This window comes from Kitasatospora sp. NPDC004531 (assembly GCF_053602195.1).
Map to the genome: position 1 here is coordinate 1 of NZ_JBSGDD010000005.1, position 57671 is coordinate 57671.

Below are 57671 nucleotides of genomic sequence, written 5' to 3' on the forward strand. Positions count from 1 at the left end.
GGCCGGGGATGTCAACATATCTGGCGTTGACTTTTGGCACGCTGTTGAGTTCTCAAGGAACGGACACTTCCTTCGAGCGGCCTTCCGACCAGCCCTCCGGGCGCTTCGTTCGTGTTTCGAGCTTATCAGACCGTTTTCGCGGCGTTAACCGCTGATTTACGTTCTCGACTTGCTCTGTTTACCGCCGTTGCGCGGCGACCTGAGCAACGATAGCGGGTTGGCGGCCGAGTGCCTAATCGAGGTCGGAGCGGATCACCCGGACGGCAGTGGCTCACCCGTGCGGGCGAGGCCGTGGGGGGTTCGCCCGGATGCCGTAGAGTGCGGCGCATCGGCCAAGAGGACTAGACCACTTGAGGGTGGCGGGTTCGGAGGAGAGGGTGCGAGAAGGTCGGTTCGTGTGCGGTCGGGTGGGCGGCGGGATCGATCTTCACCCGGGCGACCCGTGGGTATTACGGGACGAAATGTCCGAGTTGGCATATTTTGGGTCGCGCCGATCAACGAGCCGCTGCCCCGCGGCCGCACGCGATGTACTCCGTACCTGGGAGGCTCCACCATGACCACTGTGACGTCGCCGCTCGCCGGACGTGCCGTCGGGCTCGCCAATGTGCCCGACCCGGTGTTCGCAGGAGCGATGGTGGGGCCGGGGACGGCGATCGATCCGTTGCGGGAGCCGATCGAGGCGGTGTCTCCGGTGGACGGGCAGGTGGTGTCGATGCATCCGCACGCGTTCGTGGTGATGGACGAGAACGGGCACGGCGTGCTGACGCATCTGGGGATCGACACCGTGCAGCTCAATGGGGAGGGGTTCGAGCTGCTGGTGCACAAGGGGGACCGGGTGAAGCGGGGGCAGCCGGTGATCAAGTGGAATCCGGCCGCGGTGGAGGCGGCGGGGAAGTCGCCGATCTCGCCGATCGTGGCGCTGGAGGCGTCGGCGGAGCAGCTGAGCGGGCTGACGGAGTCCGGGGAAGTGACGGCCGGCGGCGAGCTGTTCGTCTGGAACTGACGGCGACGACGGACGAAGGGGTTCGGACCATGGAGCGGACGCTGCGCGGTGTGGGCGTGAGTCACGGGGTCGCCGTCGGGCCGGTGCGTCACATGGGGACGGCGGTGCTGGAGCCGCCGTCCGCCCAGGTCTCGGCTGCCGAGGTGCCGCGCGAGCAGGCTCGGGCGCAGGCCGCGGTGGAGGCGGTGGCGGCGGATCTGATCGCGCGCGGGAATCTGGCGGGCGGTGAGGCGCAGGCGGTGCTGGAGGCCCAGGCGCTGATGGCGCAGGATCCGGAGCTGCTGGCGGACGTGAACCGGCGGATCTCGGAGGGCAACAGCGCTGAGCGCGGGGTGTACGACGCGTTCGCGGCGTACCGGGCCCTGCTGGCTGCGGCGGGCGAGTACCTGGCGGGACGGGTCGCGGACCTGGACGACGTGCGGAACCGGATCGTGGCGCGGCTGTTGGGGGTGCCGATGCCGGGGGTGCCGGACAGTGACGAGCCGTACGTGCTGCTGGCGCGGGACCTGGCGCCGGCGGACACCGCGTTGCTGGATCCGTCGCTGGTGCTGGGGTTCGTGACCGAGGAGGGCGGGCCGACCTCGCACAGTGCGATTCTGGCGCGGGCGATGGGGGTGCCGGCGGTGGTGGCGCTGCCGCGGGCGACGGAGTTGGCGGAGGGGGTGGAGGTCGCGGTGGACGGGTCCAGCGGCGAGGTGCTGGTGGAGCCGTCGGCGGAGCGGCGGGAGGAGCTGCGTCGGCTGGCGGCGGAGCAGCAGGCGGCGCTGGCGGCGTCCTCGGGGCCGGGGCAGACGTCGGACGGGTTCATGGTGCCGCTGCTGGCGAACGTCGGTGGTCCGGCGGATGTGCCGGCGGCGTTGGAGAACGGGGCGGAGGGCGTCGGGCTGTTCCGGACGGAGTTCCTGTTCCTGGACGATTCGGCGAAGGCGCCGAGCGAGGAGAAGCAGGTCCAGGCGTACCGGAAGGTGCTGGAGGCGTTTCCGGACGGCCGGGTGGTGGTGCGGGTGCTGGATGCGGGCGCGGACAAGCCGTTGGACTTCCTGACGCCCGGGGACGAGCCGAATCCGGCGTTGGGGGTGCGGGGGCTGCGGACGCTGTTGGAGCACCCGGAGGTGCTGCGGGGGCAGTTGCGGGCGTTGGCGCGGGCGGCGGAGGGGTTGTCGGTGCGCCTGGAGGTGATGGCGCCGATGGTGGCGGACCGCGACGAGGCGCGGGCGTTCGCGGAGGCCTGCCGGGAGGCGGGGCTGGACGCCAAGTACGGGGTGATGGTGGAGATTCCGTCGGCCGCGCTGCGGGCGGGGGCGTTGCTGCGGGAGGTGGAGTTCCTGTCGCTGGGGACGAACGACCTGGCGCAGTACGCGTTCGCGGCAGACCGGCAGGTGGGGTCGCTGGCGCGGTTGCAGGATCCGTGGCAGCCGGCGCTGTTGGACCTGATCGCGTCGGCGGCGGGGGCGGCGAAGGCAGCGGGGAAGAGTTGCGGGGTGTGCGGGGAGGCCGCGTCGGACCCGCTGCTGGCGTGCGTGCTGACGGGGCTCGGGGTGACCAGTCTGTCGATGGGGGCGGCGGCGATCCCGTACGTGCGGTCGGCGTTGGCGCAGGCCTCGTTGGCGCAGTGCCGGCAGGCGGCGGAGGCGGCGCGGGCGGCGGACTCCGCGACTGAGGCGCGGGCCGCGGCGCGGCAGGTGTTGTCCGTGGCGTAGCCGTCCGGACTCTCGACTCCCGAGGGGTCGCTGCCACCGTGGGGGTTGGCGGCGGCCCCTCGGGGCACTGCTGGGGCGTCAGTGCTTGCGGGTGGTGGCGAGCTGCTCGAAGAAGCGCAGGTGGTCGAGGTTGTCGACGGAGCCGGGGTTGACCGCCTTGGTGAGCGGGGTGCCGGACAGCAGGCGCTTGACGGGGACTTCGAGGCGCTTGCCGGTGAGGGTGTGCGGCAGGCCCCGGACGGTGATCACCTCGTCCGGGACGTGGCGCGGGGAGAGTTCGGTGCGCAGCGAGGTGCGGATCCGGGCGGTGAGGTCCTCGTTCAGGACGGCGCCGGGGGCGAGCACCACGAAGAGCGGCATCCAGTAGCCGCCGTCGGGTTCTTCGAGGCCGATGACCAGGGATTCGGCGATCTCGGGGAGGCGTTCGACGACCTCGTAGATGTCGGCGGAGCCCATCCGGACGCCCTGGCGGTTCAGGGTGGAGTCGGAGCGGCCGTGGATGACGACGGTGCCGCGGCCGGTGGCGGTGATCCAGTCGCCGTGGCGCCAGATGCCGGGGTAGGTGTCGAAGTAGCTGTCGTGGTAGCGGACGCCGTCGGGGTCGTTCCAGAAGCGGGTCGGCATGGACGGCAGCGGCTTGGTGACGACGAGTTCGCCGACCGCGTCGGTGAGCGGGTGGCCGCTGGGGTCCCAGGCTTCGACGGCGGCGCCGAGACAGGGGGCCTGGATCTCGCCGAGGTGGACCGGGAGGGTGGGGACGCCGCCGACGAAGCACGAGCAGACGTCGGTGCCGCCGCTCACGGAGGCGAGCCAGACGTCCGGCTTGACCTCGTCGTAGATCCACTGGAAGCCGTCGGGCGGGAGCGGGGAGCCGGTGGTGCCGATGCAGCGGACGGCGGACAGGTCGAGGTCGCGTCCGGGGTGGAGTTCGGCCTTGCGGCTGGCGATCACGTACGCGGCGGAGGTGCCGAGGACGGTGGTGCGGGTGCGGGCGGCGACGGACCAGAGGGCGCCGGTGTCGGGGTGGCCCGGGCTGCCGTCGTAGGTGACGATCGTGGTTCCGGTGAGCAGGCCGGCGAGCAGGAAGTTCCACATCATCCAGCCGGTGGACGTGTACCAGAGGAAGCGGTCGTCCGGGCCGAGGTCGAGGTGGAGGGCGGCCTGCTTGAGGTGTTCGACCAGGATGCCGCCCTGGCTCTGCACGATGGCCTTGGGGAGGCCGGTGGTGCCGGAGGAGTAGAGCACCCAGAGCGGGTGGTCGAACGGGACGGGTTCGAAGACCGGCTCGGTGTCGGCGGCCGTGAGGTCGTCGTAGTGGAGGGCGCCCTCGGGGGCGGGGGTGTCGAGCAGCGGGACGTGGACGACCGCGCGGAGGGTGGGGAGTTCGCGGCGGAGCTCGGCGACCACCTCGGTGCGGTCGTGGTTCTTGCCGCCGTAGTGGTAGCCGTCGACGGCGAACAGGACGGTCGGCTCGATCTGCTGGAAGCGGTCGAGGACGCTGCGGGCGCCGAAGTCCGGGGCGCAGCTGGTCCAGGTCGCGCCGACGGCGGCGGTGGCGAGCAGGGCGACGGCGGCCTGCGGGAGGTTCGGCAGGTAAGCGCTTACCCGGTCGCCCGGGCGGACGCCGTTGGCGCGCAGTGCGGCGGCCAACGAGCCGACCTGGCGGCGCAGTTCGGACCAGGTGATGGCGACGGGCTCGGCGCTGCGCTCGTCGAGGTGCAGGACGGCCGGGCGGTCGGCGTTGGCCGGGTCCTCGGCGGCGCGCAGGGCGTGCTCGGCGTAGTTGAGGGTGGCGCCCGGGAACCAGCTCGCGCCCGGCATGGTGGCCGGCTCAGCGAGGACGGCGGTGGGCGGGGTCTGGAAGCGCACGTCGAAGTACTCGGTGACGGCGGTCCAGAAGCGCGGGAGGTCCTCGGTGGACCAGCGGTGGAGGTCCGCGTAGCGGGTCGCGGCCTCGGTGTCGGTGGTGACCGGTGCGAGCGGGGCGGCCGGGGCTCCGTGGTGCTCGGCGGCCCAGCGCTGGAAGTCGACCAGCCGGCTGGCGGCGGCGCGGGCCGGGTCCGGGCGCCAGAGGGGCTCGGGGTGCTGCTGGTCCTGGGGGGTCGGAGGGGTGCTCACGTGGTGGTCTCCAGGCCGGTGGGGACGGATGGGCTTGTGGCAGGCCGTCCGTGGGTGCTGACGGTGCAGACCATGCCATGTGATCGGCCGGGGGTCCAGGGTTCGTCCTGGTGGTGGAGCGGGTGGGGCGCCGCGGTGGGGGGTGGGCGCTGGGACGGTGACTGCACGGTGGGTGGTGGGCTGCGGTGGGGGGTGGTAGGACGGCGGGATGACGGTGGCTTATGACGTGGTGATCGTGGGTGGCGGGCACAACGGGCTGGTGGCGGCCGGGTATTTGGGGCGGGCCGGGTTGCGGGTGCTGGTGCTGGAACGGCTCGGACACCTGGGCGGGGCCGCGGTCTCGGAACGGGCGTTCCCCGGGGTGGACGCGCGGCTGTCGCGGTACTCGTACCTGGTGAGCCTGTTGCCGCGGCGGATCCTCGCCGACCTGGGCGTGCGGGTGGAGCTGCGGCGTCGACGGATCTCCTCCTACACCCCGTGGGAGCGGGACGGGCGGGTCGGCGGGCTGCTGGTGGATGCCTCGGACGAGCGGCGGACGGCCGAGTCCTTCCGCGAACTGACGGGCGGGGACGTCGAGTTCGCTTCGTGGCGGGAGTTCTACGGGATGACCGGGCGGGTGGCGCGGCGGGTGTTCCCGACCTTGACGGAGCCGCTGCCGTCGCGGGCGGAACTGCGGGCGGCGGTCGACGATCCGACGGCCTGGGCGGAGTTGTTCGAGCGGCCGTTGGGCGAGGCGTTGGAGCGGCGGTTCGCCGACGACCTGGTGCGGGGTGTGGTGCTGACGGACGCCCTGATCGGGACGTTCACGCATGCGCACGATCCCTCGCTGCGCCAGAACCGGTGCTTCCTCTACCACGTCATCGGCGGCGGGACCGGGGACTGGGACGTGCCGATGGGCGGCATGGGCGCGGTGACGGGTGCGCTGGCGGAGGCGGCCCGGGCGGGCGGTGCGGAGTTCCGGACGGGGTGCGAGGTGGTCGCGGTGGACCCGGGCGTGAAGGGGCGGCCGGCCGAGGTCGGGTACCTGGACGCGGACGGGGTGGAGCGCCGGGTCGGGGCGCGGTGGGTGCTGTGCAACGCTGCGCCGGTGGAGCTGGCGCGGCTGGTGGGGGCGGGGGGCCTGTCCGGGGCGGGTGGCGTGTCCGGGGCGGGGGCGGGCGGCGTTTCGGTGGTGGGGGCCGGGGGTGGGGCGGGGGCCGGCGTGCCGGAAGGGGCGCAGTTGAAGGTCAACATGCTGCTGCGTCGGCTGCCCGGGCTGCGGGACGGGGCGGTGGATGTGCGGGACGCGTTCGGGGGGACGTTTCATGTGGCGGAGTCGTACCGGGAGTTGGAAAGCGCTTACCGGACGGCCTCGGCGGGGCGGCTCCCCTCCCCCGCGCCGTCCGAGATCTACTGCCACTCGCTGGCGGACCGTTCGATCCTGGGACCGGAGGTGCCCGCCGGTTGGCACACGCTCACGCTGTTCGGACTGCAGCTGCCGGCGCGGCTGTTCAGCGGCCCCGGGGATGCGGGCGGGATGCGGCAGGCGGCGTTGGCGGGTGTGATGGCGGCGCTCGACGGGGTGCTGGCGGAGCCGCTCGCGGACTGCCTCGCGGTGGACGGGGAGGGTCGGCCCTGCCTGGAGGTACGGAGCCCGCTGGACCTGGAGGCCGACCTCCGGCTGCCGGGCGGCAACATCTTCCACCGGGAGCTGGCGTTCCCGTTCCGGGACGGCGGCGGGGACGGTGCCGAGATCCCGGGGGTGGGGGCCGGGCGGTGGGGCGTGGAGACTGCGGACGCGCGCGTGCTGGTGTGCGGGGCCGGGGCGGTGCGGGGTGGCGGGGTCAGCGGGATTCCCGGGCACAACGCGGCGATGGCGGTGCTGGGGCGGTAGCGGCGGGGGTGACGGGGCTGGCGGGGGGGGACGTGGCGGGGGGAGGGCGGAAAGCGCTTACCCGTTGGGGGTGGCGGGGTGTGTCGGATTGTGTCGCGATGGACGGAAGGCGCTTACCCGTTGAGGTCGAGACGGTGCGGCGCGAGGGCGCGGTAGGCGCATGTCAATTCGAGATCGCGCGCCGAGCAGAGCCGATCATTGACGGTCGTTTTCGAAGCGGTGCCTGGGAAAGCGCTTTCCCGTTGGGTTCCGCGATGCCCGAACGGCGGACGGTAAGCGCTTTCCCGCTCCGCCGCCGGGGCTGCTCCCCCCGGCTATCGCGTGGCTGGCAGGTGGGTGAAGTCGCCGTTGAACCAGGAGCGGGCCACCCGGGTGTGGAAGGGGAAGGCGAGCGGGGTGTCGGCGGTGGCGAGTTGCCAGCCGTCGGTTTCGTCGGTGGGGGTGGACGGGGGGAGGTCGGCGAGGTTGCGGGCGGGGAGGAGGGCGAAGAGGCAGAGGAAGCCGCCGAGGGTGTCCGAGTCGGTGGAGACCAGGCGAGCGTCGGCGGGGTCGGCGAGGATGCCGGTCTCCTCGCGGAGTTCGCGGACGGCGGCCTGCTGCCAGCTCTCGCCGTAGTCGATGTAGCCGCCGGGCAGGGCGAGTTGGCCGAAGCCGGGTTCGATGGTGCGGCGGATGACGGTGAGCCGGGTGTCCCCGTCGGGGTGGTGGACCGGGAGGAGGGCGACGGTGACCGGGAGGGGGTTGCGGTAGCTGGTCTCGTGGCAGCCGGGGCAGGTGCGGGGCCAGGTCGCGGTGCCGGCCGGGTAGGGCGTTCCGCACCAGTGGCAGTGCGAGTTGGGGCCGAAGAGGGCGGGACGGGCGGACGGCTGGGTCGTCATGGAGGGATGGTAGTTCGATCGGGTGAGCGGCCGGGCGGGAAAAGGGAAGCGGGAGCCGGGGGCGTGCGGTGGTGCGGGTGGAGCGGCCGGGGGCGTCGCGGTTCCGCCGGGCGGGTGAATGCGGAGCACGCGGTTGGAATTCGGACGCAGGGGCGCGATAGCGATGGGGCACGCCCGCGAAAGACGCCGGCGCCGAATTGCTTAAGGATGATTGTGCGATCAATTCTGGTTTCCCTGGTGGCCGCAGCCTCGGTGCTCGGCATGGCCGCCCCAGCGCCCGCGGCGACGCGGGCGGCGAGCGGTGAGGTGGTGGTGTTCTCCAGCGAGCTGCTGCCGCTGGACGTCTACCGCGACCCGTCCGGTTGCCAGCAACTCCCCACGGTCGCCCACGTGTTGAACAACCAGACCGACCGTCCGGTGCAGGTGTACGGCAACCCGTTCTGCATCGGCCCGTCGGTGGCGGTGCAGCCCGGTTACGGGACGCACGTGCCGGGTGGTGCGGGGAGCTTCTCGGCCTGAACCTGCGGGTCGGAAATGCGTGCGGGTGGGCGGCGGAATGGTCGCCCACCCGCTTTTCGGCTTATCACAGAAATGCATCGAATCGGTGGTGTTGTGCCATCATGTTCAGCGCCGACTTCTCGCCCGTCGCGGCGAATTGGCGCGCTGTCAGCGCGGTCGGCCCGTTGTCTGAGGCCCCCCGGCGCAGTGGTGTACCCGGGTTGCGGCCGTCATTGAGAGGACTGCGTTTCCGTGGAGCATGTCGCTGTGTCCGCCGCCCCGGAGGTGGCGGTCGCTGCCCCGGAGGCGGCTGCCGCCGGCTCGGGGGCGGCAACTGTCCGGGGAACGGCCCCGGCTTCCTGGCGGGCGTACGCCAGGTTGGCCAAACTCGACATCTACGACTACTACTTGAGCGTTCCGCTGGTGGCCGCGATGGTGCTGGCGACCGGTGCGGGAGCCGGGGCGGGTGTCGGGGGCACGGTGGCGGTGCTGCTGCTGTTCCTCGGCGGCGAGGTCGCGATGAGCGCGGCCATGTGCACCTTCGACGACGTGACCGGGTACCGGGACGGCAGCGACGCGGTGAACTACGGTCCGGACGCGCCGGCCCGCCGATTGGCTCGAAAGCCTTTGGTGACAGGCACGTTGACGGAGCCGCAGGCGATCAGGTTCGGCTGGGCGTCGGTGGCGGCGTGCGTGCTGTGCTGGCTGGCGGCGGTCGCGCTGGCGCCGGCCCGGCCGGGCTGGGCGGTGGCCGGGGTGGTCGCGCTGGCGGTGTGCGGCTTCCAGTACTCGTGGTGGCTGCGGATCAGCTACAACGGCTTCCAGGAGTTCTTCCTGGCCGCTCTCGGCTGGCTGTTCGTGCTGCCGCTGTACGGGCTGCTGACCGGCCGCTTCGACGGCTTCGTCGCGGTGCAGGCGCTGGTGTTCGGCCTGGGTCCGCTGCTGTTCGGCGTGTACTCCAACACCAATGACATTCCGGGTGACCGGGCGGTGGGCCGCAAGACGGTCGCCGTACTGGCCTCGCCGCGCGGCAACTCCGCTTTCGTGGCCGGGTGTTCGGCGCTGGAGGCGGCGCTGCTGGTGGGTTCGGCGGTCGCCGGGATCGCGCCGTGGTGGTTCCCACTGGTGATGGCGCCCGTGATCGCGCTGCGGGGCCGGCAGTGGGTGCTGGGCTTCGTCCGGGGCGACATCCTGGTGGCCCGCCGGCTCGGCATCCACCTGCACCGGCTGTGCTGTGCGCTGCTGGTGGGCGTGGACCTGGCGGTCGCGGTGTTCGGCGGCGGACTGTGACGGGGCCGGGCCGGACCACCCGGCGCGGCGGCTCGTTCGCGTCCCTGGCGCGGCGGCTGCCGCTGGACCTGGGCCCGCTCTTCGACACGCTGGCCGAACAACGCCCCTCCGTGGAAGTCCAGTTGGGGCGGCCGCTGGATCTGGCGCCGGACGGCGGCACAGCCTGGGACACCGCCGCGCTGGCCGAGTTGGTGCGCGAGACCGCGGCCTGGCTGGCGGCGGCGGGGGCGCGTCCGGGGTCGTCGGTGGCGATCGTCAAGCGCAACCACTGGGACTACGTGCTGCTGGCGTGTGCGGCGGCGCGGCTCGGGGCGGTGCCGGCGCTGCTCTCCGACCGGGTCGCGCCGGACGGGTTGGCGGCGCTGCTGAACCGGTTGCGTCCGGACGTGCTGGTCACCCAGCGGGACGTCCTGGCGGGTGCCCGGGCGGCCGGGCACGACCTGGACCGGCTGGCTGTCCGGACGGTGTGCCTGGACGGGCCGGCGGAGGGTGCGTCGACGCCGGACGACCTGCGGGGCGGGGCGGTTCCGCCGGTGCACTCGCGCGGGGACGACGAGCCGCTGGCGATCATTCACACCTCGGGGACCACCGGGGTGCCCAAGCTGGTGGTGCACTCCACCCGGACGTTGATCCGGCGGCTGTCCGCGTTCGAGGCGCGGCCGTGGCCGGTGCTGTCGGTGCGGAGTGACGACACGGTGGCCAGTGCCATCTCCTTCGCGCACGGGCGTGCCCTGACCTGGACGGTCAGTGCGTTCTGGCGCGCGCCGCGGACCGTCGCCCTGCTGCCGGACTCCGACCTGTCGACGGCCGCCGCGCTGCTGCGCAGCCACCCTCCGACGGTACTGGAGGCGATGCCGTCCCACTACGTGCGGTGGCAGCAGTTGGCGGTCGGCGACGGGACGGGGGACGCGGCTGCGACGGCGGGGAATCCGTTCCGGGACGTGCGGCTGTTCATCTCGACCTTCGACGCGATGCATCCGCCGACGGTGCGGGCCTTCCTGAACGCGAGTCGGCGGCGGCGGCCGTTGTGGATGCAGGGGTGGGGGCAGAGCGAGACCGGCCCGTTGAGTTTCCGGTTCCTGACTCGGAAAACGCTTTCCGCACCCGTTGGTCGGCATCCGACCACACGTGATCTGGGGCGACCGGTGCCCGGGTGGGTGCGGGTGAAGGTGGCGGATCCGGAGCAGCCCGGGCGGTCGGTCCGGCGGGGTGAGACGGGGATGCTGTACGCCCGTACCGGGGCGCTCTGCCTCGGCTATCTCGGCGAGCCGGAACGGTGGGCGCAGAAGGTCGACGGCCCGTGGTTCAACACCGGTGACCTCGGGGTGCACACCCGGGACGGGCGGGTGTTCGTGCTGGACCGGGAGGTGGACATGGTTCCCGGGCTGAGCTGCGTCGAGATCGAGGACGTGCTGCACGAGCGCCTCCCGGACGTCGAGGAGGCCGTGCTGCTCTCGGTGGCGGACGGCTGCCCGCAGCCGGTGCTGGTCACCGCGGCCGGCGAGCTCGACCCGCAGCGCTGGCAGGACGCGGTGCGGGATCTGCCGCCGCTGGCCGAGCCGTTGCTCGTCCCCTGGGACGCGGTGCCGCGGACGGCCACCGGGAAGGTGCGGCGGCACGAGCTGCGCGAGCAGGTGTTGGCGGGGAGTTCGCCGATCGGTACGGGGCGGTGGACCTGAGCCGGCCTCGGGTCGGCACCCGGTAGGGGCCCGGGCCGGTGGCGCGGGCCCCGCAGGGGGTGGCGGGCGGAGTGGCGGGACGGATGGCGCACGGCGGACCGCGGGCGACTGTCGGCGGAGTGAGGAGTTGGGCGTGGACGAGCTCGATGTAGCGGTGGTGGGTGCGGGGATCGCGGGGTTGTCCGCGGCACACCGGCTGGCTGCCGCCGGACGCGAGGTGCGGGTCTTCGAGGGCGCGGACCGGGTGGGCGGACGGATGGCGTCCACCAGGGTTGACGGCTGGCTGCTCGACGAGGGCGCGGAGACCATCGCGGGCGCCGGGTACGAGGCGACCTGGGAGTTGATTCGCGCGGTCGGCATCCCGGAGGCGGAGGTGCCGGTGATCGAGCCGGGCTTCGCGCTGTGGCGGGGCGGCCGGGCGCACGCCCATCTGGGCCACCCGAAGGGGCTGTTGACGGGTGCCGGGCTGTCCTGGCGGGGCCGGGCGGCGTGGCTGCGGTTCGCGGTGGAGCTGTCCACGTCCTGGCGCGGCTTCGACCCGGACCGGCCGGAGACCGCGCCCAGCCGCGACCGGACGCTCAGCGAGTTCTGCTCGGGTTCGGCCGGGCGGCAGGAGCTGCTGGCGGCGATGCTGCAACCGCTTTCCAGTCACTGTTTCGGCTGGCGGCCGGAGAGTTCGGCGGTCGCGCCGATGGTGGCGACGCTGATGTCGGTCGGCGGGGCCGGTGCGCGCTGGATGACCTACCGGGACGGCATGGACACCCTGGCCCGACGGCTCGCGGAGCGCCTGCGGGTGGAGCTGGGCTCGCCGGTGGCGGCCGTCGAGGAGCGGCCCGGCGGCGCCGGTGTGCTGCTGCGGTTCGCCGACGGTGCGGAGGTGCTCGCCCGGCAGGTGGTGCTGGCGGTGCCGGCGCCGCTGGCGTTGGAGCTGCACGACGGGGTGGCGGAGGACGCGCGGCCGTACCTGGCGGCGAGTACGTACACGCCGATGCTCAAGGTCGCGTGCCTGCTGGACCGTCCGCTGCCGAGTCCGACCCGCTCCCCCAGTTACGCGGTGTCGGTGCCGGAGAGCGAGAGCCGGGTGTGCACCGGGCTGATCCTCGACCACTTGAAGGCGCAGGGCCGTGCTCCTGAGGGGCGGGGGCTGGCGAGTGTGTTCGCGTCGCCGTGGATCTCCCCCGAGCTGATGGACGAGTCCGACGAGCGGGTGGTGGAGACGGTCTGCACGGAGGCCGAGCGCTTCCTGCCGGGGCTGCGGGAGGCGACCGTCCGCACGTTGGTGCACCGGTTCCGGCTCGGGCTGCCGCAGGGTTCGCCGGCGGCGGTGCGGGAGCGTGCCGCGTTCCTGGCGCGGCCGGCGCGGGCCGTGGAGTACGCCGGGGACTGGGTGATGCTGCGGCCGAGCAGTGAAGGGGCGGTTCGTTCGGGCAGGTTGGCGGCTGAGCGGGTGCTCGCGTTCGGTGCGGAGCGGACCGGGGCGGTGGCGGTGCCGGGGCCTCGTGCTGCAGGGGTGGGTGGCTCGCTGGCGGGCGGCTCGGAGAGCGGTTCGGGGGGTGGCTGTCCGGTGGCGGGTGGCTCGGGGTCGGGGGCTTCGGGTGAGCGGGCCGGTGGCGCGGCCGGGGCGGTCTGATGGGCGGCGTGGTACGGGAGTTGGCGGGTGGGGGCGGGCGGGGCTCGTATCTGTTCGACAACGCCAGCGTGCATGCGGGTGGTCAACACCGGTGCCTGGCAGGGTGGTTGGACCGGATCAGCATCGGTGAGCTGAGTCGGGTCGGGGTGCGTCCCGGGAGCAGCTGTCTTGACGTCGGGGCCGGCGCGGGGAGCATCGCGGTCTGGTTGGCGGACCAAGTGGGGCCGGAGGGTGCGGTGTTGGCCACGGACCTGGTGCCGCTGCCGATGGCGGAGCGTCCCGGGTTGGCGGTGCGGCGGCACGACGTGGTGCGGGACGCGTTGCCCGAGGACGCGTTCGACCTGGTGCACGTGCGGCTGGTGCTGTCCCATCTGCCGCAGCGGGACGCCGTGTTGGTGCGCCTGTTCGCGGCGTTGCGGCCGGGTGGCGTGCTGCACCTGCTGGAGTTCGATGCCGAGTACGCGCCGGTGCTGACCGTCCCCGACGAGCGCGCCCGTGATCTCTACGAGCGTTACCAGCAGGCCAAGTTGCGGGCCTTCCGGGCGCGCGGCTCGGACCAGGGCTGGGGGCGGAAGTGTGCCGCCGCGCTGGTGCGGGCCGGGTTCGTGGGAGTCGAGGCGTCGCCGTATCTCGACACGCTCGCACCCGGTACGCCGCAGCTGGAGATGCAGGTGCACAACACCTGGCACCTGCGTGACGCGCTGCTGCGCGAGGGCTTGACGGACGACGAACTCGCCGAGCTGCGGGCCATGTTCACCGATCCGGTGTTCCGGGCCTGCTCGAACGTGGTGTACGCGGTGCACGGTCGCAAGCCGTGAGGGTGCCCGTCCCCGCCGCTCGGCGGTGGACGGTTCGGTCGGGTCGGGTGTGACCGTAGTGGCCTCTCGGTGGGGCGGGGCGGGTGGGTGCGGCTGTCCTGGCCCATGACGGGTCTGGGAGATAGTGGGATGGCGATCGATCAACTGCTCGGCGACACAAGGGTGGAGGCTTCGGCGACTCAGGGTTCGCCACGGGTCGCTTCTCGCGTTGCGAGTGATCTGCTGCGGGCCGCTGGAGTCGAGGTGGCGGAGACGGCCGGCGGCGTGCTGGAGGTCGGCGGGGGTCTGCTCTGCCGGTTGACCTGGGCGGGGCCGGTGGCGCTTCCGTTGCGGAGCGAGGCGGGCGTGCAGGCGGCCTGCGGGGTGATGCACGTCCACGGGCGCAGGTACGGCGGTCCGCGGCTGCTGGGTGTGGACTTCGCGTCGGTCGCGGCCGGGGTTCTGGCGGCCGGTGGTGCTCTTGCGGCTTTGCGGGCACGGGAGTTGGGCGCGCCGTACCGGGAGGTGGAGGTCTCGGTGGCGCAGGCCGCACTGCTCGGGCTGTCGCAGTACCTGGCTGCGGCGACGGCGGAGGAACCGTGTGCGGAGCCGGTGGGGGTGGGCGGTCCGCCGTTCCGGTCGGCGGACGGGGTCTGGTTCGAGTTGGAGGCGTTGGCGCCTGACGGCTGGTTGAGGTTCTGGACCGAACTCGGCGTCGAGCGGCGGGTGGTGGGCCGCTCCTGGCTTCCGTTCCAGGCGCGGTACGGGACGGCGACATGTCCGCTGCCAGGTGAACTCTTCGTGGCGGCCGGTCAGTTGAGCTTTGGCGGGCTGGCTGCGCTGGCGGAGCGGTGCGGTGTGGGTGCGACGGCGGTGGAGGCTCGGCCGGCGGTGGTGGGCGGGGTGCCGTGGGAACTGCGGCAGCTGCGGGAGCTTCGGGGGCTGCGGGCGCTACGGGAGGGGGTGGCGGCGGGCGGGCGTGGCCCGTTGGGTGGTGTCACGGTCGTGGAGGTGGCGCGTCGCGTTCAAGGGCCCATGGCGGGGCGGGTGTTGAGCCTGTTGGGTGCGCGGGTGGTGCGGGTCGAGCCGCTCGGCGGGGATCCGTTGCGGGGCGTGCCGCCGATGACCGCGATCGACGGGGAGCCGGTGTCGGCGCGGTTCGCTGCGCTCAACCGTGGCAAGGAGGTGCTTCAAGCGGATCTTCGGTCGGGTGAAGGGCGGGCCGCTGTACGGGAGTTGGTGCGGGGAGCGGATGTACTGCTGCACTCGCTTGCGCCGGAGAAGGTGGCCGGGCTCGGTCTGGACGCGGAGACGCTGACCGCTGTCCGGCCCGGGCTGGTGTACGCGCAGGCGTCCGGGGGCGCGCCCGGAGTGAACACCGACTATCCGGTGCAGGCGCGCTCGGGCCTGGCCGGGGTGCTGGCCCCGCCCGGACTGCCGCCGCAACCGACGCTACTGACGGTGTGCGACGTGCTGGGTGGCCTGGTCTGCGCGACGGCGACCGTCGCCGGCCTGGCCGCGAGGGCCCGGACGGGGCGGGCGCAGCGGGTGGAGTCGTCCCTGCTGTCGGCGGCGCGGCTGCTGTGCGGGGCGCCAAGTGCGCCGGACGGTTCTGTTGATGGGGTCGAGGTGTGCACGGACCTGTCGGCGCTGGCGGGCGACGCGCGGTTCGGTTCGGCGCTGGACGGTTCGGCGCTGGACGGTTCGGGGTGTGTGGTGGTCCGTGCGCCGTGGGAGTTCCGGGCGTGAGCGGGTGGCGGTGGCGCGAGCGGCGCCCACGACCGCTGTGCGGACGCGCGGCCCGGTGGACACCCCGACGCCGGGGCTTGGTTGGGCGGGGGCGGCGGCGTTGTGCGTACGGGCGGGGGGTCTGCCGGTGCGGGCCTCCGGCGGAGGGGGCGACGGAGGAGCGGGGCGGGGGCCTGTGGATGGGGACTGCTTGGGCGGCTCGTTGTGCTCGTAGGGGGGCCGGGTGCTCTGGTGCGGGGTGCTGGGGGTTTTGGGCGCGGTGGGGGTTTGGGGTGGGACGGCGTCCGGGTGGGGGTGGCGGGGTGCCAGGGGCGCTGCCTGGGGTGGGGGGTGGTGACCACCTGGCGGGGCGACGGGTGTGCCGTGGGCGGACGGCGGTGGGTGGGCGAGGCCGCGTTGGGGTGGGGTCTGCCGACTCGGGCGGGCGGGGGGTCGGTGGGGCAGGTCGGTGCCTGCGCGGGGGCGCTCACCGGGCTGCGTTGGGAGGTGGCGTTCCTCCCGTTGGGATGGGCCCGCGTATCGATGGGCGGCCAGGCGCAGCGGGGGCACGGACGTCGAATGCCGCGGCGGGTGGCGTTGCCAGCAGCAGGGTTCGGCGGCGGGAGGTGTGCGGTGGGCGGACGGCCGCTGTGTCCGGCTCGGCGGCGGGTGGGCGGGGCCGCGTTGGGGCGGGGTCTCGGAGTTCGGGTAGGCGGCGGGTCGGTGGGGTGGGTCGATGTCCGTACAGGGGTGCTCACGGTGCTGCGCCGAGAGGTGGCCGACCAGGCGCAGGAGGGGCACGGGCTTCGTGTGCCAGTGCGGGCGGGCCTGCTGACAGCGGCATGGTTCGGCGGCGGGAGGCATGCGGTGGGCGGACGGGAGCGGTGTCCGCTTCGGCAACGGGTGGGCGAGGCCGTGTTGGGGTGGGGGCTGCCTGTTCGGGAGGGCTGCGGGTCGGTGGGGCAGGTCGGTGTCCGTACAGGGGGGCTCACGGTGCTGCGCCGAGAGGTGGCGTTACTCCCGTCGGGGCGGACCCGTGTAGAGGTGGTCGACCAGGCGTAGGAGGGGCACGGACGTCGAATGCCGCGGCGGGTGGCGTTGCTAGCAGCGGGGTTCGGCGGTGGGAGGTGTGCGGTGGGCGGACGGCCGCTGTGTCCGGCTCGGCGGCGGGCGGGCGAGGCCGCGTTGGGGCGGGGTCTCGGAGTTCGGGCAGGCGGCGGGTCGGTGGGGTGGGTCGGTGTCCGTACAGGGGTAGTCACGGGCTGGCGCCGAGAGGTGGCGTTCCTCCCGTCGGGGCGGACCCGCGTAGAGGTGGGCAGCCAGGCGCAGCGGGGCCATGGCCTTCCGGTGCGTGGGCAGGTAGCGGGACACGGAAGCGGCGGGTGTGCCGGGGACGGGCAACTGGGGCGGGGGGCGCGGTTCGCGGTGCTGCGCCTGCGTTCAGGGCGAACGGGCGACGGACCGGTGGGGTGGGTCGGCGCGGGGGCGATCAGGTGCCGACGGGTGTTTCGCCGATCGGGGCGGGCCTGTGTAGAAGTGGTCGGCCCAGCCCGGCGGGGGCACGGCTGTCGTGTGCCCGTGCGGGTGCTGCTGGCAGTGGCTCGGCTCGGCGGCAGGAGGTGTGCCGTGGGCGGACGGGAGCAGTGCCCGCTTCGGCGGCGGGCGGGCGAGGCCGCATTGGGGCGGGGTCTGCGTGTTCGGGTAGGCGGCCGGTCGGTGGGGCGGGTCGCTGTCCGCGCGGGGCTGCGCCGAGAGGTGGCGTTCCGATGGGCCTGCGTATTGGTGACCGACCAGGCGCAGGAGGGGAACGGGCCTGGTGTGCCAGTGCCGGTAGTGCTGCTGGCAGTGGCTCGGCTCGGCGGCAGGAGGTGTGCCGTGGGCGGACGGGAGCAGTGTCCGCTTCGGCGGCGGGTGGGCGAGGCCGCATTGGGGCGGGGTCTGCATGTTCGGGTAGGCGGCCGGTCGGTGGGGCAGGTCGGTGTCCGCGCGGGGCTGCGTCGAGAGGTGGCGTTCCTCCGGTCGGGGTGGACCCATGTGGGGATGGTCGGGCAGGGGCGCGGGCCGCGGGTGACGCTGCTGGCGGCGTGATCCGACGGCGGGAGGCGGGGCGTAGGTGGACGGCCGGGGACGGGAACGCGGTGCACGGCGGTGCGACCGCGTCGACGGCGAACGGGCGGCGGGCGCTGAGTAACGGCGTTTCTCCTGTCGGGGCGGACCCGCGTGGAGGTGATCGACCTGGCACGGCAGGGACGCGGGCTTCGCATGCCGGCGTGGGGGCTCCTGCTGACAGCGGCTGGGCTCGGCGACGGGTGGTATGCCGTGGGCGGGCGGCTGCGGCGGGCGGGCAGCGGTGGGGGCGTGTCGGGTGCGCGGGCCTGGGTGCGCGTTCGACCTGTGCGGCGGAGCGGTGTCACCGGGACGGTGGCGTGCGGCCGGAGCGGCTGGGCGCGACAGGGGCACGGGCTTCCGTTGGCTGGGCGGGTGGGGGCTGCGGGTGGCACGACGCCAGGGCAGCCGGTGATCGGCGGCGGACCGCGGGCCGGGCTCGGGCGGCGAGTCGGGAGTCCGGAGTTGCGACCGCGCCGGCCGCCGGTAGCCACCGACGAGCCCGCCGGTGCGGTGAGCGGGTCGGGGCGGTGGGACGGATTCGGCAGGACAGTGGCCTGCGGGCGGGAGGAGCCGGCCGATGTGGTCGGCGGGGCGCGGCAGAGGCTCGGGGGGCTGGCGCTCGACTGAACGGAGTCTCGGCACCAGGCTGTTCCTGGACGGGAGTTCGCGCTGCGTGCGGCCGACTCCCGCAGCCATGGATGTGCCGGAGTCGGGCGGCCGACGTTTGGAGGCGGAGGCCTTGGACGGCAGGCAGACGGGGGCGGGGTCGGGCCTGCGTCGAGTTCGGGCCGAGCGAGCGGTGGACCGGCACTGTGGGGTGGTGTCGGCAGGGGCACGGCGTGCGGCCGATTGGAGTGCGCCGGTGCACCGGCGCTCATGCCGGGGCGCGGCGGGCGTCGGGTGCCTGCGCGGGTGGGGGCTGCGGGCGGCGTGGGGTCTGGCCGGCGGGCGAATTCCGTGCAGGTACTCGGCAGCAAACTGGGCGGCGAGCTCGGGAAGCCGCGGCAGGGGATGTCGCTGCGGCGACGGATCCGGGCGCAGCGGGCCGCGTCTGCCTGGACGGTAGGCGGGCGGGCGGGGCAGGCCGGGCTCGGCCGCGTGGAGACTCACCAATGGGCGCTTTCTGGAGAGGAGTTGGCGATGCGCGTGCCGGGCGCCGATGGCCACGGATGTGCCGGGCTCAGGCCGTCGAGGCGAGGAAGGAGGGACGTGCGTCGGCAGACCGACGGGGGTTGGGCCGCGCCGGTGTCGAGTTCGGGGCCCTGGGCTCGCGGCGAGGTGACGTGGCGGGTAGGTGGTGGCAGGGCTGCGGCGTGCGGGGGGCTGGGGTGCTCCGGTGCGCAGGTGTTCATCCCGGTGGGGCAGGAGCACAGGCTTCGGGTGCCTGGACGGACGGGCGCTGCCGACGGCAGGACGCCAGGCCGACAGGCAGCATTCGGCGGCGGACCTTGCGCCGAGCCCGGACAACCGACACGGGAACCGGCAGGCAAGCAGCGGTCGGCAGACAGGAGCGGGTCTGCGGCAGGGCACTGGACTCGCGACGAGACGGCGTATCAAGCCGGTGCCGGCAGAGGCACGGCCCGCGGCTGGTTGGCATGCGCCGATGCGAAAGCGCTCACCCAGAGGTGCAGTGGGCTTCAGGTGCCCGGACGGACGGGCGCTGCCGACGGCAGGGGGCCAGGACGACAGGCGGTGTCTGGGCGGGTGTGCGGCGGCGGGCCGTGTGCCGAGTTCGGACAACCGGCGCCGGGACGGTCAGACATGAAGCGGCCGGCAGACAGGAGCGGGTCTGCATCGGGGCGCTGGACTCACGACGCGACGACGTAGCAAGCCGGTGCTGGCAGAGGCACGGCGCTTGGACATCGGCCGGGCCGGGAGCGAGTGCTCGACGAGGAGCGCTGTGTCGAACTCGGGCAGCCGATGCGCGGAAGTGTGCCGGAGTTGGCCTGAGCGGACAGCGGGTCGGCGTGGTGGGACGGTGCCGGTGGAGAGGGGGCGTGCGGCGTTGGTGGCCGGCTCGGTGCGAAGGGGGCGCGGGCTTCGGGCGGTTGGGCGGCCGGCGATTGTCGGGCAGGTGCTCGACGGCAGGACTTGCACCGAGGTCGGGCGATCGGGGCAGGGAGCGGCGAGTTCGGTGTCGCGACCGCACCGACTTCGGGCGCGAAGGGACGCGTCTTTGAGGGCAGTCGGCGGGTCGGCGCGGCGGGTCGGAATCGGCCGGTCGGGGCTGGTGGATGCGTTCGGAGGGGCGTGGCATGGGGTCTCGGTAACGGGCTCCGCTCGTGGCGGAGTTGGCGATGCGTACGGCAGGACCGGGCAGCCACGGATGTGCCGAGGCCGGGCAGGCGATGCGGCCGCCGGCGTGAGCCTTGCGCCTGCGCGGCGGGCGGCGAGACGGCCGGGGCAGCGCGGCCGTGGGTGGACGAGGTCGGCGCTGTGGCCGGTGTGACTGCTTCGTGCGGCAGTGCCGGACACCGGTTGGATGTTCGTCCCAGCATGTCGGGCGCACCGCGTGGCGCGACGAGGGCAGTGCTCACGATTCCTCCCCGCAGGGGCAGTTGGACGGACGCCGCGTGGCCGTGGAGTGAGGGGTGGTGGGGTTCGGGGGTTCGGGTGGGGTTTTCGGTGTTGGGTCGATCGGTGATGGGAGTGGTTGTTGTGGGCGGTGTGTGGGTTTCGGTGGCCGGGGTGGAGTTTCCGGATCGGGTGGGGCGGGGGTTGCGGGAGGAGTGGGTGGCTCGGGGGTGGTGTCCGGGGCGGGGGTTGTACGAGTTGTTCGTGGAGCGGGTGGGGGTTGATGGGGGGCGGGTGGCTGTGGTGGATGACGGGGGTGAGGTGACGTTTGGCGAACTGGCGGGCCGGGTGCGGGGGTTGGCGGCGGGGTTGGCCGCGCGGGGGGTGGGGCCGGGGTCGGTGGTGGCGACGAAGGTGCCGGCGGATTGGCGGTCGGTGGCGGTGGATCTGGCGGTGGCGGCATTGGGGGCGGTGGTGTTGCCGTGCGTGCCGGGGCACGGGCGGCGGGATCTGTTGGCGCTGCTCGGGACGTCGCGGGCGGATGCGGTGGTGACGGTGCCGGAGTGGAAGGGGCTGGTGGACGGGTTGCGGCCCGAACTGCCGTGGCTGCGCGAGGTGGTGGTGCTGGGGGCGGAGCCGTGGCCGGAGCGGGCGGGGTGGGAGCCGGCGGTGGTGGATGCGGAGGCGCCGGCCCGGATTCTGGTGTCGTCGGGGTCGGAGGCCGCGCCGAAGTTGATCGCGTATTCGCACAACGCGCTGGCGGGGGGTCGGGGGCGGTACGTGGAGCGGGTGTTGCGGACGGTGGACGGGGCGCCGCCGCGGGTGTTGTTGCTGGTGCATCCGGCGACGGCGTACGGGTCGTTGGCGGTGGTGTCGTTGGTGCGGTGCGGGGCGACGGTGGTGCTGCGGGAGCGGTTCGAGGCGGTCGACGCGCTGGTGGCGGTGGGGCGGTGGCGGCCGACGCATCTGGCGGCGGTGCCGACGATGCTGCGGAGGTTGGCCGATCAACTGCCGGTGGAAGGTGAGGACTTGTCGTCCCTTCAGGTGGTGGTGTCGAGTTCGGCGATGCTGTCCGGGGCGGTGCTGGGGGCGGCGTTGCGGCGGTTCGGACGTCCGGTGGTGAATGTGTACGGCGCCAGCGACGGGATGAACTGCCATACCCGGTGGGAGAGTTCGGACGTCGATGTGCTGCGGGTGGGGCGGCCGGATCCGGCGGTGGCGGAGTTCCGGGTGTGCGGGGAGGACGGGCGTCCGGTGCCGGCGGGGGCGGCGGGCGAGTTGCAGGCGCGAGGGCCGATGAGTCCGCTGTGTCACGTCGGGGAACCGGAGTTGGATGCCCGGCTGCGGGTGGACGGGGGGTGGGTGCGGTCCGGCGATCGGGGGGTGCTGGAGGCGGACGGGTCGCTGCGGGTGGTGGCGCGGATCAAGCAGATGGTGAACCGGGGCGGGGTGTCGATCGGCCTGTCGGAGGTGGAGCGCCTGCTGGAGGGCCACCCGGGGCTGGTGGAGGCGGTGTGTGTGCCGGTGCCGGATCCGGATCTCGGGGAGCGGATGTGCGTCTGCGCGGTGCCGCGCGAGCCAGCAGGCGGGCTGGCGCTCGTCGAACTCACGGACTATCTGGGTCAGTTGTGCGGCCTGGAGAAGTACAAGTGGCCGGAGCGGCTGGTTCTGCTGGACCGGTTGCCGCTGGGCGCGTCGGGGAAGCCGGACCGGCTGGCGCTCACGGAGTTGGCCGCTGCGGCAACAGGCGCGCCGCAGGCGACAGTTGGGGTGGGTTGACGCCGCACGCGCACACCTGGGGCCCACCGCAGGTCTCGCGGTGGGCCCCGGGGGCGGGCAGCGGGTTCAGGCTGCGGGCACGGGTGCGGCGGCGAAGGACCGTACGGCGCTGGTGATGTGCTCGACCTGGGCGTCCGTCAGGTGGGGGTAGATCGGGATGGACAGGCATTGGCGGGCGGCGAGTTCGGCGTTCGGCCAGTGGCCTCCGGCGGGGGCGGCGGAGGCGAACGCGGGCTGGTGGGGCAGCGGGCGCGGGTAGTAGACGTGGCTGTCGACGCCGTGGGCGGCGAGGTGGTGCTTGAGCTGGTCGCGGTGTTCGGCGAGCAGTGAATAGACGTAGTAGCAGCGGCCGTTGGTGCCGGGCGGCGGCGGGGTGATGCCGTGCGGGGCGAGCGGGGTGAACTGTTCGGTGTAGTGGGCGGCGATCTCGGCGCGGCGGGCCAGGCGGCGGGCCAGGCCGGGGTGGCGGCGCAGCTGGAACGCGGCGAGGACTTCGTCGAAGCGGCTGTTCATGCCGATCAGGTGGTGCCGGAAGCGGTGCACGCCGTCCTGGCCGTGGTTGCGCAACATGCGTACCGTGCGGGCGAGTTCGGGATCATCGGTGACCACGACGCCGCCTTCGCCGGGGCCGCCGAAGGACTTCACCTGGACGAACGAGAACAGCCCGGCGTCGCCCCAGCTGCCGGCGGGCCGGCCGTCCAGGACGGCGCCCTGGGCGACGGCGGAGTCCTCGATCAGGCGGAGGCCGTGGCGGTCGGCGAGGGTGCGGAAGCGCGGCATGTCGGCCATCACGGAGAACATGTGGGCGGGCATCAGCGCCTTGGTGCGGGCGGTGATCAGGGCCTCGGCGGCGTCGGGGTCGATGACCAGGGTGCGCGGGTCGATGTCGGCGAACACCGGGGTGGCGCCGACGCCGAGGACGGTGTTGGCGAGCGGGGCGCAGCCGAACGCGGGGACGATCACCTCGTCGCCGGCGGTGATGCCCGTGGCACGCAGGATCAGGGTGAGCGCGGTGGTGCCGCTGCCGCAGGCGACGACGTCGGTGACGCCGAGCTCGGTGCGCAGCAACTCCTCGAAGCGGGCGGTCCGTTCGCCCAGGATGAAGCGCTGGGCGGGGTCGGTGGCGACCTCGTGGACGACGTCGAGCAGCAGGTCCCGGTCGTCCTCGAAGAGGTCGGGTGGGAAGAACGGGATCGGCGGGGGTGTGGCGGTGGTCATCGGTGCGTCACCGGTGCTTTCCGTGCTGGAAGCCGCGGACCAGGTCGGCGACCAGGTCCAGGTCGTGGTCGGCGAGGTCGGGGTAGAGCGGCAGCGCGAGGGCGCGCTCGCAGGCGGCCTCGGCGTGCGGGAACTCGCCGCGCCGGTGGCCGAGTTCGGCGAAGCAGGGCTGCAGGTGCAGGGGCGTCGGGTAGTAGGTCTCGGTCTGGACGCCGTGCCGGGCGAGGTGGGCGGCGAGTTCGTCGCGGTGGTCGGACTCGATCAGGTAGACGTACCAGACGGGGTTGGTGGCGGCCTTGCGCGGGACGACGGTGGGCAGGGTCAGGCCGGGGGTGCCGGTCAGGCGTTCGGTGTAGCGGGCGGCGAGGTCGGCCCGGCGGGCGATGTCCTGGTCGGCGCGGCCGAGTTTGGCGAGCAGGACGGCGGCCTGGATGTCGTCCATCTTGCTGTTGGTGCCGAGGAGTTCGGTGGGGCGGTTGATGGTGGGGAAGTCGTCGACGGTGGCGCCGGTGCGGCCGTGGTGGCGCATCGCGGCGACGGCGTCGGCGACGGCGGGGTCGTCGGTGAGGACGGCGCCGGCGTCGCCGATCGCACCGAGGGTCTTGGTGGGGAAGAACGACAGCACGCCGCCGGCGCCGTTCAGTCCGGCGTGGACACCGTCCCAGCGCATGCCGAAGGCCTCGGCGCTGTCCTCGACCACGGTCAGCCGGTGGCGGTCGGCGAACTCCAGCAGGGCGCCCAGGTCGGCCAGTTGGTGGAACAGGTGGACCGGCATGATCATGCGGGTGCGCTCGGTGCGGACGGCTTCCGCACTGGCCGGGTCGATGCTGTAGCTGTGCGGGTCGATGTCGGCGAAGACCGGGCGGCCGCCGGCCAGCACCACGGCGGTGGCGGAGGCGACGAAGGTGTAGGTCGGGACGATCACCTCGTCGCCGGGTCGCAGGCCGGCCGCCCGCAGCAGCAGGACCAGCGCGTCGGTGCCGCTGTTGACGCCGACGACGTGGCGGGCGCCCGTCCAGGCGGCGAGGGCGGTCTCGAGTTCGGCGACCTTGGGGCCGTGCGAGTACTTTCCCCGGTCCATCAGTTCGTCGAGGTGGCGGCGGGTGGTGGGCCAGAGGGATTCGAAGGACTTGGTCTGGTGGAAGAAGGAGACGCCGGAGGAGGCACCCATGGAACTCTCATCGGTTTGTGGGCGGTGGCGGACAGGTGGGGCGGGGGTCGGAACGGGTCGGGGCGCGAAACGGGGTCGGGCGGCAGTAGGGGGTCGGGGGACGACAGGGGTGCGGCGCGGCGGAGAAGTGGCGCGGGCGGGGAATTCCGGGCACGGCGAAACCAACGGGAAAGCGCTTTCCGAACCGCGTGATCGACTGCGCCGCACGCGACGGAACCCGCAGTCGGAAAGCGCTTTCCCCCCCGCCTCGGAACCGGTGGGCAAATACCGCCCGAGCGTCGACCCGGAAGCCGAAACGCACCCCGCTGAATCTATGCGGCCACCCTCGCCGTCCACCCCGGTCAAGCGGGGACTTCACTCGTTGGAGGGGCTTGCCAGGTAGGCGAGTTGACGTAATCGGCGGCCCTCGCGGAAGTGCTGGTTGAATACCCGGCGACGCGATCCCGCGACTCGGACGGAAGGACGGCTCGCCATGCCCAACGGACTCGGGACCTTACTCGTCGGAATGGGACGGGCGGGCAGCGGACTCCATCTGCCGGTGCTGCGCCGATTGCGCACCGCTCCCGACTCCGCGCACCTGTTCGCCCCCGCACAGATACTCGCGGTGGACCCGCACCGCCGCCCGGAGGCGGCGGCCGATCTGCGGCCCGTCAGCCTCGCGGACGCACCCCGGCTGGCCGACCCCGCCGACACCGTCGTCCACCTCTGCACCCCGCCGACCGAGCGGGTCGCCGCGCTGGACACCCTGGGCCGGCTCGGCTACCGGCGCATCCTGCTGGAGAAGCCGTTCGCCGCGGACGCGGCGGGGCTGGACGAGCTGCTCGCCCTGCGCGAGCGGCACGGGCTCGACCTGGTGGTGGTCGCCCAGTGGCTCGGCAGCCGGCTGACCGACCGGCTGCGCGCCGCGCTGGCGAGCGGCGGGTACGGTCCGCTGCGGACGATCCACGTGGTGCAGCGCAAGCCGCGGTTCTCCCGCTCGCTGGCCGGCGACGGCCACCCCACCGCGTTCGACGTCGAACTGCCGCACTCGCTCGGCCTCTGCCTCTCGCTGGCCGGTCCGGGCCGGGTCACCGGCGCGGGCGGCACCGACATGGTGGTCGGCGGGCGGGTCCTCCCCCGGCTCGGCACCGCCTGGCTCAACCTCCAGCACGACAGCGGCGCCTGGACCAGGATCCGCTCCGACCTCACCTCCCCCGTCCGGGAGCGCCGGGTCACCCTGGAGCTCGCCCACGGCACCCTGATCGGCCACTTCCCCGGCAGCGAGGCCGACGCCTACGCCCGGCTCACCGTCATCGACCACGACGGCGAGCGCACCGAGCTGCTCCACGACGACTCGCTGAGCACCTTCCTGCACCGCGTCTACGCCTACTTCGCGGCGGGCGGCGCGGCCGGCGGCGCCCGCCACCCGCACCCCGACCTGGCGGTCAACTCCCAGGTGGTGCGGCTGCTCGACCAGGCCAAGACGATCGCCGCGCAGGCCCGCGAGGCCCAGCTCCGTGAGGCCCGGGCCCATGAAGCCCAGGCCCAGGACGCGCAGCGCCGTGCGGCGGCCGCCCGATGACTGCCGCCGCGCCGCACGCCGCCGCACCGCACGCCGCCGACCCCGCCGCCGGTGCGCCGCTCCCCCACCCGCCCGCCGCCCCGACGATCGGCTTCGGCGGCATCGGCGACGAGGCCGCCCCGGACCTGCCGGGACAGCTCGCCGCGCTGGGCGAACTCGGCTGGTGCGAGCTGGAGTTGAGAACCGTCGACGGCAGCTGGATCGCCGACCTGCCGCTCGACCGGGTGGCCCGGATCGCCGAGACGCTCGCCGCCCGGGGCGTCCGGGTGACCGGCCTGGCCTCCCGGATCGGCAACTGGGCCGGCCGGATCACCGACGGCTTCGACCGCGACCTCGCCGAGCTGCACGCCCTCGCCGCCCGCGCCGCACTGCTCGGCGCCGCCCGGATCCGGGTCATGTCCTACCCCAACGCCGGCCTGGCGGAGCCGGATTGGCGCGCCCGGGTGCTGGAACGCCTGGCCCGTCTCGCGGAGCTGGCCGGCCGGCACGGCCTGACCCTGCTGCACGAGAACTGCAGCGGCTGGGCCGGCGCCTCGGCCGAGCGCCAGCTCGACCTGGTCGCCACGGTCGACAGCCCGGCGCTGCGCCTGCTGTTCGACGCCGGCAACGGGGTCGCGCACGGCTACGACGCCTTCCTGATGCTCCGTCAGATTGCCGACCACGTCGAGCACGTGCACATCAAGGACGCGGTGGGCGGCGGCGACAGCACCGAGTACGTGCTGCCGGGCGAGGGGGCCGCGCGGCTCGCGGAGAGCCTGAGGTTCCTGGTGGACCGGGGCTGGAGCGGCAGCTGGTCGCTGGAGCCCCACCTCGCCACCCGCCCGCACCTGGGGCTGGCGGCGGACGGCACCGCCGCGAGCGGGTTCGTCGCCGCCGGACGGGCGTTGAGCACGCTGGTGGAGCGCGAGGTCCTGCCGTCGGCGGCCGGCTGGCGTGCGGTGCCGGGCGGTCTGGCGCATCCGGGCGGCGGTGCCGCGTGAGCGGCGACACCGCAGCTGCCCGGAGCCTGCCGGAGGCCCGACTCCTGGACGCCGAAAGCGAGTTGCTGCTTGACCTGCTGCGCCTGCCGACCGCCGGCCCGCTGGAGACCGGTCCGGGCGCGCCGCCCCCGCAGCTGCCCGAGGCGCTCACGGTGTACGCGGGGGCGGCGAAGGCGGTCGGCCTGGCCGAGGTGTACCGCGGGGCGCCCGGGGCGTCGGAACTCGACCGCCCGGACGTGCCGTTGACCGTGCGCCAACGGGCCTGCGAGGAAGGGTTCCTGGCGTCCCAGCCGAGCCTGGTGCTGCGGCTCGGACCGGAGCTGCCCCGGGAGGCCACGGTGATGTTCAACGTGCACCTGGACACGGTGGCGGGCCTGGAGCCGGTCGGGTTCGACGGGCGGCGCTTCACGGGGCGGGGCGCGATCGACGCGAAGGGCCCGGCGGTGGCCCTGCTGGCGGGGATCCGGGCGGCGGTCGCGGCGGAGCCCGCCGTGGGCGGCTCGGTCGGGGTGCTGGTGCAGGCCGTGTCGGGCGAGGAGGGCGGCGCGCTGGGCGTGTTCGGCACCCGCCCGCTGGTGGAGGCCGGGTACGTGGGGGCGCTCAACGTGTTCTGCGAGCCGACCGGCCTGCGGTACCTGCCCCGCGCCACGGCGGCCGCGACCGCCAGGCTGCGGGTCCGCGGCGAGGACGCCATCGACGACTGCCCGGGCGAGGGCCACAACGCGACCGTCCTGCTCGGCTTTCTCGCCCAGTACCTGGCACGGGAGTTGGGCGGCTCGCCGGCACCGCGTGATCCGGTGTGCGTGGCGGGCCTGAGCACCGGGCCGCTGCACAACCGGGTGTACGGCAGCGGCGAGCTGCTGCTCAACCTCCCCTACCGGGACGCCCGTTCGGGCCGTCGCGCGGAGCAGGCCGTGCGGGCCGCGGTCGATGCCGGACTGGCCGCGTTCCGGCGGGAGTTCGCGGGCCTGCCGGATTTCGCCCGGACGGCCGGGGACTGCGCGCGGATCACCCGCCTCGACTGGCTCAAGCGCGGTCTGCCCGTCCTGGACAACCGGCATCCCGCGTTCGAGGAGCTGCTCGCGCGACAGGCGGGCATCCCCCGATTCCCGGACCACGAACCGGCGTTCACCTGCGACGCGATCTGGACGGCGGGCCTGCCGGACGCGTTCACCGTGGTGCTCGGGCCGGGCGACCTGGGCGCCAACCGGGCGCACGCGGTGGGCGAGTTCGCCGAGCTCGCCCAACTCGACGGCTTCGCCTCGGCGGTGGCGCGCCTGCTGGTGGCGTTCGCGCGCCGCGAGGCCCACCGAGAGACCCGCTGAGCCGTCGGCCCGCGGCGTCAACTCCGGCTTTTCATCCACTACTTGCACACCAGGAGGCTGTTGCCCATGACCACGCTGGCGTCCTCGCCGAGTATCGCTGCCCGCACCGTCCGCGTCCCGTACGCGGAGCTGCTGCGGTTCGCCACCGAGGTGTTCGTCGCGCACCGACTGCCGCCCGACCGGGCCGCGTCGGCGGCGGAGGCGTTGTGCTACGGGGACGCGGCGGGGATGGACTCGCACGGGCTGGTGAACCTCGCCCGGCTGTACCTGCCGCTGCTGGCGGAGGGCCGGGCCGATCCGCTGGCCGAGCCGGCGGTGCTGGCCGACCGGGGGGCGGCGGTGCTGGTCGACGCGGGCAACGCGCTCGGGCTCTGGCAGGCGGGCGCGGCCATGGAGTTGGCGGCACAGCGGGCGGAGCGCTTCGGCATCGGGCTGGTGTCGGTGCGGCGGGCGACGCACTTCGGGTGCGCCGGGCACCACGCGGCACGGGTGACCGGGCGCGGCATGGTCGGCCTGCTGGCGTCGAACTGCGGGCGGCAGCGGATCGCCCGTCCGCCGGGCGGCGCGGTCGCGCTGCTCGGCACCAATCCGTGGAGTGTCGCCGCGCCCGCGGGCGCTGAACTGCCGCCGTACGTCCTCGACATGAGTACGACGGCGGTGCCGACGGGGCGGGTGCGGGCGGCGGCGCGGGCGGGGCGGGCGATCCCGGAGGGCTGGCTGGCCGACGAGGACGGGCGGCCGGTGACGGACCCGGCGGCGTTCGACCGGGGCGAGGCGCATCTGCTCTGGCTGGGCTCCGGCTCGGGCGCCGAGTTCAAGGGGTTCGGGCTGGGGCTGATGGTGGAGGTGCTGGCGGCGCTGCTGCCGGGCGCGGGCCTCGGCCCGGAGCCGGCGGCGCTGGACGGCGACGGCGGCCCGACCGGCCGGGACGACGACATCGGCCTGTTCGCGCTGGCGATCGCCCCGGCGGCGCTCCGCGACCCCGGCCAAGTCGCCTCCGACGCAAGCACGTTGTTCTCCACGGTACTGGCCTGCCCGCCCGCCGCCGGGACGACCGGGCCGGTCGCCTACCCGGGCTGGCACGAGGCCCGGCGGACCGCCGAGGCGCACCGCGACGGCGTGCCGCTGGCGGCCCCGCTGCTGGTCGAACTCGCCGCTGTGGCCGCCAGGTTCGGCATCCGCCCGGTGGAGGTGGGGGCGTGAGCGGCCTGCGGGTGGGAGTGGTCGGTCTCGGGGTGATCTCGCGGTTCTACTTGGCCGCGCTGGAGCAGGTCCCGGGCGTGCGGCTGGCGGCGGTCTGCGACCGGAACGCCGAGCTGCTGGGCGGGTTCGGGGGCCGGGTGGGCGCCTTCACGGACCACCGGGCGATGCTGGCGGCGGGCGGGCTGAACGCCGTGGTGGTGACCGTCCCGAACGACCTGCACCTGCCGGTCTGCCGGGACGCGCTGCGGGCGGGCCTGCCGGTGTGCGTGGAGAAGCCGTTGGCGCTGCGGGCGTCGGAGGGCGCGGAGTTGGCGGCGCTGGCCGCGCAGCGGCGGGTGCCGCTGTTCACGGCGTTCCACCGGCGGTACAACGCGGCGGTGCGGGAGCTGCGCCGCGCGCTGGAGGGGGCGGCGCCGGTGCGGTCGGTGACGGCCCGGTACTTCGAGCGGATCGAGGAGCATGTCGGCCGGGACCGCTGGTACTTGGACCCGGAGCGCTGCGGCGGCGGGTGCGTCGCCGACAACGGCCCGAACGCGTACGACCTGCTGCGGCTGCTGGCCGGGCCGATGGCCGTGGACGCGGCGGAGGTGGTGCGCGACGCGAGCGGGGTGGACCGGTACGCGGTGCTGCAGCTGTCGGGGGCGGGCGGGGTGCGCGGCCGGATCGAGCTGGACTGGTCGTACCCAGGTGAACTGAAGGACGTGGCAGTGGAGTTGGCGGACGGGACGGTGCTGCGGGCGGACCTGCTGGCCGGGCACGACGGGTTCAAGCAGTCACTGTGGCACGAGTACGTCGGCATCGTCACCGAGTTCGCCGCCCTGCTGGCGGGCGGCGAGCCGGCCGGCGACCCGGGCGGCGGGTCGGCCGGCGGCCGGGGCCCGGACGGGGTGGACGCGCTGCACGTGGTCGAGGCGGCGTACCGGGCTGAGCGGGCGGGGGTGCGCGGATGATCCGGCAGCGTGACGGCAGGGCCCAACTGCCGTGCCCGGTACGGGAGAACGGGCCGAAGCGGACGGTCACCGGCACGCTGGTGAAGGTGCTGCTGCACAGCCGGACGGATCGCGGGATGAGCCTGGAGCCGTTCGCCAGCCGGTGCGTGCGGGCCGGCGAGGTGCACGAGCTGGTGACCACCGACCAGCGGGACACGGCGGCGGGTGCCCGGATCGACCGGGTGGGGTTCCTCGGCTTCGCGGAGATCGCGGCGGCCGGGGTGCTGGACCGGGGCGACGAGGTGTACGTCGGCGAGCACCGGGTGGGGACGGTGCTGGGCTTCGACGCCTGCCACTTCCCCAACCACTACAACGTGCTGATCGCGGCCGATCATCTGCTGACCGGCGAGAAGCTGGACCTGCGACCGGAGTTGCCGGTGCGGTTCGTCCCGGCGGACGCGGGGCCCTGAGCGGCTGCGGGACGCTGAGCGGCTGCGGGGCCCTGACGGCGGGGCCCTGCACCGCTGCGAGCCCTGACGGGCGCGGCGCTGGGCGGCGGCGGGGCCCTGTGTGGTCTGCGGGGCCCGAGCAGCGGCCGCCGGGGCCCGACCGCACGACGAGGGCCCGGAACGAGGGGCGCCTGTCCCCGTTCCGGGCCCGAACACGTCAGGCCGTCAGCGCGGCCTCGCGGCAGGGCTCAGCGGCCCAGCAGCGGAACGTCGATGTCGCCCAGGTGGTAGGCGCGGACGGCGCTGACCAGCTCGTCGACGGACAGCTGGCCGTCGCCGTTGGTGTCGATCTGGGCGAAGGCCTCCAGGGGCTGCACGTCCTGGACGCCGATGGCGTCCAGCCAGGTCTTGAACTCGGCCGGGTTGACCTGGCCGTCGCCGTCCACGTCGACCAGCTCGACCATGGCCTGGATGGTCGGCTTGACGACGCGGGCGAAGCCGGCGCCGCCGTTCTCCAGGATGTGCTCCTCGGCGATGTGGTTGAACTGCTCGGGGGTGAGCGCGCCGGCCTGCTCGTCGATGCCGGCCTTGTCGGCGAAGAAGCTCCACATGCCGAGGTAGGCCTCGGTCAGCTGGCGGCCCGCCGGGGAGGCCGGGACCTCGCCGAAGGCCTGCAGGATGCGCTGGGCCTCGGCGTCCCAGTCGGCCCGGTCGATCTGGCCGTCGCCGTTCACGTCCCAGAGGTCGAAGCGCTTCTGGGCACGGTCGAGCTGCACGGAAGTGGTCATCTCGGGTTTCTCCAGGTGAGTCTGGTGCGGGCGGCGGCGGCCGGTCCGGGGACAGGCCGACGAGATGCCGCCCGCCGGGGTTCGCAGATTCGAAGAGTGGCCATCACACAATCGGTGCGGTCAGCCACGGAACGTCACACTACCGGCGTGACGCACTCCGGTTCGCCGGGGCGCGGCCAACCGGGTGACATACTGCGCGAATTGACTGATCGTCAGGCCGTCGCCCGTTGAACTCCAAGGCCTCAGCCACGATTTGGGGACACGGTCAACGGTTTCTCGGTCCGTCTCCCGAGTGGGTGATCGCGGCCCGGTCCGTCCGCCACGGGCCCTCCCCGGGCCCGTAGCCTCGGGGCCGTGACCGACACTTCCGCCACCGACACTTCCGCCATCGAGGCCTCCGCGACCGCGACCCCCGGTTCCGAGGCTCTCCCCCCGCTTCCGCTGGTCGACCTCGCCCCGCAGGCGTTCGCCGCCGTGCACGCCCTGCACGCCGCCGTCGAGCAGGAGGCGGCGGCCGCCGGACTGGAGCCGCTGCTGCTGGAACTGGTGCGGCTGCGCTGCTCCCAGCTGAACGGCTGCACGTACTGCGTGGACCTGCACACGGCGGCCGCCCGGAAGGCCGGCGAGTCCGAGGAGCGGCTGGAGCGGCTGGCGGCCTGGCGGGAGTCCGACGGGCTGTTCACGCCCCGCGAGCACGCCGCGCTTGCCCTGGCCGAGGCCGTCACCCGCCTCCCCGACCACGCGGAGCGCACCCGGGCCCGGCGCGCGGCCCGCACCGTGCTGTCCGACCCGGAAGCGGCGTTTGTCGCCTGGGCCGCCACGGTGGTGAACGCGTACAACCGGATCGCGGTCACCTCCCGCCCGGTGCCGGCGACGGCCGGGGCCTGATCGCCGCGGCGACGGAGCGGTACCCGGACCACGGGGACGTCGTGCCCGGCGGGCCGAAGGAGATCGGCGACGGCCGCGCCTACCGTTTCAACGGTGACTGGTCGAGGACGCCCCGAGGGTGAGCCCGCGCGCCCGGCGGGTTCGCCGGGCGGCGGCCGGTGCGGCAGGCTGGAGGGATGGTGACGGCATTCGACGGCGCGGGGGCGTCCGGCTTCGTGGCGGCGTTGGCGGCCGGGCCGGTGGTTCTCGACGGCGGCCTCTCGGCTCAACTCGCCGTGCAGGGCTGTGACTTGTCGGACGCGCTGTGGTCGGCGCGGCTGCTGCTGGACGATCCCGGGCAGCTGGTCGCCGCGCACCGCGCGTTCTTCGCGGCCGGGGCGCGGGTGGCCACCACGGCGAGCTACCAGGCGAGCCGGGCGGGTTTCGCGGGGCGCGGCGTGGGAGCGGCCACGGCGGACCGGCTGCTGGCGCTGAGCGTGGAGTTGGCGCGGCAGGCCGCCGAGGAGGCGTCGGCGGAGCTGGGCGACGGTCGGGCGCGCTGGGTGGCGGCCTCGGTGGGCCCGTACGGGGCGGTGCTGGCCGACGGCTCCGAGTACCGCGGCCACTACGGCCTGTCCGCCGCCGAGTTGGCCGCGTTCCACCGTCCGCGGCTGGAGACGCTGGCGGCGGCCGGTCCGGACGTGCTGGCGGTGGAGACGGTGCCGGATCTGCTGGAGGTGTCCGTCCTCGCCGACTGCGTACGGGAGTTGGGCCTCCCGGCCTGGTTCTCGCTGGGCGCGGCGGACGGCCTGACCCGGGGCGGGGAGCCGCTGTCGGAGGCGTTCGCGGTGCTGGCGGACGTGCCGGAGGTGGTGGCGGTGGGCGTCAACTGCTGTGCGCCGTCGGAGGTTTCGTCGGCGGTGTCGCTGGCGGTGGCGCGGACGGGCCGCCCGGCGGTCGCCTACCCGAACAGCGGCGAGGACTGGGACGCGACGGCCCGCGACTGGATCGGCCCGGCCGCGTTCGACCCCGCCGATGCGCCGGACTGGATCGCGGCGGGCGCCCGGTTGATCGGCGGCTGCTGCCGGGTGGACGCCGACCGCATCGCGGAGCTGGCGGCGGCGGTCGCGGGGTGCGCCGCCGACTGACCGGCGGGGTGTGGTGCGGCTCACGTGGAACCCGGGTGCCCGCGGGTGGCGGAGACAGGTATGGATCCAGGATTTCGGGCCCGAATACGGGCGGGGGACGAGGGCGCCTTCGGGGTGCTGTTCCGGGAGCACGGCAGGGCGGTGTACAACCACTGTTTCCGGTTGACCGGGGACTGGTCGGGGGCGGAGGACTGCGCCTCGCTGGTGTTCCTGGAGGCGTGGCGGCTGCGCGGGAAGGCCGAGCCGACCGGCGGGAGCCTGCTGCCGTGGCTGCTGGGGATCGCGACGTTCGTGGTGCACCGCCGTCGCCGGGTAGCGCGGCGGCACCGCGCGCTGATGGAGCGGATGCCCGAGCCGGGGCTGCTGCCCGACTTCGCGGACGAGCTGGTCGGACGGCTGGAGGACCAGGAGCGCATCGCGGCGGTGCGGGAGGTGCTCGACCGGCTCTCCCGTTCCGACCGGGAGGTGCTGGCGCTGTGCGTGTGGGCGGGGCTGGACTACGCGGCGGCCGCGCACGCGCTGGGGGTGCCGGTGGGCACCGTCCGTTCGCGGCTGTCGCGGGCCCGCCGCCGGTTGGACCGGCTCGCGCAGAAAAATCTCGACCTGAGGGTGGAACCGCCGGCCGCAGGACGGCAGCTGACAGATGACCGCACCGATGCGGTCGGGCCGAAGAAGGGGAACGCGTGATGACCGGGTACCAGGACGACGACCTGCGGACGCTGCGTCGGCTGCTGCCGGTGCCCGCCGACCGCGACTTTCCCGCCGGCCGCGAGCACCAGCGTGAGGACCATCTGATGAACAGCTTGCTGAACCTGTCCCGCCGCGACGAGGAGCGGCGGGAGGCGGGCGCGAAGCGCCGGCGTCTCGGCGTGCGGATCGCGCTGCCGGCCGGCGTGGTCGCCGCCGCGGCCGGTGTCGTGCTGGCCGCGCTGCCGGCCCAGTCGGCGGCCGCGTACACCCTGCAGAGCGCCGGCGACGGCACGGTGAAGCTCACCGTCGTCAACCCGGCGGGGAAGATCGACCTCGCCAAGGTGCAGCGCGAGCTCGACCGGCTCGGCGTCCGGGCCCGCGTCTACGCCGGCGATCCCGACTGCCAGGCCCCGGCGCCGCTGCCGTCCACCCCGGCCAGTCCCGCGCCCGGGGGCGCGCCGTCTCCCGAGGCGAGCCAGGCGCCGAGCCTGGAGCCGAGCCTGGAGCCGAACTCCTCGTCCCAGCCCGACGGCCTGAGCTGGACCCTCGGCCGGGAGCACGGCAAGCTCGTGCTGATCCTCAACCCGGCCCGGATCCCGGCGGACAAGCTGGTGCAGATCGTCTTCCCGCTGGCGAAGACCGACGCGTCCCACGGCGCCGCCGTCATCATGGGCGGCCTGGTCGACCCCCCGGGCCCGGACTGCGCCCCCGCGCTGCCGGCCGGCTCCGTGGCGATCCACGACCCGCAGCAGCAGTAGCCGTGACGCGGCCGGGGGCGGCAGCCCGTCGCCCCCGGCCGCACCACCGCATGCCGTTCCGGCCCGGGGCGGGGAGGATGGGGCAGGCAGTGGACGGAGAGGGGTCGTGGTGCGGACGGTCGGGCTGGTGAACGGTCTCGGGGCGCGCTGGGGACGGGAGTTGGCGTTCGAGCGCGGGCAGGTCTGGACGGCGGTGGGGGTGTGGCCGCTGCTGGCGATGCTGGCGGCGGGGGCGGACGGTCCGGTGCGGGCCGAGTTGGAGCGGGCGCTGGAGACCCCGGCCGAGCAGGCCCCGGCGGCGGCCCGGGAGTTGCTGGACCTGCTCCGGCGGACGCGGGGCTGCGCGGCGGCGCTCGGGCTGTGGACGGCGCAGCACGTGGAGGTGGAGCCCGCCTGGGTGCGGCAGCTGGGTGCCTCGCTGTGGGGGCGGTTGACGGGTGATCCGGCGCAGGACCGGACGGTGCTGGACAGGTGGGCCGCGGAGCAGACCGGTGGCCTGCTGCGGCGGATGCCGGTGGACCCGGCGGCGGCCGAGCTGGTGCTGGCCTCGGCGGTGACGGTGCGGACCCGCTGGGCGGCGCCGTTCCGGCCGGGCCGCTTCGAGGTGGCCGAAGGCCCTTGGGCGGGGCGGGAGTTCGAGAAGCTGGAGCGGTCCGGGCCGGAGCTGTTCGAGCGGATCGCGGTGGCGGAGACCTCGGCGGGCCGGGTGACGGAGGTCCGGGTGGTCGGGGACGGCGAGGTGGACGTCCACCTGGTGCTGGGCGGGAGCGGCGTGGCGCCGGGTGCGGTGGTGGCGGCCGGGTTCGAGCTGGTGTCGGGCGGGGTGCGGCGGCTGCCGGTGGCCGGCCGGGCGGACGGGGAGCCGTGGCCGGGGCTGGAGTTGCGCACGGTGGAGGCGGCGTCCCCGCAGGATGTCGGCGAGCTGCTGACCGGAGGTTTCCTCGTCCGGTCGGAGCACGACCTGCTGCGGAGCGCGGAGCTGTTCGGCCTGCGGGCGGCCGCGCGGGACGGCGACTGGTTCCGGGGCATCGGGCGGAGTCTGCCGTTGAAGGTGTCGCAGGCCCGGCAGGTGGCGATGGCGGAGTTCTCGGCGGAGGGCTTCGAGGCGGGTGCGGTGACGGCGGTGGTGATGACCCGGGCCGCCGCGATGGCGCCGATCCGCCGGTTCCGGGTGCGGCAGGCGACGGCGCGCTTCGACCGGCCGTTCGCGTTCCTGGCGGTGCACCGCCCTTCCGGCCTGGTGCTGATGGCGGGCTGGGCGGCGGAGCCGGCCGTGCAGGCCTGAGCCCGCACCGTCCGTACCGAACCGGGCGTGCGGAGCCGGGCGTGCGGGGCGGGCCCCGGCGGGGTAGTACGGTCGGAGCACGGTAGGTGGGGTCGGCATGGCCGACCGTTGTTCTGTGGAGGTGGGCCGGTGTCCGGTGCGATCCAGTCGCTGTCGCGGGCGGCCGCGATCCTGCGCCTGTTGGCGGGCGGGGAGCGGCGGCTCGGCCTGTCGGAGGTGGCGACGGGGCTGGGGCTGGCGAAGGGCACGGCGCACGGCATCCTGCGCACGCTGCAGCAGGAGGGGTTCGTCGAGCAGGACCCGGACAGCGGCAAGTACCAGTTGGGCGCGGAGCTGCTGCGGCTCGGTCAGAGCTACCTGGACGTGCACGAGCTGCGGGCCCGGGCGCTGGTGTGGGCGGACGACCTGGCGCGGGCGGCCGGCGAGACGGTGTACCTGGGGGTGCTGCACCAGCGGGGCGTGCTGGTGGTGCACCACGTGTTCCGGCCGGACGATTCGCGGCAGGTGCTGGAGGTCGGGTCGATGCAGCCGCTGCACGCGACGGCGCTGGGCAAGGTGCTGCTGGCCTACGACCCGGTGGCGCGCGGCGAGTTGGGCGACGGGCCGTGGGAGGCGTTCACGCCGCGCACGGTGACGGAGCCGGCCGCGCTGGACGCGCAGTGCGCGCTGGTGCGCGAGCGGGGCTGGGCGGACGCGGTGGAGGAGACCTGGGAGGGCGTGGCGTCGGTGGCGGCGCTGATCCAGGACCGGCGGCGCAACCCGGTGGGCGCGGTGTGCGTGAGCGGCGCGGTGGAGACGGTGTGCGAGGGCGGGGCGGTGCGGCCGCAGCTGGTCGCCTCGGTGCGGACGGCGGCGCGGGCGATCTCGCGGGACCTCGGGGCGCACCGGTTCTGAGGGGCCCCGCACTCGGGCGTCCCGGCCGGCCCACGCGCGGGCGCGGCGGGTGGTTCCCGTGGGCAGCGGGTGATCGTTCGGGGGCGGTGGGTGGCACCCGGCGCGTCGCACGTCACAACGCCTTGACGTCGGGCGTCCGGCTGCGGTTGGCTTCCAAACGTCGGTCGACATTGTCGAACGACGGCTGGAGGGTCCGGGCGTGCCGCGCCGCTCGCGTGGTTTGCCGGACCCGGGCGCACGGGGACTGACGAAGAGTCAGCCCCGCTCCCCCGTTGACGTCCGCCCGTCCCCGAGCCGAGCCGAGGAACCGCATGACTGCCAGCTACATCGCCGCGATCGACCAGGGCACCACGTCCAGCCGGTGCATCCTGTTCGGCGCGGACGGCCGGATCGTCGCCGTGGAGCAGCAGGAGCACGCGCAGATCTTTCCGCAGCCGGGCTGGGTGGAGCACGACGCGGCGGAGATCTGGACGCGGGTGCAGGCGGTGGTGCGGGGCGCGCTGGAGAAGGCGGGGCTGACCCGGGAGGACATCCGGGCGGTCGGCATCACCAACCAGCGCGAGACCACGGTGCTGTGGGACCGGCACACCGGTGAGCCGGTGCACCACGCGATCGTCTGGCAGGACACCCGCACCGAGGCGCTCTGCCGGGAGTTGGGCCGCAATGTCGGCCAGGACCGGTTCCGCCGGGAGACGGGGCTGCCGCTGGCCAGCTACTTCGCGGGGCCGAAGATCCGCTGGCTGCTGGACAACGTCGAGGGCCTGCGCGAGCGCGCCGAGGCCGGGGACATCCTGTTCGGCACCATGGACACCTGGGTGATCTGGAACCTGACCGGCGGCGTGCACGGCGGCCGGCACGTCACGGACGTCACCAACGCCTCCCGCACGCTGCTGATGAACCTGCACACGCTGGAGTGGGACGAGCGGATCGCCGAGTCGATCGGCGTGCCGCTCGCGATGCTGCCGCAGATCCGCTCCTCCGCCGAGGTGTACGGCGAGGCGGTGGGCGTGCTGGCGGGCGTGCCGGTGGCGGCGGCGCTCGGCGACCAGCAGGCGGCGCTGTTCGGGCAGACCTGCTTCGACGTGGGCGAGGCGAAGTCGACGTACGGCACCGGCACGTTCCTGCTGCTGAACACCGGCGAGCGGATCGTCAACTCGTACCACGGGCTGCTCACCACGGTCGGCTACCGGATCGGCGAGCAGCCGCCGGTGTACGCGCTGGAGGGGTCGATCGCGGTCACCGGTTCGCTGGTGCAGTGGCTGCGCGACCAGCTCGGCATCATTTCGACGGCGGCCGAGATCGAGACCCTGGCGGGCACCGTCGAGGACAACGGCGGCGCGTACTTCGTGCCCGCGTTCTCCGGCCTGTTCGCCCCGTACTGGCGTTCCGACGCGCGCGGTGTGATCACCGGCCTGACCAGGTACGTCACCAAGGGGCACCTGGCGCGGGCGGTGCTGGAGGCGACCGCCTGGCAGACCCGCGAGGTGGTGGACGCGATGCAGAAGGACTCCGGCGTCACGCTGACCGCGCTGAAGGTCGACGGCGGCATGACGTCCAACAACCTGCTGATGCAGAACATCGCGGACGTGCTGGACGTCCCGGTGGAGCGCCCGTACGTCGCGGAGACCACCGCGCTCGGCGCGGCCTACGCGGCGGGCCTGGCGGTCGGCTTCTGGGACGGGCTGGAGACCCTGCGCGCCAACTGGCACCGGGCCGCCGAGTGGACGCCCCGGATGGACGGCGCGACCCGCGAACGCGAGCACCGCAACTGGCTGAAAGCGGTGGAGCGCACCATGGGCTGGATCGAGCAGGACGACGAGCAGCCGCAGCTCTGACGCAGCGTCGGAGACCCTTCACCGAAAGGAGACGCGGACCGGCCGCGAACCGGGCCCGCCGCACACACCATGGCAAGCATCCCGACCCTGGGCGCCGAACGCGCCGCCGGCCGTGTCGCCTCCCGCGCCGCCACCCGCGAGCTGCTCGGCCGGGCCCGCTACGACCTGCTGGTGATCGGCGGCGGCATCCTCGGCACCGCCACCGCCTGGACGGCCGCCCAGGCGGGGCTGAAGGTGGCCATGGTGGACGCGGGGGACTTCGCGAACGCCACCTCCTCCGCGTCCTCGAAGCTGGTCCACGGCGGGCTGCGCTACCTGCAGACCGGCGCGGTCAAGCTGGTCGCCGAGAACCACAAGGAGCGCCGGGCGCTGGCCACCGACGTGGCCCCGCACCTGGTCAATCCGCTGACCTTCTTCGTCCCCGTCTACGAGGGCGGCCCGCACTCGGCGCCCAAGCTCGGCGCGGGCGTGTTCCTGTACTCGGCGCTGTCGGCGTTCCGCGACGGCCTGGGCCGGGTGGTCTCCCCCCGCCAGGCGGCCCGCGCGGTGCCGGGGCTGCGCACCGAGGGCCTGCGGCGGGTCGCGGTGTACGGCGACCACCAGATGAACGACGCCCGGATGGCCGTGATGACGGTGCGGGCGGCGGTGGACGCGGGCGCGGTGGTGCTCAACCACGCCGAGGTGACGGGGCTGCGCTTCACCCGCGGCCGGGTGACCGGCGCGGAGGTCCGCGACCGCCTGGACGGCGCCGAGTTCGGCATCGACGCGCGCCTGGTGCTGAACGCCACCGGCCCGTGGGTGGACCACCTGCGGCGGATGGAGTTCGCGGGCGCGGAGCCGTCGATCCGGCTGTCGAAGGGCGCGCACGTGGTGCTGCGCCGGCAGGCGCCGTGGCGGGCCGCGCTGACCATTCCGATCGACCAGTACCGGGTGTCCTTCGCCATCCCGTGGGAGGACCACGTCCTGCTGGGCACCACCGACGAGGAGTACACCGGCGACCCGCTGGACGTGCGCCCGACCGACGCGGACATCGACCAGATCCTGTCCGAGGCCGGGCACGCGGTGCGCGAGGAGCACCTGCGGCGCGAGGACATCACCTACGCCTTCGCGGGCCTGCGGGTGCTGCCGGGCGGGCCGGGGGCGACGGCGGCGGCCAAGCGGGAGACGGTGGTCACCGAGGGCCGGGCCGGGATGCTGTCGGTCGCGGGCGGCAAGTGGACCACCTACCGGCACATCGGCCGGGTGGTGCTGGAGAAGCTGAAGCACGCGCGCGGCGTGGGCCTGGCCGAGGACGTCTCGCCCTTCCCGGCGACGGTGCCGCTGCCGGGCATCGGCGCGCCGCAGGCCGTCGCGCACCGCCTGCTGATGGACCGCGAGCCGGGCTCCCGGATGGACCCGCTGGTGGCCCGCCACCTGGCCACCCACTACGGCACGCTGTCCTTCGGGATCGCCCGCCTGATCGCCGAGCGCCCGGAGCTCGGCGCGCGGGTGCACCCGGACGGGCCGGACGTGTGGGCGCAGGTGGTGTACGCGGCCGAGCAGGAGTGGGCGTACACGGTGGACGACGTGCTGCGGCGGCGCACCACGTTGACGGTGCGCGGGCTGGACACCGAGGAGGTCCGCAGGCGGACGGCGGAGCTGCTGGCGCGCTGACGTCCGGGTACGACGACGCCCTCCGACCGTGAGAAGCGGGATCCGGAGGGCGTCGCGGTCTTGTGGGGCGCCGCTAGATGATCAGGCTGAGCGGCAGGATCAGGGCGATCGCGACCACCGAGATCACCGTCTCCATCACCGACCAGGACTTCAGCGTCTGGCCGACGCTCATCCCGAAGTACTCCTTCACCAGCCAGAACCCGGCGTCGTTGACGTGCGACAGGAACAGCGACCCGGCGCCGATGGCGAGCACCAGCAGCGCGGCGTGGGTGGTGGACATGTCGGCGGCCAGCGGGCCGACGATGCCGGCGGCGGTGATGGTGGCGACGGTGGCGGAGCCGGTGGCCAGGCGGATCAGCACGGCGATCAGCCAGCCGAGCAGCAGCGCGGAGATGTGCCACTTGCCGGACCACTCGCTGACGGCGTTGCCGACGCCGACGTCGATCAGGGTCTGCTTGAAGCCGCCGCCCGCGCCGACGATGAAGACGATGCCGGCGATCGGGCCGAGCGAGTTGCCGACCGTCGCGGAGATCCTGCCCTTGTCGAACCCGGCGGCCTTGCCGAGGGTGACCATGGCGAGCAGGGTCGCGGCGAGCAGCGCGATCAGCGGGGAGCCGATGAAGTCGAAGAACCGCTGGACGCCGGCCTTCGGGTCGTCGATCACCACGTCGGCGAGGGCCTTGCCGAGCATCAGCACGACCGGCAGCAGGATGGTGATCAGGACGGCGCCGAAGCGCGGGGTCTTCTCGCGCTGCACGGTGTCGGCGGGCGCGGTGTCGGCGGGGATCTCCAGCGGGCCGACCCAGCGCTGGGCGATGCGGGAGAACAGCGGGCCGGCCACGATCAGGGTGGGGACGGCGATCAGCAGGCCGAGCGCGAGGGTGACGCCGAGGTCGGCCTTGAGGGCGTCGACGGCGACCAGCGGGCCCGGGTGCGGCGGGACCAGGCCGTGCAGCACGGACAGGCCGGCCAGCGCGGGGATGCCGATCCGCATCAGCGGGACGTTGCCGCGGCGGGCGACCAGCAGCACGATCGGGATCAGCAGCACCACGCCGACCTCGAAGAACAGCGGCAGGCCGAGCACGGCGGCGATCAGCGCCATCGCCCAGGGCAGCATCTTCGGGCCGGTCCGGGCCAGCACCGTGTCCGCGATGATGTTGGCGCCGCCGGAGTCGGCGAGCAGCTTGCCGAGCATCGCGCCGAGGCCGATCAGCAGGCCGACGGAGGCGACGGTGGAGCCGAAGCCGGTGGAGAAGCTGCTGAGCAGCTTGTCGAAGGGCGCGCCGGCGACGGCGGCGAGCAGGCCCGAGCCGAGGGTGAGCGCCAGGAACGGGTGCAGCTTGAACCGGGTGATCAGCAGGACGATCGCGCCGATGCTGAGCAGCACGGCGACCAGCAGTTGGCCGTTGCTGTCCGTGTGGGGGAGCGCCGGCGCGGCGGCGGCCAGCAGGGTGGGGGTCACGGAAGTCTCCATTGACGGGCCGTCGCCGCCCGGGTGTCCGGGGCGAGGTGGCGGCGGGTGTGACGGGGGTGGGGGCCTACTTGGGCAGGTCGGCGACGGCGCGTTCGACGAGGGTGTCGGGGTCGGCGTCGACGTCCAGCACGGCGCCGCTCTCGTCCGCCTGGAGCGGTTCGAGGGTGGCGTACTGGGAGTCCAGCAGCGAGGGCGGCATGAAGTGGCCGGTGCGGTGGGCGATCCGGTCTCCGACCAGGTCGTGGCTGCCGGTCAGGTGCAGGAAGAACGCCTCGGGGCAGGCGTCCCGCAGGATGTCGCGGTAGCTGCGCTTGAGGGCGGAGCAGGTGACGACGCCGCCGGTGCCGGCCTCGGCCCGTTCGCCGAGCCAGGCGCCGAGGGCGCGCAGCCAGGGTTCGCGGTCCTGGTCGTCCAGCGGTATCCCGGCGCTCATCTTGGCGATGTTGGCGGCGGGGTGGAAGTCGTCGGCCTCGGCGTAGGGGAGGCCGAGGCGGTGGGCCAGCAGTCGGGCGACGGTGGTCTTCCCGACTCCTGAGACGCCCATCACCACGATGACGGGCGGCTGCTGGTTCTCGACGCTGAGAGCCATGGTGGTGCTCCTGTCCTTGCCTGGTCACGGGCAAAGTAGACCCAAAGGTATGACTTATTCAAGCCGCCGAAACCCAATCGTCATACTTATCCTTCCCGGTTCTGCATCGCCGCAGGTGGGAGCCCTGCGCGGGGCGGTGTGACCTCGCCGATAGGCTGGCGGAATGGAGATCCAGGGCCTGCCCGGCCGACTGCTTGCCCACCTCGGCCCGGCGATCGCCTCCGGCGAACTGCCCGCGGGCACCGTGCTGCGCGCCGAGGAGCTGGAGGCGCAGCACGGGGTGTCCCGCACGGTGGTGCGGGAGGCGGTGCGCATCCTGGAGTCCATGCGGATGGTCGAACCGCGCCGCCGGGTCGGCATCACCGTGCGGCCGCGCGGCGACTGGGACGTCTTCGACCCCCTGGTCATCCGCTGGCGGCTGGCCGGCGCGGACCGCTCCGCGCAGCTGCGCTCCCTCGGCTCGCTGCGGGTCGCGGTGGAACCGGCCGCCGCCGCGCTCGCCGCCCGCCACGCCAGCGACGACGACCGCCGCGAACTCAGCGCGCTGGCCGTCGAGTTGACCGTCACCGCGCGGGCCGCGGACCTGGAGTCCTTCCTCGCCCACGACATCGCCTTCCACGCGGCGGTGCTGCGCGCCTCCGGCAACGAGATGTTCGCGCACCTCAAGGACACCGTCGGCGCGGTCCTCACCGGCCGCACCGAGCACCGCCTGATGCCGCACCGCCCCCGCGAGTACGCCGTCCAACTGCACCGGGACGTCGCCGAGGCCATCTGCGCGGGCGACCCCGGACTCGCCGAGCAGGCGATGCGCACCATCGTGGTCGGCGCCCTGGAGGAACTCGACGCCACCCTCGGCGGCTGACCTCCCGGCGGCCCTCTTGCCGGGCCGAATACGATCGGTTCCAGGGGGTTGACGGCCCGTCGCGGTGCGACACGCCCGGTTTGAGTGGAATTCAGCCGGGCAGGGGCATATCTTCACCCCCGTGGGGGCATCCTGGGGTCCGACAGGGGGTGGGCGATGGCGCGTCGTCGGCGCAACCGGCTGCCGGACGAGGTGCGCGCCGCCGCCGTCCGTGCGGGCCTGGCGTTCGCGTTCACCGTGGTCACGGTCATCGTCGCCGTGCTGGCCTCCTGGTCGCACACCAGCCTGATCGTGCCCGCGCTGGCGATGATGGCGATGGGCGTCTTCGTCCTGGTGTGGTGCCTGATAGACGTCGTGGTCTCCCGCCAGGTCGCCGCCTCGCGCCGGCGGGCGCCCAACTCCATAGGCCCGCTGGACGGTTCGCGGGAGCGCACCCGCCGCCCGAACGCCCGGCCCTCGCCCCACCGGGGCTGACCGGCCGGCGGCGCGTCGGGCCCCGAGGGGCGTGCGGCGGCCCGGCCGCGCCGGGCTCGGCGGCCCGTCCCCGAGGTCGACCGGACTGCCCCCAAAGCCCGCTCCGTGCAACCGACTTGGGGCCTTCGGGGTGCCCGCCCGACCAGGCAGGTCGAGCCGTACCGGGCGGGCCTCCCGCCCGTTCGCCCGCCGCCGCGTCCGCTGCTCCGGGCGGAGTGCGACCGGCCCCGGCGGGTGTCCGCGCGGACGGCTGCGCGGCGCATCTCCTGCGCGCCGCGGGCCGCGCGCTCACGCTGGGCGCAGAAGCCGTACCGCTCCGCAGCCGCCGGTCGGCGCGCTGTTTCCCGCGTGCCCCGACCGCACTGTCCGGGCGTCGTCGCGGTCGGCGCCCCCTGTTCGCCGTACGAAACGGGTGTCTCCCCCATGAAACGTGCCCTCCCCCGCGCCCGCGCCCTGCTCCGCTCCCTCCGGGGAGTGCCGAGATGGCGCGTGCTCACCGCCGCGGCCGCCGTCCTGCTGCTCGTCACCGCCTTCGGGACGCTCGGGGCGAACCGTGCGCCGCTCGCCCACGCCTCGGTGCGCGGCACCACGGTCAGCGGCGGTCTGAGCGTCAGCGTCAACCCCGGCAGCGTCGTGGTCGGCCTCGCCACCGTCTCCGCGACCGTCACCTACACCTGTACCGACACCAGTGCGCCCACCGGGGACGCGGTGCTGCGGGTGGAGTTCGAGCAGAACAACGCCGGGGCCTCGACCGAGGTGGACGTGCCGTGCGGCTCCGGCGAGATCGACCAGACCCAGACGGTGACCGCCGCGCAGCTCGGCATGAGCGGCAGCCAGGAGGTCACCGCGGCCGCGTTCCTGATGGACGGCCGGGCCTCCGCCAGCAGTCTCGCCGAGGCCCTCGTCGAAGGCACCTGGGTGGGCATCGACTCCTCCGTGACCTACCCGGGCGACGGCACCGTGACGCTGAGCGGCTTCTACAACTGCACCCGGAGCGCGTCCACCGGCGGCGGGGTGTTCATCAACGCCCATGAGATCAACGCGAGCAGCACCACCAAGAACGTCATCGGCAGCGCTGTGGTCGCCACCGCCGTCTGCAACGGCACCAACCAGCCGTGGAGCGCGAACGTCACCTCCAGCAACTCCGGCAGCTACACGGACACGGCCACGCTGATGGTCTCGGCGGACGGGAAGATCCCCACCGTCGGCGGCGGAGCCGACTTCCGGAGCGGCTCGGCGGTCGACTACTCGGTGTTCTTCAAGTGACCGAGGACGACCGCGGGCCGTGCCCGCACCCCGGGCAGGGGTGCGGGCACGGCCCGTCGCACGGGGCTCGGCCGCTGGAGCCGAGCATCGGGGCTCAGCCCCGGGAGCCGACCGCGAAGCCGTACTGGACGGGCCAGTTGCGGTCCACGCCCAGCGCCTTGGCGGCGTGCAGCGGCCAGTACGGGTCGCGGAGCAGCTCGCGGCCGAGCATCACCGCGTCCGCCTCGCCGTCGGTCAGCACCTGCTCGGCCTGGTCCGGCTCGGTGATCATCCCGACCGCGCTGACCGGGATGCCGGCCTCGCGCCGGATCTGCGCGGCGAACGGCACCTGGTAGCCGGGCCCGACGGTGATCCTGGCGTTCGGGACGAGGCCGCCGGAGGAGACGTCGATCAGGTCGATGCCGATGGCCTGGAGCTCCTTGGCGAGCAGGACGCTCTCCTCGACCGTCCAGCTGGGCTCGTCGCCGACCCAGTCGGTGGCGGAGACCCGGAACAGCACCGGCAGCTCCTCGGGCCACACGGCCCGCACGGCGGCGGCGATCTCGCGGGCGAGGCGGCTGCGGCCGGCGAAGTCGCCGCCGTAGCCGTCGGTGCGGTGGTTGGTGAGCGGGGAGAGGAACTGGTGGACCAGGTAGCCGTGGGCGCCGTGCACCTCGACCACCTGGAAGCCGGCGGCCAGGGCGCGGCGGGCGGAGTCGGCGAAGTCCTGCACCAGTTCGGCGATCTGAGTCTCCGTCAGCTCCGCCGGGGCCGGGTAGCCCTCGTCGAACGGGATCGGGGACGCGCCGACGATCGGGAAGCCGCCGTTCTCGACGGCCAGCGGCCCGCCGCCCGAACTGGCCTTCCCCGTCGAGGCCTTGCGGCCGGCGTGGGCGAGCTGGATCGCGGGGACGGCGCCGTGCTGGCGGATCAGGGCGGCGATCCGGGCGAGGGCCTCCTGCTGGCGGTCGTTCCACAGGCCGAGGTCCCAGGGGGAGATCCGGGCGTCGGGGCGGACGCCGGTCGCCTCGACCATGACCAGGCCCGCACCGCCGGCGGCGCGGGCGCCGAGGTGGGCGAGGTGGAAGTCGGTGGCGACGCCGGTCTCGGGGCCTTCGTGGGCGGCCGAGTACATGCACATCGGGCTGAGCCAGATCCGGTTGGGGATGGTCAGCGAACGGAGGGTGATCGGCTCGAACAGGGCGCTCACGACGGCCCGTCCTTCCTGTGGTCCGACTGGTCTCTTCGCTTCGTACGATAGCCGCCGTACTACGACATCTGTCAAACTACGAGAGTTCTCGTACTATAGAGCGGTGACCATCGACCAGGACTGTCCCGGGCTGCTGCCGGAGCCGACCGTCGCCGAGCTGCGGCTGGAGGCCGTGCTGCACGCGCTCGCCGACCCGACCCGGCTGCGGATCGTCGCCGACCTGGCGGCGGTGGGCGGCGACGAGCTGAACTGCCTGGCCTTCGAGCTGCCGGTCACCAAGTCGACATTGACCCATCACTTCCGCGTGCTGCGCGAGGCCGGACTGATCCGCCAGCACCGTCGCGGCACCTCTAAGATGAACACACTGCGCGCCGCAGATCTTTCCGCGCGCTTCCCCGGACTGCTGGAAGCGGTGCTCGCCGCCGCCGAGCCGTGCCTCACCACCCCGAAGCCGGCCGCCCGCTGACCGTTCGACCGACTCTCGGGCCACCAGCCTGACGATCCGTCAATTCACGCCCCGCGCAAGGCGGATGTCCGCCACGGGGCGCGGCGACCCTTCGCCAGTACAACGTTGGAACCGTCTCGTCACTCTGCTCGTCAACCGCCTCAGAAGCCCCGCCCGGCGGATGTCCGGGGGCACTTCGTGACACGGTCATGCCTGGTCACACGGGCTTCACCGGAGTTGCCCCACCGTTCATCCCACGTGGTCATTTGGTCTATACCAATCGGGTAATCTGACCGGCGACAGGTGTCAATGACCGGCCGTGGGGGGCCCAATGACTGTCAATCACCTTCCGTCGCCACCCTCCGATCAGGAGCTCTACTGGTATTTCGGACCTCAGCGCCGCTGGGTCCCGCTGCTCTCCGCGTTCGCCTTCGTGCTCAGCGCGGCCACCATGTTCAGTTTTTCGCTGCGGACGCCCGCACTCTGGCCGTTCCTGGCCGTGCTCGGCGTCAACCTCGTCGCCCTGGCGCTGACCTGCCTGAACGGGCTGCGCCGCCGCCGCTTCACCCGGGCCGGCCACGAACTGCTGGTCGCCGCCTGGCAGCCCGCCGACCCGCCGTCCGTCGACCTGTACCTGCCGACCTGCGGCGAACCGCTCGACATCCTCGCCAACGCCTACCGCGCGGTGGCGAAGCTGGAGCACCCCGGACAGCTCGACGTGTGGGTGCTGGACGACGGCGACCGGCCCGAAGTGGCCGCGCTGGCAGCGGAGTTCGGCTACCACTACGTGGTGCGCCCGAACCGCGGCGAGTTCAAGAAGGCCGGCAACCTCAACCACGCGCTCACCCTGAGCGGCGGCGAGTACATCGCCATCCTGGACGCCGACTTCGCGCCGCGCGCCGACCTGCTGCAACACCTGCTGCCGTACTTCGGCGACCCGAAGGTCGGCATCGTGCAGAGCCCGCAGTGCTTCGACACCGACGCCTCGATGGGCTGGGTGCAGCGCGCCGCCGGCTCCGCCCAGGAGTGGTTCTTCCGCTGGGTGCAGCCCAGCCGGGACGCCTCCGACGCCGCGATCTGCTGCGGCTCCAACGCGGTCTACCGCCGCGCCGCGATCGACGCCGCCGGCGGCTTCGCCCGGCTCGACCACAGCGAGGACATGTACACCGGACTCGCCCTGCACCAGCGCGGATTCACCACCCGGTACGTGCCGGTGCTGGTCGCCAAGGGCACCTCGCCCGACTCCACCACCAGCTTCGTCAACCAGCAGTACCGCTGGACGATGGGCAACCTCCACCTGATCGGCGACCGGGCCGCCCGCAAGGCCATGACCTGGCGGATGCGGCGCTGCTTCGACGAGGGCATCGTCGGCTACCTGGCCGCCGCCGTGAACGTGCTCACCGCACCGCTGCCGCCGCTGGTCATGCTGTTCGCCTTCCCCGGCGAGGTCCGCGCCTGGTACGTGCTGCCGATGCTCTCCCTGCTGTGGCTGTGGCACGTCCTGCTGCCCCGGGTCAGCCGCACCCGCTGGCGCTCCGAAGTGCTGCGCGCCAACGTGCTGATGAGCTTCGCCGCCGCCACCGCCTACTGGCACACCGCGCGCGGCCGCAGCGCCGCCTGGGTGCCCACCGGCGCGGCCAAGCCCGGACGCTCCGGCGGCATGGCCCGCAACGTCCTACTGGTCTCGCTGCTCTGGACGGCCGGCACGCTGACCGCCACCGCCGTCGGCATCGCCGTCGCCACCGCCCTGCACGGCTGGCACACCACCTGGGGCCTGGGGCTGTACCTCGCCGTCCAGCTGCACCTCGGCGTCCCGCTGATCCGCGACCTGTACGCCGAACTGCGGCCGCACGCCACCGAACCGACCGAATCCGGGGCCCGCCCGGCGATGCGGCCCAGGCGCTGGCCCGAGGCCCTCGCCGTCACGAGCACGCTCGCCCTGATCGCCCTGCTCGCCTCCGGCTGGGTAGCGCCGATGCTGCCCTGGCTGGGCTGAAAGGTCCACCTCCCGTGTCCACCAGCACCGCCCCGCTCACCGTCGTCCTCGGGCGACAGCCCGTCGAACGGCCCAGGTTCAGACCCGACATCGAAGGCCTGCGCGCCGTCGCCGTGCTCGCCGTGCTCGCCTTCCACGCGGCCGTCCCCGGCCTCGCCGGCGGCTTCGTCGGCGTGGACGTCTTCTTCGTCATCTCCGGCTACCTGATCACCGGACTGCTGCGCACCGAGACCGCCGCCACCGGCAAGGTCCGGCTCGCCGAGTTCTACTCCCGCCGCGCCCGCCGACTGCTGCCCTCCGCCGCCGTGGTGCTCGCCGTGGTCGCCGTCCTCGGCGCCCTGCTCACCGCGCCGCTGCGCCGCGCCGACCTGGAACGCGACGTCCTCGCCTCCGCGCTGTCCGTCGCCAACTGGCGCTTCATCGCCGAACAGACCGACTACCTGGCCGCCGGCCGCGACCCCAGCGCGCTGCTGCACTTCTGGTCGCTCGCCGTCGAGGAGCAGTTCTACCTGCTGTGGGCCCCGCTGATGGCGCTCGCCGCCCGCTGGGCCTGGAAGCGGCGCACCGTCCTCGGCCTCACCCTGGTGCTCGGCGCCGGCTCGTTCTGGCTCTCCCTGCACTGGAGCGCCGGAGCGTACCTCTCCACGCCCACCCGCGCCTGGCAGTTCGCCGCCGGCGCCGTCATCGCCCTGCTGCCGCTCGACGAAATACCCAGACTGGTACGGGAGTTGCTGGGCCTGGGCGGCATGGCCGCGGTGGTCGCCGCCGTCCTGCTCTTCGACGCCGCCACCCCCTACCCCGGCTACGCCGCGCTGCTGCCCACCGTCGGCACCGCCGCGATCATTCTGGCCGGCTCCGGGACGCACCTGGTGGGACGGGTGCTGGCGCTCTCCGCGCCGCGCGCGATCGGCCGGCTCTCCTACAACCTCTACCTGTGGCACTGGCCGGTGCTGGTGCTCGCCGAAGCCCAGTGGGGCACCCTGCACTGGGGCGTCAAGGTCGCCCTGACCGCGGCCGCCGCGCTGCCCGCGCTCGCCGCCCTGAACTGGCTGGAGCAACCGCTGCGCCGCAGCCTGGTGCTCGGCGAAATCCCGCGCCGCGGACTGTCGTTGGGCCTCACCGCGGTCGTCATGCCGGTGGTGCTGGCGCTCGTGGTCGGCACCGGCACGATCCGCAACCTGGGCCCCGCCACTCCCCCGGACCCGTCCGGCCTGCCGCCGGGCGCCCGCGACGGCCACAGCCTGCTCGCCGCCGCCCCGCCCGCGAACGGGCCGACCGTGCCCAACCCCGTCCAGGCCCGGCAGGACTTCCCGCCGGACGGCGCCTGCGAGGTGGACCCGGCCGACACCACCAGCCCGCCCTGCCGCTTCGGCAACGGCGACGACCGGATCGTGCTGCTCGGCGACTCGCACGCCGGCCAGTGGTTCTCCGCGCTGCTCGGCATCGCCGCCCAGCACCGCATGTCCGTCGAGGAGCTCGTCAAGCAGGGCTGCCCGCTACCCGAACTCACCGTCACCAACCCGCAGTTGGGGCGCACCTACCACGAGTGCGACACCTGGCGGGCGAACACCCTGAACCGGCTCAAGGACGGGCCGAAGCCGAAGCTGATCGTCGTCTCCACGCTGAACCGGTACACCGCCGACCGCGAGACGCTGCTGCGCGGCTGGCAGCGAACCCTCGACCCGCTGCGGGAGCTGGGCGTCCCGATCGTCTACCTGCAGGACACCCCGATCCCCGGCCGGGACGTCCCCGCGTGCGTCTCCGGGCACCCCGACACCACCTCCGCCTGCGACTTCCCGCGCAGCGAGGCCCTGTGGGCCGACCCGCTGGCCGAGGAGATCGCCGCCGGACGCGTCCCGGGCGTGCACACCATCGGCGTCAACCCGGTGCTCTGCCCCGGCGAGGGCAGGACCTGCCCCGCCGTCCTGGAGCACGTCCTGCTGTACCGCGACGACTCGCACCTGACCAACGCGGCGGCCGTCGTCCTCACCGCCCGACTCGACCAACTCCTCACCGACGCGGGGGTGTTCGGCAACGGCTGGACCACCCTGCTGCACGACGAGTTCGACGGGCCGGCCGGCGCGAAGCCCGACCCCGCGAACTGGCAGTACGACCTGGGCACCTGCTACCCCGGCTGCCCCGCCGCCCAGTGGGGCACCGGCGAGGTCGAGACCATGACCGACTCCCCCGCGAACGTCCGGCTGGACGGCCAGGGCGCCCTGGAGATCGCCCCCACCCGGGACGCGAGCGGCCGCTGGTCCTCGGGCCGCATCGAGTCCAAGCGCGCGGACTTCACCGCACCCGCGGGCGGAGTGCTGCGCGTGGAAGCCAAGTTGGCCCTGCCGGACGTCAAGGGGCCTGCCGCGTCCGGCTATTGGCCCGCGTTCTGGGCGCTCGGCGGGAAACTCCGTGACGGGTACACCGGTTGGCCGGGCGTCGGCGAACTCGACGTCCTCGAATCGGTCGGCGGACGCGGCTTCTTCGGCACCCTGCACTGCGGCACCACGCCGGGCGGCCCCTGCAAGGAGCCTGCCGGCCTGGGCTCCGGCGAACAGTCCTGCGCGGACTGCTGGGGCACGTTCCACACCTGGACCCTGGAGGTCGACCGCACCGCCCCCGTCGAAAAGGTCCGCTGGCTGCGCGACGGCACCGAGTACTTCGCCGTCACCTCCGACCAGGTCGACCCGGCCGCCTGGGACCAGGCCGTGCACCACGGAATCTTCCTGATCCTGAACGTCGCCATCGGCGGCAACCTGCCCAGCGCCTACGGCAGCCCGGTGACCCCGGCCACGGAACCGGGGCACCCGATGAAGGTCGCTTCGGTCACCGTCTCGACCCGAGGGTAACCACCGGAGAGAGCACCACCAGGGGCGCGTGGGGGTACCCCCACGCGCCCCTGTTTTCGCACCCTCGCTGCCCGCTACTCCGGCTTGCGGAACATTCGTGTTGCCGTGATCTCGCCGTGGATGGTCGGGCCGTCCGGGTCCTGGGGGGACGGGAGGCCGGGGCGGAGGTGTTCTTCGACGGAGATGTACTTGAGGCCGGCGCGGAGGTCGGCGTCGTTGCGGAGGCGGATGACGAGGGGGAACTCGGCGAGCGCGGTGGTGTCGAACAGGCCGGTGGTGTAGATGAGTTGGACGCCGAGCGCGTCGGCGACGGCGCGCTGGAGCTCCAGCAGGTAGGTCGCGTTGGCGCGGCCGATCGGGTTGTCGAGGAAGAGCGTGCCGGCGTGCCGGAGCTGTGACTGGCCGCGGTCGTTGGCGCGCAGGGCGGCCATCGTGCAGTAGAGGGCGATCGCGGCGGTGAGCAGCTGGCCGCCGGAGAAGACGTCCGACATCTGGCCGACCGAGACGCGTTCGGCGCGCAGCACGGCGTCGGGCTTGAGGATCTCGACCGAGACGCCCTTGGGGCCGATCGCGGCGGCGACGCCGCGCAGCAGCAGGGACATGCCGTCGCGGCGCAGGTCGGAGTTCTTCTTGACGGCGGACCGGGTGGCTTCGTCGATGACCTCGCCGAGCCGTTCGACCAGGACGGCGTGGTCCGGGTCGTCGAAGCGGATGCGCAGGAATTCCTGGCCCGACCATTCGCCGAGGCCTTCGGGGAGGCGGGACAGGCGCTGGGCGGCGCGCAGGGTGGCGAGGGAGGACTCGACCAGGCCGCGGAGGCGGTCGACGATGGAGGAGCGGTTGCGCTCCAGTTGGGCGAGTTCGTCGGTGAGGACGCGCAGCCGGGGGGCGAACGCGGCGGCCCAGGCGGCGGCGTGGTCGGGGAGGGCGGCGGCGGGCAGCTCGCGGATCTGCTGGCGGGCGGGGGTGCGGACGGCTTCGTAGCGGGCGGCGTTGGCATGCCGGACGAGGGCGTCGGAGGCGTCGCGGACGGCGAGTTCGGCGCCGGTGAGTTCGGTGGCGGCGGTGCGCATGGCGCGCCGCGTGTCGGCGGCGGCGGCGCGGGCGGCGGCGAGGCCGCCGAGGTAGGCGTCGGCGGTCTCGGTCTCGTCGCCGTTGTCCCGGAGGGCGTCGCGGAGTTGGCCGGCGAGTTCCTCGAAGTCGGTGGCGGCGGCCTGCGCCTGGTCCAACGTCCTTTGCAGGTCGGCGTGTTCGGTGCGGGCGGCGTCGACCCGTTCGCGGCGTTCGGCGAGCAGCGCGGTGGCGGTGCGCAGCAGGGCCTGGGCGTGTTCGGTGTCGGCGGGGACGAGGTCGTCGGGGAGTTCGGTGTGGGCTTCGCCGTTGACGGGGGCGGAGCGTTCGGCGTCGCCGCGCAGCCGGCCGACCTCTTCGGCGGCGGCGCCGGCCCGGGCTTCGATGATGGTGACGAGTTCCTCGGCGCGGGCGGCGGCGGCCTGGCGGGCGGGGCCGTCGGCGCCGTCGGGGCTGGCGAGGAGTTCTTCGGCGCGGGCCTTGACCTTGTTGCTGAGGCGGTCGAGTTCGGCGGCGGCGGCGGCTTCGTCGCCTTCGGCGCGGGCCTGTTCGGCGCGCAGGTCGGCGCCGACGCCGACCTTCTCGTAGAGCTGGGCGGCGGCGCGGTAGGCCTCGCGGAGGGCGGGCAGCGAGGCGGGGGCGAGGTCGGAGTCGGGTTCGGCGCTGGTGTCGGCGGCGGCGATCTCGGCGCGTTCGCCGCGCAGGGTGCGGGCGGTGCGGCGGGCGTCGTCGGCGGCGCGCTGGGCGGCGCGGCGGTCCTCGTCGCAGGTGCGGGCGCGTTCGGTGCACAGGGCCTGGCGGCGTTCGCATTCGGTGGCGTCGTCGGCGAGTTCGCGCTGCCGGCGGGTCCAGTTGTTGCGTTCGCGCAGGCGGAAGGCGAGGCCGGCGAGGGCGTCGGCGCGGCGGCGGGTGCGCTGGGCGGTCTCCCGGCACTCCTCGTGGCGGGCGGCGGCGGCCTGGTGGTCGGCTTCGGCTTCGGCGTGGTCGGCGCGCAGGGTGGCGAGTTCGGCGGCGGCGTGCTCGGCGTGCTCGGCGGCCGCGGCGGCGGCTTCGGCGAGTTCGGCGAGGGTGCCGGGCGGGCTGCTGGCGTGCCAGGAGGCGAGGCGGGCGGCGAGGGCGCGGTCGCCGCCGAGGCGGGCGGCGAGTTCGCGGATGTGTTCCTCGCGGGCGGTGGCGCGGGCGCGCAGTTCGCGGCGTTCGTCGTCGGCGGCGGTCTCGTTGTGCATGGCCGGGTTCGGCGGCACGAGGAAGAAACCGGGTTCGCCCTCGATGGGGGCGATCAGGGCGGCGGCGGTGCCGACGGCGACGGTGGAGCGGGGCAGCAGGGCGGCGGCGGCGAGGGCTTCGCGGGCGCGGTCGAGGGCGGCGGGGTCGGTGACGACGACGCCGTCGACGAGTTCGGGGCGGGCGGCGAGGATGGCGTCGTGGTCGGCGGGGTCGACGGACTGGGCGAGGTAGCGCCAGCCGGGCAGGGCGGGGATGCCCTGCTCGCCGAGGTACTCGACGGTGGCGAGGACGTCGGGGCCGGGCGGGAGGAGTCCGCCGTCGCCGAGGGCGGCGAGGATCCGGGAGTCGTCGGCGGCGGCGGTGCGCAGGTCGAACAGGGTGCGTTCGGCGCTCGCCACGGCCTGGTCGAGGAGTTCGCGCAAGTCCTCGGCGCTGGCGTCGAGTTGACGGGGCATCAGGAAGCCTTCGGACTCGTCGGCGCCGTCCTGGTAGGGCGTCAGGGCGAGCAGTTCGGCGAGCCGGGGTTCGGCGGCGAGCTGGGCGGCGGTGCGCTGTTCGGCGGCGAGGGCGCGTTCGGCGGCGGTGCGGGCGTCGGTGGCGCGGGCGGCGGCGAGTTCGGCGCGGGCTTCGGCGGCGGCGGCTTCGCGGGCCCGGGCGGCAGCCGATTCGGCGGCGGTGCGGGCCTGGTCGAGGGCCTCGGTGGCGGCGCGTTCGGCGTCGGCGGCGTGCAGGGCGGCGCGGGCGGGGTCGGGTTCGGCGCCGGAGTCGTCGATCCAGCCGGCTTCGACGGCGGCGGCGGTCTCCTGCTCGACCTCGGTGAGGCGCTGGCGGAGGTGTTCGGCCTCGGAGCGGGCCTTCTGGGCGGCGGTGGCGGCGGCGGTGGCTTCGGCCTGGGCGGCGGAGCCGTCCTGCTGGAGCTCGTCGGCGCGCAGTTCTTCCTGGTCGGCGCGGGTCTCGGCGCCGAGGGCGGCGGCTTCGAGGGCGCGGGCGAGGGCGCCGGCGGCGCGGTCGCGGGCGGCGAGGGCGGGGGCGGCGTCGAGTTCGGCCTCCCGGATGGCGTCGGCGACGCGGCTGGCGCGGTCGGCGGCGGCGCGGTGCCGCAGGACCGCCTCGGCGGCCTGCCAGGCGGCGAACTGGGCGCGGGCGTCGGTGAGTTCGCGGCGCAGCCGGCCGGCGTCGGCGGTGGCGGCTTCGAGGCCGAGGGTGGCGTGCCGGTAGCCGAGTTCGGCGACGATCTGCGCGTGCCGGGTGCGGTCGGTCTCGGCGGCGGTGACGGCGCTCGCGGCGGCGGCGACCTCGACGGCGAGGTCGTGGGCGCGGTCGCGTTCGACGGCGGAGCGGGCGGACAGCGACAGGGCGAGCCGGCGGGTGCGGCGCTCGGCGGCGCGGTGGCCCTCGCGGACGGTTTCGCGGCCGGCGGTGGCGTCGACGATGCGCTGGAGCAGGTCGACGGAGCCGGCGGTGAACTCGCGTTCGGCGGTGAGTTCGGCGCGGCGGCCGAGCTTGGCGGCGAAGCCGTGGACGAGGTCGGCGAGGCCGTCGGTGTCGCGGGTGTCGGTGACGGCGCGCAGCAGCAGGTCGGTGAAGTCGGCGTCGTTGCGGACCGCGAACAGGCCGGCGGCCTCGCCCTCGTCGGCGTTCATCTCGCGCTGGTAGCGGAAGAGTTCGGGGTCGAGGCCGAGCGCGCCGAGGTGCTCGTTCCAGCGGTCGTGGATCTCCTCGAAGGTGACGTCGAGGTGCGGGTGGGCCTTGGCGGCCTCGGCGAGGGTGTCGCGGAAGCCCTTCATGGTGCGGCGGCGGCCGCGGGCCTTCTGGTCGCCGGCCAGGCTGGGGCGTTCGGCGACCGGGAGGGAGTCCAGGGTGAGGCCGGTGCCGGGCCGGAAGGAGTACCAGAGCTCGGCGAACTTCCGCGGGTCGGAGGAGACCTGGCGGCCGCGCCACTCGCTGACCTTGCCGACCACGATGAGTTCGCCGGTGACGGTGTGCTGCCATTCCAGGGCGACGTGGCCGCAGTCGTCGGCGAGCAGGAACTTGCGCAGCACGCCGGAGGACGCGCCGCCGAGGGTGTTGCGGTGGCCGGGCAGCATCACCGAGAAGATCAGCTTGAGCAGCACGGACTTGCCGCCGCCGTTCTCCAGGAACAGCACGCCGGCGGGCGCGGGCCGGCGCTGCGGGCCCTCGGGCTCCTCACCGAACAGGCCGATCTGCTGCGGCTGCGGTTCGGGGACCGGCTCGCCGACACCGCGCAGGTCGAGCACCGTGTCGGCGTAGCGGGCGCCCGCCGGTCCGATCGAGTACAGGCGGACCCGGTTCAGCTCGTACATGTGCGGTGGTTCTCCTGGAGCGGTCAGTTCAGAACGTGGCGGGGGTGGGTCAGAGCGAGTGGAACGGCAGGCCGGCGTCGGCGACCAGCTCGTCGCTGTCGTCGGGCGGCAGCAGGGTGGCGGTGCCGTCGCTGACGGGGACGACGCCGAGGTCGAGGAGTTCGGCCATCGCGGCGCTGCCGGCCAGGTCGCGGACCTGCAACTGGTAGCGGGCGGTGGTGCGGTAGGTACCGCCGGCGTCGTCGGAGGTCTTCTGCAGGAAGCCGGAGTCGACCAAAAACGAGACCGCCTTGGAGACGATGCCCGTGGTGGAGCCGGCCAGCCGGCGGGCGTCCTTGGTGGCGCCGGTCGCGGAGCGGCGGGCCCACACCCGCCAGGCCGCCTCCAGCGCGGGGGCGGCGCTCGCCGGGTCGGTGTTGCTGCCCTCGGCCTCGGCGCGCTCCTCCAGCCGGCGGCACGCCTGCCGGACGAAGGCGTCCACGCCGTTGACGGTGACCCGGCCGAGGTAGCCGTCGTCGGCGAGGTCCTCGGGGCGGGGGAAGGCGAGCGCGGCGACGGCGAGGTGTGCGAGGCCGTGCAGGAAGCGGTCGGTGGACTCGGAGTTGGCCCGACGCGAGTAGTCGCCCATCCGGACGGCGAACACCGACTCCTCGGCAGCGGCGACAGCCATGCCCGCCCGGGCCGAGACCTCCAGCACCACCAGCCCCATCCCGGTGGCGACCGCGTCGGCGAGCCGGGCGAACGGCGAATCGTCACGGTACCGGCGGACCAACTCGGCGTACTCGGCGTCCCGGGACGGCAGCAACTTGGCCTGCAGCCCGAAGGACACCAGCCGCGCGGCCTCGGTGACATCGGCCGGACTGATCGCCGCATGCCCGGCAACGGCCGGCTCGGCGTCCTGCGGTGCCCACGCCTCGGCGCTGGTGGTCATGCGGGTGCTCCTTCGGTACGAGTGCTGCGAATGCTGCGCGGGCCGCCGACGGCATCCGTGCCACGCGGGCCACCGGCGCTACGGACGGTGTCGGTGCCGCGCGGGCCGCGGACGGGGCCGGTGCTGCGGGCGATGCCGACGCCGCGCGGGCTGCAAGCGGTGAGGGCGGTGCAGGCGCTGCGCGTGCCGCAACTGCAACGCGAAGCCAAAGCACTGCGCATACCGCAGGTACAACGCGTGCCGCGAGCAATGCCGGTGCCCTGCGGGCTGCCGACGCTGCGGGCGATGCCGGTACTGCGCGGGCCGTGGACGGGGCCGGTGCTTCGGGCGATGCCGACGCCGCGCGGGCCGCAAGCGGTGAGGGCGGTGCAGGCGCTGCGCGTGCCGCAACTGCAACGCGAAGCGAAAGCACTGCGCACACCGCAGGTACAACGCGTGCCGCGAGCAGTGCCGGTGCCCTGCGGGCTGCCGACGCTGCGGGCGATGCCGGTGCTGCGCAGGCCGCAAGCAGTGAGGGCGGTGCAGGCGCTGCACGTGCCGCAAGTGCAACGCGAAGCGAGAACGCTGCGCGTACCGCGATCACGACCTGTGCCGCAGCGCGCGCCAGAGGCACCGGGTGTGCCGCAG

General features: G+C 74.1%; 40 protein-coding genes. 30 read left to right on the forward strand and 10 right to left on the reverse strand.

Annotation, left to right across the window (positions count from 1 at the left end):
• Positions 1–553: 553 nt before the first annotated feature.
• Positions 554–1003, forward strand: a complete 450-nt coding sequence (locus ACWEMJ_RS03775) for a PTS sugar transporter subunit IIA (protein ID WP_452135320.1) — start codon at positions 554–556, stop codon at positions 1001–1003.
• A 29-nt stretch (positions 1004–1032) separates the two neighbouring features.
• Positions 1033–2703: a phosphoenolpyruvate--protein phosphotransferase gene (gene ptsP, locus ACWEMJ_RS03780; RefSeq protein WP_452135321.1), complete on the forward strand. Its 1671-nt coding sequence runs from the start codon at positions 1033–1035 to the stop codon at positions 2701–2703.
• A 78-nt stretch (positions 2704–2781) separates the two neighbouring features.
• On the opposite strand, the gene ACWEMJ_RS03785 is transcribed toward ptsP, so the two are convergent.
• Positions 2782–4821 carry an acetoacetate--CoA ligase gene (locus tag ACWEMJ_RS03785; protein ID WP_452135322.1) on the reverse strand — a complete coding sequence of 680 codons (2040 nt, stop codon included), beginning with the start codon at positions 4819–4821 and terminating at the stop codon, positions 2782–2784.
• A 208-nt stretch (positions 4822–5029) separates the two neighbouring features.
• Here ACWEMJ_RS03785 and ACWEMJ_RS03790 point away from each other — a divergent pair, with 208 nt between their 5' ends.
• Positions 5030–6694, forward strand: coding sequence for a phytoene desaturase family protein (locus ACWEMJ_RS03790; RefSeq protein ID WP_452135323.1), 1665 nt, complete (start codon positions 5030–5032; stop codon positions 6692–6694).
• Positions 6695–7008: 314 nt separating this feature from the next.
• On the opposite strand, the gene ACWEMJ_RS03795 is transcribed toward ACWEMJ_RS03790, so the two are convergent.
• Positions 7009–7572 carry an NUDIX domain-containing protein gene (locus tag ACWEMJ_RS03795; RefSeq protein ID WP_452135324.1) on the reverse strand — a complete coding sequence of 188 codons (564 nt, stop codon included), beginning with the start codon at positions 7570–7572 and terminating at the stop codon, positions 7009–7011.
• Positions 7573–7809: 237 nt separating this feature from the next.
• On the opposite strand from ACWEMJ_RS03795, the gene ACWEMJ_RS03800 reads away from it, so the two are divergent.
• From ACWEMJ_RS03800 to ACWEMJ_RS03830, 7 genes are all read left to right on the forward strand, one after another.
• Complete coding sequence (locus tag ACWEMJ_RS03800) at positions 7810–8091, forward strand: hypothetical protein (protein WP_452135325.1); 282 nt, start codon at positions 7810–7812, stop codon at positions 8089–8091.
• A 231-nt stretch (positions 8092–8322) separates the two neighbouring features.
• Entirely contained in the window at positions 8323–9360 is a 1038-nt protein-coding gene (locus tag ACWEMJ_RS03805) for a UbiA family prenyltransferase (protein ID WP_452135326.1), read from the forward strand.
• A complete protein-coding gene (locus ACWEMJ_RS03810; protein WP_452135327.1) occupies positions 9357–11039 on the forward strand; it encodes a class I adenylate-forming enzyme family protein in 1683 nt (560 codons plus the stop codon). The genes ACWEMJ_RS03805 and ACWEMJ_RS03810 overlap by 4 nt, the downstream gene beginning before the upstream one ends.
• A 133-nt stretch (positions 11040–11172) precedes the next feature.
• Positions 11173–12669 (forward strand): protoporphyrinogen/coproporphyrinogen oxidase, encoded by a 1497-nt coding sequence (locus tag ACWEMJ_RS03815; protein WP_452135328.1) that lies wholly within the window; start codon positions 11173–11175, stop codon positions 12667–12669.
• On the forward strand, positions 12669–13487 hold the full coding sequence (locus ACWEMJ_RS03820; RefSeq protein ID WP_452135329.1) for a class I SAM-dependent methyltransferase: 819 nt from the start codon (positions 12669–12671) through the stop codon (positions 13485–13487). Before ACWEMJ_RS03815 ends, ACWEMJ_RS03820 begins: the two co-directional genes overlap by 1 nt.
• Before the next feature lie 129 nt (positions 13488–13616).
• Positions 13617–15215, forward strand: a complete 1599-nt coding sequence (locus ACWEMJ_RS03825; RefSeq protein WP_452135330.1) for a CoA transferase — start codon at positions 13617–13619, stop codon at positions 15213–15215.
• A gap of 4851 nt (positions 15216–20066) precedes the next feature.
• Complete coding sequence (locus tag ACWEMJ_RS03830; RefSeq protein WP_452135331.1) at positions 20067–21596, forward strand: class I adenylate-forming enzyme family protein; 1530 nt, start codon at positions 20067–20069, stop codon at positions 21594–21596.
• 66 nt (positions 21597–21662) lie between these two features.
• Here ACWEMJ_RS03830 and ACWEMJ_RS03835 read toward each other — a convergent pair whose 3' ends face one another.
• Together ACWEMJ_RS03835 and ACWEMJ_RS03840 are read right to left on the reverse strand one after the other, a co-directional pair.
• Positions 21663–22814 carry a DegT/DnrJ/EryC1/StrS family aminotransferase gene (locus ACWEMJ_RS03835; protein WP_452135332.1) on the reverse strand — a complete coding sequence of 384 codons (1152 nt, stop codon included), beginning with the start codon at positions 22812–22814 and terminating at the stop codon, positions 21663–21665.
• Between the two features lie 7 nt (positions 22815–22821).
• Positions 22822–23985, reverse strand: a complete 1164-nt coding sequence (locus ACWEMJ_RS03840; RefSeq protein ID WP_452135333.1) for a DegT/DnrJ/EryC1/StrS family aminotransferase — start codon at positions 23983–23985, stop codon at positions 22822–22824.
• 538 nt (positions 23986–24523) lie between these two features.
• Between ACWEMJ_RS03840 and ACWEMJ_RS03845 the strand changes: the two genes are divergently transcribed.
• The 6 genes from ACWEMJ_RS03845 to ACWEMJ_RS03870 all read left to right on the forward strand — a co-directional run bounded on the left by ACWEMJ_RS03845 (position 24524) and on the right by ACWEMJ_RS03870 (position 30453).
• Positions 24524–25546 (forward strand): hypothetical protein, encoded by a 1023-nt coding sequence (locus ACWEMJ_RS03845; protein ID WP_452135334.1) that lies wholly within the window; start codon positions 24524–24526, stop codon positions 25544–25546.
• Positions 25543–26526, forward strand: a complete 984-nt coding sequence (locus tag ACWEMJ_RS03850) for a sugar phosphate isomerase/epimerase family protein (RefSeq protein ID WP_452135335.1) — start codon at positions 25543–25545, stop codon at positions 26524–26526. Before ACWEMJ_RS03845 ends, ACWEMJ_RS03850 begins: the two co-directional genes overlap by 4 nt.
• Entirely contained in the window at positions 26523–27851 is a 1329-nt protein-coding gene (locus ACWEMJ_RS03855; RefSeq protein WP_452135336.1) for a M20/M25/M40 family metallo-hydrolase, read from the forward strand. The genes ACWEMJ_RS03850 and ACWEMJ_RS03855 overlap by 4 nt, the downstream gene beginning before the upstream one ends.
• A gap of 66 nt (positions 27852–27917) precedes the next feature.
• The gene (locus ACWEMJ_RS03860; RefSeq protein WP_452135337.1) at positions 27918–29054 is read left to right on the forward strand and encodes an Ldh family oxidoreductase; all 1137 of its coding nucleotides are present in this window, start codon (positions 27918–27920) and stop codon (positions 29052–29054) included.
• Complete coding sequence (locus ACWEMJ_RS03865) at positions 29051–30004, forward strand: Gfo/Idh/MocA family protein (protein WP_452135338.1); 954 nt, start codon at positions 29051–29053, stop codon at positions 30002–30004. Before ACWEMJ_RS03860 ends, ACWEMJ_RS03865 begins: the two co-directional genes overlap by 4 nt.
• Positions 30001–30453, forward strand: a complete 453-nt coding sequence (locus ACWEMJ_RS03870; RefSeq protein WP_452135339.1) for a DUF6917 domain-containing protein — start codon at positions 30001–30003, stop codon at positions 30451–30453. The genes ACWEMJ_RS03865 and ACWEMJ_RS03870 overlap by 4 nt, the downstream gene beginning before the upstream one ends.
• Positions 30454–30680: 227 nt before the next feature.
• On the opposite strand, the gene ACWEMJ_RS03875 is transcribed toward ACWEMJ_RS03870, so the two are convergent.
• Positions 30681–31220, reverse strand: coding sequence for an EF-hand domain-containing protein (locus ACWEMJ_RS03875; protein ID WP_452135340.1), 540 nt, complete (start codon positions 31218–31220; stop codon positions 30681–30683).
• Between the two features lie 354 nt (positions 31221–31574).
• Between ACWEMJ_RS03875 and ACWEMJ_RS03880 the strand changes: the two genes are divergently transcribed.
• The 8 genes from ACWEMJ_RS03880 to ACWEMJ_RS03915 all read left to right on the forward strand — a co-directional run bounded on the left by ACWEMJ_RS03880 (position 31575) and on the right by ACWEMJ_RS03915 (position 40350).
• Positions 31575–32108 carry a carboxymuconolactone decarboxylase family protein gene (locus ACWEMJ_RS03880; protein WP_452135341.1) on the forward strand — a complete coding sequence of 178 codons (534 nt, stop codon included), beginning with the start codon at positions 31575–31577 and terminating at the stop codon, positions 32106–32108.
• A 176-nt stretch (positions 32109–32284) separates the two neighbouring features.
• Complete coding sequence (mmuM, locus tag ACWEMJ_RS03885; protein ID WP_452135342.1) at positions 32285–33235, forward strand: homocysteine S-methyltransferase; 951 nt, start codon at positions 32285–32287, stop codon at positions 33233–33235.
• A gap of 60 nt (positions 33236–33295) precedes the next feature.
• Positions 33296–33922, forward strand: coding sequence for an RNA polymerase sigma factor (locus ACWEMJ_RS03890; RefSeq protein ID WP_452135343.1), 627 nt, complete (start codon positions 33296–33298; stop codon positions 33920–33922).
• Positions 33922–34683 carry a hypothetical protein gene (locus tag ACWEMJ_RS03895; RefSeq protein WP_452135344.1) on the forward strand — a complete coding sequence of 254 codons (762 nt, stop codon included), beginning with the start codon at positions 33922–33924 and terminating at the stop codon, positions 34681–34683. The genes ACWEMJ_RS03890 and ACWEMJ_RS03895 overlap by 1 nt, the downstream gene beginning before the upstream one ends.
• A 106-nt stretch (positions 34684–34789) precedes the next feature.
• A complete protein-coding gene (locus ACWEMJ_RS03900; RefSeq protein ID WP_452135345.1) occupies positions 34790–35968 on the forward strand; it encodes a serpin family protein in 1179 nt (392 codons plus the stop codon).
• A 129-nt stretch (positions 35969–36097) separates the two neighbouring features.
• Positions 36098–36862, forward strand: coding sequence for an IclR family transcriptional regulator (locus ACWEMJ_RS03905; RefSeq protein ID WP_452135346.1), 765 nt, complete (start codon positions 36098–36100; stop codon positions 36860–36862).
• A gap of 311 nt (positions 36863–37173) precedes the next feature.
• The gene (gene glpK / locus ACWEMJ_RS03910; RefSeq protein ID WP_452135347.1) at positions 37174–38697 is read left to right on the forward strand and encodes a glycerol kinase GlpK; all 1524 of its coding nucleotides are present in this window, start codon (positions 37174–37176) and stop codon (positions 38695–38697) included.
• 69 nt (positions 38698–38766) lie between these two features.
• The gene (locus ACWEMJ_RS03915; protein ID WP_452135348.1) at positions 38767–40350 is read left to right on the forward strand and encodes a glycerol-3-phosphate dehydrogenase/oxidase; all 1584 of its coding nucleotides are present in this window, start codon (positions 38767–38769) and stop codon (positions 40348–40350) included.
• Between the two features lie 73 nt (positions 40351–40423).
• Here the strand turns inward: ACWEMJ_RS03915 and ACWEMJ_RS03920 are convergent, their stop codons facing one another.
• Entirely contained in the window at positions 40424–41824 is a 1401-nt protein-coding gene (locus ACWEMJ_RS03920; RefSeq protein ID WP_452135349.1) for a GntT/GntP/DsdX family permease, read from the reverse strand.
• A 64-nt stretch (positions 41825–41888) separates the two neighbouring features.
• Entirely contained in the window at positions 41889–42413 is a 525-nt protein-coding gene (locus ACWEMJ_RS03925; RefSeq protein WP_452135350.1) for a gluconokinase, read from the reverse strand.
• A gap of 163 nt (positions 42414–42576) precedes the next feature.
• On the opposite strand from ACWEMJ_RS03925, the gene ACWEMJ_RS03930 reads away from it, so the two are divergent.
• The 3 genes from ACWEMJ_RS03930 (at position 42577) to ACWEMJ_RS03940 (ending at position 45015) form a co-directional block, all read left to right on the forward strand.
• Positions 42577–43275 (forward strand): FadR/GntR family transcriptional regulator, encoded by a 699-nt coding sequence (locus tag ACWEMJ_RS03930; protein WP_452135351.1) that lies wholly within the window; start codon positions 42577–42579, stop codon positions 43273–43275.
• Positions 43276–43431: 156 nt separating this feature from the next.
• Positions 43432–43749, forward strand: coding sequence for a hypothetical protein (locus ACWEMJ_RS03935; protein ID WP_452135352.1), 318 nt, complete (start codon positions 43432–43434; stop codon positions 43747–43749).
• Positions 43750–44238: 489 nt separating this feature from the next.
• The gene (locus ACWEMJ_RS03940) at positions 44239–45015 is read left to right on the forward strand and encodes a DUF6299 family protein (protein WP_452135353.1); all 777 of its coding nucleotides are present in this window, start codon (positions 44239–44241) and stop codon (positions 45013–45015) included.
• 94 nt (positions 45016–45109) lie between these two features.
• Here ACWEMJ_RS03940 and ACWEMJ_RS03945 read toward each other — a convergent pair whose 3' ends face one another.
• A complete protein-coding gene (locus ACWEMJ_RS03945; protein ID WP_452135354.1) occupies positions 45110–46204 on the reverse strand; it encodes an NADH:flavin oxidoreductase/NADH oxidase in 1095 nt (364 codons plus the stop codon).
• Positions 46205–46307: 103 nt separating this feature from the next.
• Here ACWEMJ_RS03945 and ACWEMJ_RS03950 point away from each other — a divergent pair, with 103 nt between their 5' ends.
• The 3 genes from ACWEMJ_RS03950 (at position 46308) to ACWEMJ_RS03960 (ending at position 51491) form a co-directional block, all read left to right on the forward strand.
• A complete protein-coding gene (locus ACWEMJ_RS03950; RefSeq protein WP_452135355.1) occupies positions 46308–46670 on the forward strand; it encodes an ArsR/SmtB family transcription factor in 363 nt (120 codons plus the stop codon).
• Between the two features lie 310 nt (positions 46671–46980).
• Positions 46981–48645: a glycosyltransferase family 2 protein gene (locus tag ACWEMJ_RS03955; RefSeq protein ID WP_452135356.1), complete on the forward strand. Its 1665-nt coding sequence runs from the start codon at positions 46981–46983 to the stop codon at positions 48643–48645.
• Positions 48646–48659: 14 nt separating this feature from the next.
• On the forward strand, positions 48660–51491 hold the full coding sequence (locus ACWEMJ_RS03960; protein ID WP_452135357.1) for an SGNH hydrolase domain-containing protein: 2832 nt from the start codon (positions 48660–48662) through the stop codon (positions 51489–51491).
• Positions 51492–51565: 74 nt separating this feature from the next.
• Here ACWEMJ_RS03960 and ACWEMJ_RS03965 read toward each other — a convergent pair whose 3' ends face one another.
• Together ACWEMJ_RS03965 and ACWEMJ_RS03970 are read right to left on the reverse strand one after the other, a co-directional pair.
• On the reverse strand, positions 51566–56113 hold the full coding sequence (locus ACWEMJ_RS03965) for a hypothetical protein (RefSeq protein WP_452135358.1): 4548 nt from the start codon (positions 56111–56113) through the stop codon (positions 51566–51568).
• A 49-nt stretch (positions 56114–56162) separates the two neighbouring features.
• The gene (locus tag ACWEMJ_RS03970) at positions 56163–57044 is read right to left on the reverse strand and encodes a hypothetical protein (RefSeq protein WP_452135359.1); all 882 of its coding nucleotides are present in this window, start codon (positions 57042–57044) and stop codon (positions 56163–56165) included.
• Between the last annotated feature and the right edge of the window lie 627 nt (positions 57045–57671).

What these genes read in the sequence shown, in the direction of transcription:
- ACWEMJ_RS03775 (WP_452135320.1), top strand. Translation starts at nt 554, where the DNA reads ATGACCACTGTGACGTCGCCGCTCGCCGGACGTGCCGTCGGGCTCGCC.
- ptsP (WP_452135321.1), top strand. Translation starts at nt 1,033, where the DNA reads ATGGAGCGGACGCTGCGCGGTGTGGGCGTGAGTCACGGGGTCGCCGTC.
- ACWEMJ_RS03790 (WP_452135323.1), top strand. Translation starts at nt 5,030, where the DNA reads ATGACGGTGGCTTATGACGTGGTGATCGTGGGTGGCGGGCACAACGGG.
- ACWEMJ_RS03795 (WP_452135324.1), bottom strand. Translation starts at nt 7,572, where the DNA reads ATGACGACCCAGCCGTCCGCCCGTCCCGCCCTCTTCGGCCCCAACTCG.
- ACWEMJ_RS03820 (WP_452135329.1), top strand. Translation starts at nt 12,669, where the DNA reads ATGGGCGGCGTGGTACGGGAGTTGGCGGGTGGGGGCGGGCGGGGCTCG.
- ACWEMJ_RS03825 (WP_452135330.1), top strand. Translation starts at nt 13,617, where the DNA reads ATGGCGATCGATCAACTGCTCGGCGACACAAGGGTGGAGGCTTCGGCG.
- ACWEMJ_RS03835 (WP_452135332.1), bottom strand. Translation starts at nt 22,814, where the DNA reads ATGACCACCGCCACACCCCCGCCGATCCCGTTCTTCCCACCCGACCTC.
- ACWEMJ_RS03840 (WP_452135333.1), bottom strand. Translation starts at nt 23,985, where the DNA reads ATGGGTGCCTCCTCCGGCGTCTCCTTCTTCCACCAGACCAAGTCCTTC.
- ACWEMJ_RS03850 (WP_452135335.1), top strand. Translation starts at nt 25,543, where the DNA reads ATGACTGCCGCCGCGCCGCACGCCGCCGCACCGCACGCCGCCGACCCC.
- ACWEMJ_RS03860 (WP_452135337.1), top strand. Translation starts at nt 27,918, where the DNA reads ATGACCACGCTGGCGTCCTCGCCGAGTATCGCTGCCCGCACCGTCCGC.
- ACWEMJ_RS03870 (WP_452135339.1), top strand. Translation starts at nt 30,001, where the DNA reads ATGATCCGGCAGCGTGACGGCAGGGCCCAACTGCCGTGCCCGGTACGG.
- ACWEMJ_RS03875 (WP_452135340.1), bottom strand. Translation starts at nt 31,220, where the DNA reads ATGACCACTTCCGTGCAGCTCGACCGTGCCCAGAAGCGCTTCGACCTC.
- mmuM (WP_452135342.1), top strand. Translation starts at nt 32,285, where the DNA reads ATGGTGACGGCATTCGACGGCGCGGGGGCGTCCGGCTTCGTGGCGGCG.
- ACWEMJ_RS03890 (WP_452135343.1), top strand. Translation starts at nt 33,296, where the DNA reads ATGGATCCAGGATTTCGGGCCCGAATACGGGCGGGGGACGAGGGCGCC.
- ACWEMJ_RS03895 (WP_452135344.1), top strand. Translation starts at nt 33,922, where the DNA reads ATGACCGGGTACCAGGACGACGACCTGCGGACGCTGCGTCGGCTGCTG.
- glpK (WP_452135347.1), top strand. Translation starts at nt 37,174, where the DNA reads ATGACTGCCAGCTACATCGCCGCGATCGACCAGGGCACCACGTCCAGC.
- ACWEMJ_RS03915 (WP_452135348.1), top strand. Translation starts at nt 38,767, where the DNA reads ATGGCAAGCATCCCGACCCTGGGCGCCGAACGCGCCGCCGGCCGTGTC.
- ACWEMJ_RS03920 (WP_452135349.1), bottom strand. Translation starts at nt 41,824, where the DNA reads ATGGAGACTTCCGTGACCCCCACCCTGCTGGCCGCCGCCGCGCCGGCG.
- ACWEMJ_RS03925 (WP_452135350.1), bottom strand. Translation starts at nt 42,413, where the DNA reads ATGGCTCTCAGCGTCGAGAACCAGCAGCCGCCCGTCATCGTGGTGATG.
- ACWEMJ_RS03930 (WP_452135351.1), top strand. Translation starts at nt 42,577, where the DNA reads ATGGAGATCCAGGGCCTGCCCGGCCGACTGCTTGCCCACCTCGGCCCG.
- ACWEMJ_RS03935 (WP_452135352.1), top strand. Translation starts at nt 43,432, where the DNA reads ATGGCGCGTCGTCGGCGCAACCGGCTGCCGGACGAGGTGCGCGCCGCC.
- ACWEMJ_RS03955 (WP_452135356.1), top strand. Translation starts at nt 46,981, where the DNA reads ATGACTGTCAATCACCTTCCGTCGCCACCCTCCGATCAGGAGCTCTAC.
- ACWEMJ_RS03965 (WP_452135358.1), bottom strand. Translation starts at nt 56,113, where the DNA reads ATGTACGAGCTGAACCGGGTCCGCCTGTACTCGATCGGACCGGCGGGC.
- ACWEMJ_RS03970 (WP_452135359.1), bottom strand. Translation starts at nt 57,044, where the DNA reads ATGACCACCAGCGCCGAGGCGTGGGCACCGCAGGACGCCGAGCCGGCC.